The sequence below is a fragment of the Bacillus gaemokensis genome, assembly GCF_001590835.1.
GTDB lineage: Bacteria > Bacillota > Bacilli > Bacillales > Bacillaceae_G > Bacillus_A > Bacillus_A gaemokensis.
In genome coordinates this window covers 1-44,722 of sequence record NZ_LTAQ01000002.1, presented here as the reverse complement: position 1 = coordinate 44,722, position 44,722 = coordinate 1, and the positions used below count along the sequence as shown (strand labels likewise).

Sequence of the window (44,722 nt, the reverse complement as noted above, 5' to 3'; positions counted from 1 at the left end):
CAAACGGCTGGGCGAAGATCAATTATAAAGGAAAAGAAGGTTACGTATCGTTAGAGTTTGTGAAGCTAGAAGCTGGGAAACAAGAAGAAAAACCAGTTGACGATATAACAAATGGAGCAAAAGAAASMGGAACAATCAATGCAACGAGCCTGCGAGTAAGAAGCCAAGCAAATACAAATAGTGCAATTCTCGGAAACTTAAAAAAYGGAGAAAAAGTAACAATCTTAGGAAAAGCAAACGGCTGGGCGAAGATCAATTATAAAGGAAAAGAAGGTTACGTATCGTTAGAGTTTGTGAAGCTAGAAGTAGGAAAAGCAAACGGCTGGGCGAAGATCAATTATAAAGGAAAAGAAGGTTACGTATCGTTAGAGTTTGTGAAGCTAGAAGCTGGGAAACAAGAAGAAAAACCAGTTGATGACATAACAAATGGAGCAAAAGAAACAGGAACAATCAACGCAACGAGCCTGCGAGTAAGAAGTCAAGCAAATACAAATAGTGCAATTCTCGGAAACTTAAAAAACGGAGAAAAAGTAACAATCTTAGGAAAAGCAAATGGCTGGGCAAAGATAAGTTATAAAGGAAAAGAAGGCTATATTGCATTAGAGTTTGTTCAAATTGAAATGGAGCCTACAAATCCAACTGTGCCTGAAAAAGTAACAGAAGAACGTGCAGTTGTAAATGCTTCGCTGTTGAATGTTCGTAAAGGGCCATCCACCGGAACTGCAATCGTTGGTCATTTGAAAAATGGGGAGACTGTTACGATAGTTACTAAAGAGAATGGCTGGGCAAAGGTTCGGTTTAGCGGTGGTGAAGGCTATGTCTCATCACAATTCTTAAAAATAAAACAAAGTTCTTCTTCGTATGAAATTGTTACTTCATCTCAGAAGGTTCAAAAGCCAAATGAAGTAGAAGCTGAGCAAATTATGAAAAATATGAAAGAAGATGCATATATTACAAGTGGTGGGAAAGTTGTGAATATGAAGCAAGGCTTTGTTCGAGCAAATGGTGTTATTAATATTTACGATATTTCGACAGGAAAGAAGATCACATATGTAAAAGGTGGAGCAGACTTGAAATTTGTGAAGGCTGTTGGTGACCAGATTCATGTACAAATTGATGGAATGACGGGTTATGTGAATATAAATGATATTACATTGCATCCAACAATGACTGGTGAGAAAACATCGTATTATGCAGCTAAGAATGGTAAGTTATATCACTATGTATACAACACTGCGACGGGTAAATATGCAACATATCAAATTGGTAACGCTCCTAAACATTTAAAAGAAGGGGAGCGCTATGAAGCATATGATAAAACAAAAATTGGTGGACAAGATAGTTACCAGTACTTTGAATATATGCCACTACGTACAACCTCTACTTATACAGGAGAGGAACTTGATGAGTTCTTACGTAAATCGAATGCTAATAGCCCACTTATTGGATTAGGAAAGTATTTTGTAAGTGCGGCAGAGAAGTATAAGATGAATGCGGGCTACTTATTATCACATGCCATTTTAGAATCTGGATGGGGAACAAGTCGTATCGCACAAGATAAGAAAAATTTATTTGGATTTAGAGCAGTAGATTCAGATCCATATAATGGCGCAACAGGATTTAAAACATGGGAGGAAGGCATTGATTTTTGTGCTGCCTATATTGATAAACATTACTTAACACCGAGTGGAAATACATATAATGGTGGAAACTTAGGAGATAAGGCGCAAGGTATGAATGTTATGTATGCAAGTGATGAGAACTGGGGACAGCAAATTGCGTCACTTATGTATAGAATAGATTCAATGAATGGTAGCAAGGATTTAAAAAAATATCGTCTTGGAACATTGAAAGCTGGTTCTGAAGTCTTCCAAAACTTAGGAAGTGGACAAACTGGATCGACATCTCGCAATATTATGGTAGCTATTAAGAATACAATTCATACTGCACAAGGGGCATATTATGAAATTGCTTCAGATAATAAAGCCTATAGCAGTGTTTATGTAAAAGCAGGATCAGTAAATCTTGTAAACTCTTATTAAACATAAAACTTCATCATTTCAATGCAAGTGAATAAAAGTCATAATGTTAGAGGAAGTGACAGAATGAGGAAATATATTGCATTTGATATTGGTGGTACGCAGATTAAGTTTGGCATTGTGTCAGAAAAAGGAATGTTACTAGAGCAGCACAATACTGTTACAGAGGCACACTTAGGTGGCGAACAAATTGTTCAAAAAATCATTCGTTTGTCTCGAGATTTAATGAAACAACATACTATTACTGGAATTGGCATTAGTACAGCGGGAATTGTTGATATTCATAAAGGAATGATAACTGGCGGCGTGGATCATATTCCACGCTATGCTGGTATTCCTATTGTTAATAGATTACAAGTTGCACTGAAGATTCCTGTTACAATTGAAAATGATGTAAATTGTGCGGCATTAGGAGAGAGATGGAAAGGTGCTGGAAGTAAACAGAAGGACTTTATTATGCTTACACTTGGAACAGGAATTGGTGGGGCTATTGTTATCGATGAAGAATTATACAGAGGATATTCATTCAGTGCCGGTGAATGGGGAAATATGTTAATAGAGGGAAAGACATTCGAAGAAGTAGCTTCTATTTCGGGGTTAATTCATCTTGTGCAGCAATATAAAGGTGAGGGGAACTGGAATGGTAAAACAATTTTTGAGTTATATGATAAGAAGGACAAAGAAGTGATACAAGCAGTTCAAGTGTTTTTTAAACATTTAGCAATTGGTATTAGTAATCTAGCTTATATTTTTAATCCACAAACGATTATTATTGGTGGAGGTATTACTGAGAGAGGGAATACATTTTTAGAAGAAGTGAAAGAAGAAGTGCAAAAGTATTTGCAGCAAGAGATTTATAGCCATTGTGAAATTCATCTTGCGAAAAATCGCAATTATGCTGGGATGATTGGTTCGATTTACCACTTATTACATCCCTGTGAATAAATGGTGTGATTGTTTTCATATAATTAAAAATTTATTCTTTTTTTCAATCGACAAATAATGCTACAATATAGGAGAAGAATACAATATTTTCCCATTTGGAAAGTAGCTTGTAGAAAGGAAGAAACTTCATGCCTATTATTTTAGAAAAAGGACAGAAGATTGATTTAACGAAGGGGCAACCAGGCGTAGCAAAATTACAGGTTGGCTTAGGCTGGGATCCAATTGGACAACCAGGTGGCTTTCTATCTTCTTTATTTGGAAGCAAACCAAACGTCGATTGTGATGCATCCGTGGTTATGCTAGAAAATAATCGTTTTTTAAATAAAAATGATCTTGTTTATTTTGGAAATAAGCTATCTGCTTGTGGAAGCATTATTCATTCAGGTGATAATTTAACAGGTGAAGGCGAAGGCGATGATGAAACAATTTTTGTAGAATTACATAAAGTTCCAAGTCGTATTAACCGTCTAGTATTTGTTGTAAATATTTATGATTGCGTGAACCGTCGTCAAGATTTTGGTATGATTCGCAATGCGTATATTCGTATTCAAAATCCGCAAACACGCGAAGAATTAGCACGTTATAATTTATCAGAAAATTACGTTGGGAAAACAACGTTAGTTGCGGGCGAAATGTATCGTCACGGCAATGAGTGGAAGTTTTCTGCAGTTGGAGAAGGTACACAAGACAAGAATTTAAGTGAAATTGTGTCACGTTATCAGTAATACAATTTAAGGAGGAATAGCATATGGCATCTATCTCGTTAAAAAAAGGACAAAAGGTAGATTTAACAAAAACAAATCCAGGTCTTTCTAAAGTTCTTGTAGGTCTTGGGTGGGATACAAATCGTTATGATGGACAGCATGATTTTGATTTAGACGTTAGTATTTTCCTAGTAGGTGCAAATGGAAAAGTATCAGGGCCAGAAGATTTTGTTTTCTATAATAATCCAAAGGGCGCGAACGGTTCTGTAGAGCATTTAGGAGATAATCGTACAGGTGAAGGCGAAGGCGATGATGAAGCAATTAAAGTAGATTTAAAGAATGTCCCAGCGCATATTGAGCGTATTTGTTTCACAATTACAATTTATGATGGTGAAGGACGTAGCCAAAACTTTGGACAGGTATCTAATTCATTTGTACGTATTCTAGATGAAGAGAAAAATGCAGAATTAATTCGCTACGATTTAGGAGAGGACTTCTCTATTGAAACAGCAGTAGTAGTCGGGGAATTATATCGTCATGCTGGTGATTGGAAATTTAATGCAATTGGAAGTGGGTTCCAAGGTGGATTAGGTTCTTTATGTAATAACTTTGGTTTAGATGTAGAGTAATAAATCCCAATGTCCATTGGTAAAAGATAGTTTTACTGATGGACATGTTCTGATGAATTATAATAATAGAGGTGAATATAAATGGTTATTCAATTACAAAAAGGACAGAAAATTGATTTAGGTAAGACAAGCCCAGGTCTGACAAAAGCAGTAATCGGTCTTGGATGGGATATTAAGTCATATGATGGCGGTTCTGATTATGATTTAGATGCATCTGCCTTTTTATTAGATGCAAATGGAAAATGTACGAAAGAAACAGATTTCATTTTCTATAACAACTTACAATCTCCTTGTGGATCGGTTTTACATACAGGTGATAACCGTACAGGTGAAGGTGAAGGCGATGATGAGCAACTTGTTGTCGATTTAAGTAAGGTTCCGGCAGATGTACATAAAATTGCAATTACAGTGACGATTTATGATGCAGAAGGCCGTAATCAAAACTTCGGACAGGTTGCAAATGCATTTGCTCGTTTAGCAAATGAAGAAACAAATGAAGAGGTTCTTCGCTTTGATTTAGGGGAAGATTTCTCCATTGAAACAGCAGTTGTCTTTTGTGAATTATATCGTCATAATGGACAGTGGAAGTTTAATGCTGTAGGAAGTGGATTCCAAGGTGGATTAGGTGCGCTTGTAAGAGCGTATGGCTTGGATGCATAAAAAGGAAACGAACTTCGTTTCCTTTTTTCGCCTTTCTATAAATCTAGCAAAGAATAGGAGATAATAGTAAGATGAGCATTTTACAGGGAATCCTTGATACGTATGCCCAATTTTTTGATTTGGACATGTGGATTAAAGTATTACAAGATCCAGTATCTTGGGGGTTAATTGGTACACTTGTTGTACTTGAAGGTTTATTATCTGCTGATAATGCACTTGTGTTAGCGGTAATGGTAAAACACCTTCCAGAAGAAAAACGTAAAAAAGCATTATTCTATGGACTTATTGGAGCTTATGTATTCCGCTTTATTGCGATTGGAATTGGAATGTTCTTGATTAAATTGGCATGGGTGAAAGTACTAGGAGCACTTTACCTTGCTTGGCTTTCTGTTAAATATTTCATTGATAAAAGAAAAGGAAATGCTGAAGATGAAGAAGCTCATGGCATGAATCAAAACAGTATTTTCTTTAGATTGTTTGGTGTATTTTGGGGAACGGTTGCGATGGTTGAATTAATGGACATTGCATTTTCTGTAGATAGCGTTCTTGCAGCATTTGGTGTATCGAATGAAGTTTGGATTTTACTATTAGGTGGAATGCTTGGTATTTTAATGATGCGTGGTATTGCGGGCGTATTTTTAAGATTACTAGAACGTATTCCAGAACTTGAAACGACGGCATATATTTTAATTTTAATCATTGCGACGAAAATGTTGTTGTCTGTCATTGATATTCACATTAGTCATACAGTATTCTTTATTATTTTAGTTGCGGCATTTGGAGCAACATTCATTTTGCATTATATGCGAAATTCTGGACAAGCCCGAGAAGAAGTTGCAGCTACTAAGAAAGAAGATAAATAATTGAAATGGGTTTGCTCGTTATACGAGCGCCCATTTTTTATAACTTAAAATGGTTTATAATAAAAAGAGAAGATATTATTTCTTTAAAAAAGTAAATGTTTTTTGGAGGTGAACTATCGTGTTTTCGCGTTTTACACTTCATCCGTATGCATTAAAAGAAGAAGCTGATTTAAAGCAATTTGAAACGATTTTAGAAAAACGCCCGCAGTATGAATTAACAGAGAATGAGATGAAATTTAGCTATATAGCTTGTCGTATTCTTGGTGTTCCTAATGATGTAGATGAATATTTTAATGAGCTATTTGATTATAGCGAAGCGAAAGGAATTACTGTACTGCACGAACAAAATTTAAATAAAGTGATTGATTCTGAAAAGCTCCGTCATATTCAAGACGTATTTACATTACATCAAGAAGCACCAAACGGACTTACGGTAAACAGACTTGTTGCACATTTATCAGGCAAGCAATTGTTACCGAAAGTAGATAATCCTGATTTACAACACTATATACATACAACATTTATTTCTGTATTGAAATTATATGAGAAACAACATAATCAATCATTAAAAACGGAAGGTTTTCGCCGCTTCTTAATTGATATCATTAAATTAAGCGAAAATTACGTAGCAAAATGGTTTTCTACAATTAATTATAAGAAACAAATGCCACGAATTATTTGGTACGGTGATGCGAAGGAAAGTCGTATCTACTTCTTGTATTTTCTTATTATGCTCGGGTGCGATGTTTTATATTATCATCCGGAAGGAAAAGATGGTTTTGAAAGTGTTGATGATGAAGAGAGGACTTTTGTAGTCTCTCATCCAGGGCGTATTTCATTAGAGCCCTTTCCGGATCGCCGACGTGAGCGTGTGGCAACAGTTGCATATCAAGCATCGAAGGAAATTGAGCAAGTGCTTCATCACGATAATTCTTTATTATACAAACCGTGGCAATTTCGCACGTACACGCCTGTAGCGCGTACGCTGAAAACAACGTACGATGAGCTCTTTTTAATTACGAAAGAAAAAGCATTTGTACGTCCGACATTCTTTGTGGAAAATCAACATATTTATATTCCGTCTTTATTTGGAAAAGTATCAGGTGTTTCAAAAAATGATAAAGAGTACTTCCAAAGATTGAAGGCTGTTACATCGTTTGATAATAGTTTATTAATTAATTCATTCCCATTTACAAAAGAGCAAAAAGCAAATTTTCAGTTTCATTATCGAGATGCATTAGACCGGGCTGGAAATCTTCATCCCGATCAAATTATGAATAGCCATTGGTGGCCACATAAGCGTTTACCTGAAGGGTTACAGCATGGGATTGCAGAGGCCATCATTCATACGTGTGAAAGTGAACTTTGTAAACCAGTGGGGAAAGAAACAAAACAAGAGGTAGCGCTGTATGTTTTCGCACAGCTTTCTCAAATTCCACCTAATATTTTAGAGTTACTTGAGAAATTTGATTATTCACAAGAAGTACCAAAAATTGTTATATTTAACAATGAGAAGAGCGGAGAATTAACTCGTTCCGATGCTGTATTATTATTGTTTTTAAATCAAATTGGAATTGATGTACTCCATTTTAATCCAACGGGTAGAAATGATATTGAACCGTACATTGAAGCGGGAGCATTTGATTCGCATTGGCTCGAGGAAGTGAATTTTGATCTTGAATTCCACGGTCCATCGGCCTACAAGAACTTATCTCAAACAATAAAAGGGCTATTTCGTCCATTTTTATAAGGAAAGGGAGAATCACATATGAATAACCCAGTCGTACTAGATTCGAAAACAGAATTGAATGAACAAACAGCGCAAGACGTTCGCTTGCAATTGAGACAAGATGCTGAAGTGCAACGCATTTATAACGGAGTGGATATTAAAGACCAATTAGAATTAATCGAGCTTGGAAAAGAACCATCTATGGAAATTTCTCGGTTTGCAGATCAAATTTTACATACGATGTCTTTATCTAAGATAGAGGATTCTGGTGAATTACTCAAACAACTTGGTAAAATTATGGACAGATTTGATAGTAAAGATTTCGCGGAAGAGAAAAGTGGATTTTTCTCTCGCATGTTCAAAAAGGCAGATAAAATGATTGAGCAAATCTTTAGTAAGTATCAAACGATGGGCCGCGAAATGGATAAAGTGTACGTGGAAATTACGAAATACCAAGACGAAATGAAAAAATCAATTGGTACGTTAGATGGGTTGTATGAACAAAACTTAAAATATTATTTAGACTTAGAGAAGTATGTAGTAGCAGGAGAAATGTTATTGGAACGTTTAAACACAGAGTTAGTTCCAATGTATGAAGAGCGTGTACGTAATAATGATCAATTAGCAGGTATTGAATTAGAATCTTTAAGAAACTCCGTCGAAATTTTAGAACAACGCATTGATGATTTAGAGAAGGCGCGTATGGTGGCCCTATTAACGGCACCACAAATCCGTATGATTCAACGCGGTAATAACAAATTGATTGGTAAAATTAATACAGCGTTTATTACAACGATTCCTATTTTTAAAAATGGAATTATTCAAGCTGTAAATGCGAAGCGTCAAAAGCTTGTTGCAGACTCTATGGCTGAGCTTGATCGTCGCACAAATGAACTTCTTAAGAAAAATGCACAAAATATTGCAACGCAAAGTGTGGAAGTAGCAAGATTATCTGGTTCTTCTAGTATTAAGATGGAGACACTTGAAGAAACATGGAATATTATTTCAAGAGGTATGCAAGAAACACAACAAATTGAAGAACAAAACAAACGTGAACGTGAAGAAAGCCGTAAGCGTATGGCAGAACTGACAGAGAATATAAAGAAAGAGTTGCAAGGATAATATAAAAGGCAGTGAGGGAATCCCTCATTGCCTTTTAATTTTTCTTGAATAGTTTTATGACCTCATTAACGATAAGTGGAATGATACTTAATAAGAGGACAAATCCCCAATCTTTCATTGTTAAAGCATGCACGCCAAATATATTTGCAAGAGGTGGTATAGAGATAATGGAAACTTGCATAAGAACGCCGATAAGAAGTGAAAAAACTAAATATTTATTTGTAAATAGCCCAATTGAAAAAATTGATTTCGTACTTGATCGTAAGTTAAATGAATGCACAAGTTGTGAGAAACTAAGCACAACAAATGCCATTGTTTGGGCATGTAATAAAGCATCGTCATCAATTTGTGACGGGAAGAGTGGGAAGATATGTGTATCCCCTGTATAGAGTTTAGCTCCCACAATAAAGGCGCTTAAAGTGATGAGTCCAATTACAGTCCCGTTTAGGATAAGAAAAGGAACGCTGCCGCTAAATAAGTTTTCTTTCGTATGACGTGGCTTTTCTTTCATAACATCAGGGTCTTCTGGATCGACGCCAAGTGATAAAGCTGGAAGTGTATCTGTAATTAAATTCACCCACAAAATATGAATTGGGCGAAGCGGTGTAGCCCAGCCAAGTAGAATAGCTAAAAAGAGTGTAATAATTTCTCCAAAGTTACAAGAGAGCAAGAAAAGAATCGATTTTTTAATGTTACGATAAATATTTCTTCCTTCCTCAACAGCTTTAACAATGGATGAGAAGTTATCATCTGTTAAAACCATATCGGCGGCCCCTTTAGCTACATCTGTTCCTGTAATTCCCATTGCAACTCCAATATCCGCTTGTTTTAAAGATGGAGCATCATTTACACCATCTCCAGTCATTGAAACGATATTTCCTTTTGCCCGCAATGCTTTAACAATTTTCACTTTATGTTCTGGAGAAACACGGGCAAAGACGTTTAAATGGTTGATTTCATTTGCTAGCTTATCATCGGAAATACGGTCCAACTCAGTTCCAATCATGACTTCGGACTCTTTCTCAGCGATACCAAGTTCCTTAGCGATAGCAAAAGCGGTATCTCTATGATCTCCGGTAATCATAACGGTGCGAATACCGGCTTTTTTACACTCTGTAATAGATGTTTTTACTTCTGTTCGTGGTGGGTCAATCATGCCAACAAGTCCAATGAATATAAGGTTTTCTTCTACATGGTCAATACAAATCTGTTGTGTATCATATTGTTTGAAAGCGAATGATAGTACCCGCAAGGCTTTTTGTGACATCATTTGAGCTGCTTCTAATATGTGTTTTTTATCTGATTCTGTTAAGACTTTCGTTGTACCATTTATAAAAATATAAGTACAACGAGGTAAGAGTTTATCAATAGCTCCCTTTGTCATACTATAATACCCCTGGTCGTATTCATGCAGTGTTGACATCATTTTACGATTGGAATCAAAGGGTAATTCATTCAGGCGTCTATGTTCATCTTCTAAAGTATTTTTTTGAAGGTTAAAGGCGTTTCCGGCAACAAGAAGTGCAATTTCTGTTGGATCACCGGTTTGTGATTCATCACTGTAAGATGCATCATTACATAAAACCATATTTTCTAATAATAAGCGCTGGGCCTCATTATTCCCGTTCAAGTTTTCTAATTTATCATATGTGTGATCACAATAGAAATGAGTAGCGGTCATTTTATTTTGTGTTAATGTCCCCGTTTTATCTGAACAAATAATCGTAACAGAACCGAGTGCTTCAACAGCCGGGAGCTTACGAATGATGACGTTTTGTTTAATCATACGCTGAACGCCAATTGCGAGAACAATAGAAACGATAGCTGGTAAGCCTTCTGGAATTGCTGCAACAGCTAAGCTAATGGCTGTCATAAACATCTCTAATGAGTCTCGGCCCTGGAAAAATCCAATAAAGAACATAATAATGCAAATTGCTATAGCTATAAATCCTAAATATTTCCCTACTTGTGCTAGGCTTTTTTGAAGTGGTGTTGTATCATCGTCAGCTTCATGTAAAAGAGTAGCGATTCTTCCAATTTGTGATTCCATTCCTGTTTCAACAGCAACACCGACTCCGCGCCCGTATGTCACAAGCGTTGACATAAAGGCCATATTTTTTTGATCACCTAGTGGTATTTGTTCGTCAGGTTGTATAGAAGGATGGTACAGCGCATCTTTATCAACAGGAACAGATTCGCCTGTTAAAGCAGACTCTTCAATTTTTAAATTTACGGTTTCAATAAGCCGTAAGTCGCATGGAATATAGCGACCGGCATCAAGCATAATAATATCTCCTGGGACGACATTTTCTGATGGGATTTCTTTTAATTCACCATTCCGTTTTACAATTGCTTTTGGCGATGCCATCTTTTTTAATGCTTCTAAAGCTTGTTCTGCTTTTGATTCTTGAATGATACCAATTACAGCATTTAAAACAACGACGAGTGCAATAATGCTTGCATCAGCCCATTCACCTACGAAGGCGGAAATAAATGCAGCAATTAAAAGGACGTAGACGAGGACATCGTTGATTTGGGAAAAAATACGTTGCCATAAGGTACGCTTTTGTTTCGTAGCCAATTCGTTTCGGCCATACTGATTTAACCGATTTTGTACCATTTCATCTGTTAAGCCATGCTGTTCATTTGTTTCAAGTTCAAGTATGGTTTGATTTTTTGTCTTACTGTACCAATTGCTCATATAAGCACCTCCAGTAAAAACAGTTAGCAATGGTAGTGTGGCAATTTGTTATGGGTAGTATGTAAGAAGATGTAATCTAGGATGAGGTTCTCCTTTTATTGTACAGTATTTTGAAAAAGGTAGAAGAAAAGTGAAGGGTTGTCATGAATTTGTTGGAATTTAAAAAAGCCTCGAGAAGAGGCTTTTTGTTATTTTTTTATTAATGTACCTAATTCTTCTGTAATAGCTTGCATCTCACTAATACTGAATGTTTCACGCTTCATTACATGGTCATAAATATCACGTAAATCCTCGTACATTTCTTGGTTAAAACTAGCAGCTCTCATTGCTCCAGCGTTTACCATTCGTAATTTCTCTTTAATGGCTTCTACCATATGTTCAACATTTTCTTGCGACTTTACGGATAAATCCACCGAAGTGTCCCCCTTTAAAATAACATAAGAATATCTTAACATTTTTTATCATTTTCGTTAACGGAACTTTTCAATCCAATTAAATTAGTAGGGATTTCCTTTATAATTAATAATTGGTTGTTTATACTATATGTATATATAAGAAATGCACCGAGAAAGGAAGAAACAAATATGGTTCAAGTATTGTTTGTTTGTCTTGGGAACATTTGTCGATCTCCAATGGCAGAAGCGATTTTTCGTGATCTCGTAATACAAGAGGGATTAGAAGATAAAATTCAAATTGATTCTGCTGGAACAGGAGATTGGCATATTGGTCATCCACCTCATGAAGGAACGCAAAAAATTTTAAAAGAAAATGAAGTCTCCTTTGAAGGAATTAAAGCACGTCAAGTAGAAAAAGAAGACTTAACAAAGTTTGATTATATTATTGCCATGGACAACAAGAATATAGCAGATTTAGAAGGTTTAGGTAAAGCTGGAGGCTATATTGGTAGACTGTCCGATTTTGTTCCAGACGGTGGCTGGGCAGATGTTCCTGATCCTTATTTTACAGGGAACTTTCAAGAAGTTTATGACCTTGTAACAGAAGGGTGTGCAAAGTTATTAGCATTCATTCGAAATGAACAAGGAATATGAGAAAGCTTAGAAAGAGATACTTTCTAACATAAGAAATGAAAGGGTGAAGGAATATGGCAAAGAAGAATAATATAGCTCGAAATATTGCGCTTGGAGTAGCGGCAGGTGTAGCTGTTTCCATGCTTAAGAAAGAGAATCGTGAGAAAGTGAAAAATACGGCTGAAAAAGCAAAAACAAAAATGATTGAAATTGGTGAAAATGCCAAAATAAAAGAGAAAGTGCAAACTGTTACAGATAAAGGACGTGAACTTGCGGATTTTAATGTGGTAAAGGCTAAGGTAGCGGAAATCAAGAAGCTAACACCAGCTGTTGTTGAAACATTAAAGGAAACGAGAGAAATTTTTAGTAAGAAAAAGCTTCATCCAGTGGAAAAGCCAGAGACAATTGAAATTCAAGCTGCGCCTCTAAAAGCAGAAGAATTAAAAGCGGAAGATGAGCCGGTAGTAGCTGAAGATGGTGGTATGAAAGAAGCGCGTGAATTATTTATGAAAGACTCTAATGCGGAAGAAAAAAAAACGGAAGCATACATTGAGTTAAAGCAAGATAAAGAAGCGAAGAAAAGCGTTTAGAGAAATATGAAAAAAATTCTAGAGAAAGCAAGGAGAAATCGTGTCTATTCGTTTGGGAAAGATTTATATGACCGAACGATGCGAGATGACGTAGCGGGCTTAGCGGCACAGCTCGCTTATTTCTTCTTGCTTGCCATTTTTCCTGGGCTTGTTTTTTTAATTACGCTTCTTGGATTTATTCCTATCCATACAGAGGATGTGCTGAGTTTATTAAAAGATTATATACCTGAAGATGCAATGAACTTAATTAAAGTGAATGTAGATAAAGTTGTAAATGAACAAAATGGTGGTTTACTATCCTTTGGTTTATTATCGATGCTATGGTTTGCTTCAAACGGTGTAAACGCAGTTATGAATGCCTTTAATCGTGCTTATGATGTAAAAGAAACACGCTCTTTCATTACAACGAGGGCGTTATCTATTTTGTTCACGCTAGCAATGATTTTTATGATTGTCTTTGCATTAATTGTTCCTGTGTTTGGACAAGTAATTGGAGCAGCTGTTTTTAAAGCACTTGGTTTATCGGAGAGTTTTTCTCTCGTGTGGAGTATTACGCGATTAGTGGCCAGTTTCTTAGTGTTATTTGCTCTATTCAGTTTTTTATATACATTTGCACCTGATCGAAAGTTGAAAAGAAGAGAAGTAGTATCAGGAGCATTATTTGCAACGGTTGGATGGATTGTGGTATCGTACTCATTTGCATATTATGTAGATAAGTTTGCTAATTATGCCAATACATATGGTGGTCTTGGTGGTATCATTATTTTAATGTTATGGTTCTATTTAACAGCCTGGGTTATTTTACTGGGCGGAGAAATTAATGGGTTACTACATTTTTATCGAACAAGTGACAATAATTCCCGTAATGAAAAATGATTTTCTGTTCCATAATAAAGAGGAACAGGGGGGATTAAATATGAGTAATAACAAAAAAAATCACAACAATAAAAGTCAAGGTAAACAAAAAAGTAGCTCGCATCCAAAACATAAAACGAGCAGCAGTGCGAATGGACATAATAGCTACCATTAAAAGCGCAAGCCGCTGGAGCTGGATATTAAAAAAACGGGTTCCCACTGGGGACCCGTTTAATTATTTCCTTTTAGTAATCGTAAGCCGTTTAAAATAACAAGGATTGTACTTCCTTCATGACCAATAACGCCGAATGGAAGAGCTAAAAATTGTAAGAAGTTAGAGCAAATAAGCATCGTAATTACTGCTAGAGAAAAGATAACATTTTGTTTTACGATACGATTCATACGTTTCGATAAACGAATTGCTTGAGCGAGGCGAGAAAGCTCATTTTTCATTAGAACGACATCTGCTGTTTCTAAGGCAACATCTGTTCCTTCTCCCATGGCAACGCCAATGCTAGCTGTAGCGAGTGCGGGGGCATCATTAATACCATCACCGACCATGGCAACTGTACCATACTTTGCTTTTAATTGTTTTACCGTTTCAACCTTCGTTTCTGGTAGGCATGAAGCATAATATTCTTTTATGTTGCTTTCGGCCGCGATTGCTTTTGCTGTTTGTTCGTTATCACCAGTAATCATAATGGCTTCAACACCTATACTTTGTAAATCACGAATAGCAGCAATCGTTTCTTGGCGTAAAGTATCTTTTAAAGCGATAAGTCCAAGAATTCCTTTGTTATCACTAATATAGACAACGGTTTTTCCTTCTTGTTCGAGTATAGTGGCGATGCCGTTATGAAAGCCCGCTGTCTCTTCACCGATAAAATCAGCTTTACCGATTTTATAAGCTGTATTTTCTAAAATCCCTCTTAAGCCAAAACCAGTTACGTCTTCTACATTTTCTGGTTTTGATAATGTAATGTCATATGCGTGTTTTGCATATTTAACAATTGCTTCTGCTAGAGGATGTGTAGAATGGCTTTCAATAGACGCGGTAATATAGAGTACCTCTTTTTCTGTTATTCCTTCTCGCATATATACATCTGTTACAGTAGGTTTTCCTTGTGTTAATGTACCTGTTTTATCAAAGGCAATTGCTTTTACAGAGGCAAGCCGTTCTAAATGAATACCACCTTTAAATAAAATCCCATTTCTTGCGCCATTAGAAATAGCAGATAACGTTGCTGGTGTAATCGCTGCAACGAGTGCACAAGGAGAAGCGACTACAAGTAAAATCATCGCGCGATAAAATGTTTCATTCCAACTCCAATCTAATAGAAAGTGAGGGACAAACATCATTAGAGCAACAACAATAAGTACACCTTTTACATATGTTCCTTCAAATTTTTCAATAAAAAGTTGTGATGGCGACTTTTCACTCTGCGCATTTTGAACGAGACGAATGATTTTTTGAAACAATGTTTGATCACTGCGTTTTGTAATTTTAACTTCAATGGCACCTCGTAAGTTTACAGTTCCAGCAAATACTTCATCGCCAAATTTTTTTTCATTTGGAATCGGTTCACCTGTAATAGCTGCTTCATCAATATTTGTTTCGCCTTTAGAAATGGTACCATCGGCAGGAACGCGTTCACCTGGTCTAATCAAAATGATGTCATCAATTTGTAACTGACCTACTGGAATACGCTTTTCTATTCCGTTTGTAATACGTAACGCTTCTTCAGGTTGTAAATCAAGGAGTGCAGAAATTTCTTTTTGACTTTTGTTTAATGTATAGGACTCCATTGCTCCACTTAGCGCGAAGATAAATATTAAGATGGCACCTTCTACCCAGTAGCCAATAATAGCAGCGCCGATAGCAGCAAAAAGCATCAGCATTTCTACATTTAATTCCTTCTCTTCAATTGTATCTTCAATACCTTCTTTGGCTTTTGCATATCCTCCAACTATATATGCGAGGATGTATAAAATAACTCCAGTAGTTGCTGCTTCGCTGTTTGTTAATAACCAACCAGCTAAAATAAAAATACCAGATAAGGTGGCGAAAATAAGTTCATAGTGTTTTTTGAATGTTTGAATCCAAGATGAATTAGGCATATTCTTTTTTGATGGTAATGTTTTTACTTCTGAGTTCATTGTTACTCGCTCCTTCCAATTTCTTATTGAGAAAAATAATCAAAATCGAAACCCCTATAAAACGACGAAAGCTGCCATCCATACGGATAGCAGCATTTCTAATGAGAATCATTTTTAACAGTTATTATCTTGTAATTATTCTATATTGTATCATATGTTTTCATTTGAGGATATGTTTTTGCTTAGATGAAAAATTGAAAAACTTGTTTTTTCGTCTCTCCTTTGATATATATGAGTATTGTTCGTAAAAAGGTCGGAAAGGAAGACATCAAGTGAAGACAGAGAAATTTTTTACTCATCCGATTGGCGTATTTATTGCTGCATTGGCAGCAACATTTTTATGGGGGAGCGCATTTCCATTTATTAAATTAAGTTATGCTGAACTTGGAATTCAGCCACATGAAGTTGGCGAGCAAATATTATTTGCGGGTTATCGCTTTTTCTTATCGGGAGTGATGTTATTATTCTTTTTTAAAGCACTCGGAAAGGATATGCATTTCAAAAAAGAAACAGGGAAACAATTGGTTCAAATTGGTTTATTCCAAACATTTCTACAATATGTATGCTTTTATATTGGTATGAGTTATAGTTCAGGAATTGAAGGTGCGATTATTTCAGGTACCTCATCTTTTTTCCAAATTTTAATTGCGCATTTTCTGTATAAAGATGATGCGTTAAATATAAGAAAAATAATTGGAGTTTCCATTGGTTTTTGTGGTGTGATTTTAGTAAATATCCCAAGTGATGGAAGTTTGGCATTTCATTTTGGAATTGGTGAATTATTACTTCTTGGTGCTGCAATGATGTATTCGTATGGAAACATATTAGCGAAAGAAGGAAGTAAAACACTGGATGTCGGATATATGACAGCGTACCAAATGATTTTTGGATCGGTTGGTTTATTATGTATTGGCATTTTTCAAGTCGGTTTTATGCCGTTTATATTTAGTACGAAGGCATTGCTTATGCTGATATATTTATCTCTCCTATCGGCGGCTGGATTCTGTATATGGAATACAGTTATGAAATATAACAAGGTAGGGAAAGTATCAATGTATATGTTCTTTATACCAGTGTTTGGTGTGTTGTTATCAAGGATGATTTTAGGAGAAGCGATACATTCATTTGTTTTATTTGGTTTAGCGTGCGTTGCGGCAGGGATTATTGTAGTAAATCGAAAAACTACTGCAACGAAAAGTGATGGAAAAAAACAAGCAGCATAGAGGAAGAGAGTACTTTCCTTTTTAGTAGAGAAGAAGAGCAGAAGTGCTCTTTTTTTCTATTAGAAATCCTATATGGTAAAACAGGAAAAAAGATGTTATATCACGAAAAAGGATAAAGTGAAACTTTTATTTGCAAGATAGTACTTTGAGATAGGTAACATATATATTATTCATTGAGGAGAGCATGTTATGAATGAAATTTATACTTTATTAATTGGACAAATTATCGTATTTATTGCAGGTGGCGTTTATGCAATCGCAAAGACCGAGAGAACGCGAGAAAATAGTCCATTACCATTAGTAATTCGCCTCATTCTTAGTTTTTCTTTAACTGGTGGCGCAATTTGGATATGGTTACAGGATCCATCTGTAGAGTATCAACAGTGGGTTGCGATTGGTATGACTTTATCTACGCTTGGTGATTTATTTATGGCAGGGCTTATTCCGTTTGGCCATCGATTAATTGGTGGTATGATTGCGTTTGCCATTGCACATTGTTTTTATGTAACAGCATTTTTACAAACAGGTATTTCATGGAACGGATTTTTGATTGGTTTAGTAGTGTATGGTTTGTTTTTAATCATTGGTTGGTTCTTTTTTATTCGGAATCCAAAACAAGATAAATTATTCTCTGTAGGTGCACTGATTTATGGTTTATGGGTTGGAGGAATGGCATGCTTTGCATTTGCATTATATTATGCAAATTACGGAACGTGGTGGATACCGGCAATTGGGGGATTGTTATTTGTTATTTCTGATTTCATTATTGGTGTCACGGATATCGGTGGTCGTAAAGTAAAGTATGATCCACTTTGGATTTGGCTAACATATGTTGCTGCACAAATGTGCATTATTTACGCTGGAATATAAAAAATGAAGAACTGCTTGTAAGAGCAGTTCTTTTCTATAGAGAAATGATATGGACAATTAACAGACAATATAGAATTTATTTACAAAGAAGATTTATAATAGAGGGATGAGGGAGAAAGGGGAAATGGATGAAAAAGAAAAAATATTTTCGTGAATTTTTTGAAATACTGGCCATTGCATGCTTGTTGTTTTTTTTAATAAAGATCTTTGTGTTTTTTTCAACAACTGTACAGGGAGCATCTATGAGACCGACATTACAGGACGGAGATAAAGTGATTATTAATAAGTTAGCAAAGAGATTTGAGAGTTATACGCGAGAAGATATTATTGTAGTAAAGACTGATAATTTCTATGTGAAGAGAATCATTGGGGTATCAGGAGATGTAATTGAGATGAAAAATGATCAATTATATGTCAATCATCAAGTGCAAAATGAACCTTACTTAGAAAAAAATAAAAAACAAGCAAAGCAACTTCTTATTAATTTAACAGAAGATTTTGGCCCTATTACTATACCTAAAAATAAAATTTTTGTTATGGGTGATAATCGTCTAGTAAGTAGAGATAGTCGTAATGGTTTAGGACTTATTGATAAAACAGATGTATTAGGAAAACTTACTGCAATCTATTATCCGTTTAATCATATAAAAATTGTAAATTAGAAAGAAGGAAGGTCATGGAAGATATTTCTTGGCGTATTCTAATAGGAGCTGGTCGAGGCGCTGTGGGTATGATAAAGTTTGCTGGAGATTTTTTATTAGATGAAGTAGTCGAGCAAGCTTTTGAAAAGTTAGCTGAGGGAGAAGAACGGAAAAAGAAAAGGATACAGCGACATGTGGAAAAACTGAAGGGGTATACGTGGTTTAAAACTTTATACGAAGATAAACGATGTCAGGAAGTTATACTTTGTAATCAAGTGTATAAAAATTTATTAAGTAAGCGTAGGTATATACATAGGTTAATTTATAAAGAAGAAGAGAGAAAGAAATTTATACAGCGTGTAAATTCATGACAAGATGAGGGAAAGGGTGAAACCTCGAGGAGTCTATGAAAAAAGGAAACATCTAGCCTTCAATCATACAATGAAGAACTTTAAGTTAACTACCATTTAGATGTGTGTAAACGGATATAAAAAAGCGCAGGTAGCCTATCACTTGGCTAATCGAATTTAGTTAGAGCAGCGAAAGAAGCGTGCCGAACAAGATTAGAATATGAAAGAACATATGATTTAGATTCATGTCCCCTATCCTGAATTGGGGTATCCTCTTATGACTAAATTACTAAAAGAGAATGAATATACAGCTAATCATAAAAATGTATATCGTCTGCTGAAAGAGTTTCAGATTTAGTCTGTCATTCGAAAGAAAAGCAAACGTTCTAAGTCAGAAAATGCTGAATGATATCACTCATGTTTCTAATGGTACGCGTTTTTATTATCTATTTGTAATTCGAAATTGATTTAATAGGGAAATTTCAGTATGGAAATATCAAATGAAAAGGATATTCAACCTGTATTAGACACCGTGTCATAATGGACAAATAAAAAAGATGTAGCTAAAGCAGTTTGCCATCTGGATCAAGGCTTTCAGTATACGTCTCAAGCAATACAACAAGCGATTAGAAGCATATGGCCGTAAAAAACAGCCACGCTCACCGAGGAAACTGCCTAGATAACACCTGTATGGAATCCTTCTTCTCGCATTTCAAAAAAGAAAAATTATATTTATACCAGTGTAAATCAAAAATTGAGTTAAGATCAGTGTGCCCTAATTGGTTGTCAAAGCGCGCCAGCTACATAATTTTTTATATTGTCCACTTAACAGTGATAAGACAATACCCAAGATGCTAAACAGCATTTTTATCTATAAGCCAAAACTTCAAAAAATGTTATTGTTTGGAGTGTATTATTCGTCTTTTTTAAATTGCTCACATTTCAGTTCTAATTCATCTAACATTGCAAGAAGACGATCTATATCTTCTAATTCTACCTCTTCTGGTTCAATTGTATCGATTACTTCTACGAACATATTTAAACGTTCTTTTAAATATACTAGTTGTGAATCTTTATCATGAATTGCTTTTCCCATGAAGGCACTCTCCTTTTTATTCGAGTTACTTTTATTATACCGCAAAAATGATTGTCATGGACATGTATTTTCATCAATTTTGTCACAATGTTTCATTATATACAGATGGAAATTTAATACACTTGAATTGCTGTTATAAAAAGTTTCACTTTATAAAAAGGCCATATTCTTCTATTATAGAGGATGGACAAATTGTTATTTCAACAGTCAAAGGAGTATTTCAGATGAGTATATCACAAACAATGAAGCCGATTACTCCTTCTTACGATCCATGGGAAGCGTATATGGACCTTGAAGAGTACGGCAAATTACTATTAACAAACGTTGAATTTACAACAACAACGTTATGCAATATGCGCTGTGAGCATTGCGCCGTTGGTTATACCTTACAGCCGAAAGATCCAAATGCGCTTCCGATGGAGCTTTTATTAAAGCGATTAGATGAGATTCCTCATTTGAGATCTTTAAGTATCACTGGCGGAGAACCTATGATGTCAAAAAAATCCGTCGATAACTATGTAACACCACTCTTAAAATACGCCCATGAACGAGGCGTTCGTACTCAAATTAATTCAAATTTAACTATAGATTTAGCCCGTTATGAACAAATTATCCCTTATTTAGACGTGTTGCATATCTCACATAACTGGGGAACAATTGATGACTTCGTTGAAGGTGGATTTGCAATGATGAAGCGCAAACCTACTTATGAACAGCGTGCCAAACTATTTGAACGAATGATTACAAATAGTAAAGCTTTATCAGATGCAGGTGTTCTCGTATCAGCAGAAACAATGTTAAACAAACGTACTTTGCCACATATGGAACACATCCATCGCCAAATCGTTGAAGAAATGGGTTGTAAACGTCACGAGGTACATCCAATGTATCCAAGTGATTTTGCTAGCAACCTTGAAATTTTAACAAAAGCTGAAATTCGCAGTGCAATCGAGCATTTATTAGATATTCGTGATGAGAATGTTTGGATGTTATTTGGTACATTACCTTTCTATGCTTGTAGTAATGACGAACGTGATTTAGCTACATTAAAGAAACTACATGAGAGCAAAAACGTAACTGTTCGTAATGATCCAGATGGACGTTCTCGTTTAAATGTGAATATTTTTGATGGAAATATTATCGTAACAGACTTTGGTGATGTTCCACTTCTTGGTAACATACAAACAAACACATTGCAAGAAGCATATGACAAATGGTGCAGTTCAAAAACAGCTCAATCATTAAGCTGTCATTGCCCAGCTGTGAAATGCCTTGGACCAAATATTCTTGTCAAAAATAGTTACTATCCAACCGAAGATTTCTTAACTAAAGAAACAAATATTACACTGTAAGTAAAAACGTCAGCTAAATATGCTGACGTTTTTTCGTATCTTCCTCTTATTGTGGATGCGGTGAAGAAATAAATTTAAAAGACAAATAATCTTGAATCGGAATAGCTGCCCCAATTCCTTGCGACGTAATATTTTTAATAACCAACCTCTTCTGATTCCCTTTTAAAACAAGATACACTTCACCGAATGTAACCTTTCCTTTTTCATTTACTGCCGGTGTGTAGGCATATAAATACCCTAATTGTTTTGGGCTAACATTGTATACACGCTCTTGACTAGTACCATAACCAATTGTTGTTTTAAATGAAAGCGGGAGTTGTACTTTTTCTAAAGCCTTTAAAAGCATCATTTTTTTCACATCTTCAGCATCTTTAATATATGCTGTTAAGTTGCCCTCTATTGTTCTTTGTGATTCTTGCTTGTATCGAATTGGATATAAGCTCTCCACCCCTCGATTATCATGTGCATTCCGATTCACTTGTTTGTATTCCCAATTTATTGTTGTGTCTGTTGATTCATAATTTAAAGGCCATTGACCTAAATAAATTTTCGCCCTATATCCCACTGCAAGGGGTGCATTTGAAATAGATGTTTCATTAAACATTCGAATTAAATCTGGATTTTCAATTCGAATCGTTGATGTTTTCAATAATTTCTTTGCAAGCTCACTTGGCTGTAAACGTGGTAAATCTTGTGATTCATTTGGATACGTATTATCTTTTGAAATATTTAAAACAGATGAAGGTATTTTTACGTTTATGGTTGTCTTTGCAGAACTACTACAAGGAAATAGTATAATAAACGAGACCATAGTTGAAAGACATATGCTGTACACTCGTTTCACCTGTCTGACTCCTTCCTATCTAAAGGTGTATAAATAATTTACTATATCTAGTGTTTTCTCTACCTTGCGTTGTTATCCTAATTTTTTATAATAAGTAGAAGCCAATTCCCATAATAAAATAGGCCGCTAATAATGTGCCTCCTTCAAACCAGTTCGTATCCCCATCGTTTGAAATTGCAATTGTCAAAAAGACCGCTGTAATCATAGAAACAAGTTCTGGTATCGTAAACACGAGAGGCATTTTTACCGTAAAGAACATCGAAAGGATTACAAGCACAGGTGCAACAAACATAGCAATTTGCAAAGTAGAACCGACTGCTATTTCAACTGCAATATTAACCTTATTCTTATACGCCATAATTATAGCAGAAGCATGCTCAGCTGCATTCCCTACAATTGCAACAATGATAACCCCAATAAATAGCTCAGACCATCCAAATGATTTCGCGACCGTTTCAAATGTATGAACAAGAGCTTCTGAAACATATGCTACCGCAACTGTTGCAAGTGCTAAAATCAGCAACGCTTTTCCCTTTGTCCATTCAGGCTCTTCATCATGCTCTACTTCATCACTTTTGTGCTGATACACACCGCGATGTGTCACCAATTTGAAAAATAATGCTGCCAAATACATAATGATCATAATAATTGAAACACCGATACTTAATTGATACGTTTTTTCTATATTCATCTTCATTGAAAAAATTTCTGGAATAACAAAAGCTACCACAACAGCAAATATTAACAATGCTGAATTATGCCTTGCATCATAAACATTAAAGCTTTGTCTTTTGTACTTAAGACCTCCTACAAAAAAGGAAAGTCCTCCTACTAACAATAAGTTTCCAAGAACAGAACCGGTCAAAGAAGCGAGTACGACCTCTGTTAATCCCGCACGTAATGCAAAAATTGAAATGATAAGCTCAACCGCATTACCAAAAGTTGCATTCAATAACCCACCAATACGTGGGCCAGAAACAATTGCTAAACTTTCGGTTGCTCTTCCCATAAAACCAGCTAGCGCGATAATTGTAATGCAATATACAGCGAACATAATAGTTTGTGGCCAATGGAGCGTTTTCCCAAGAACAGAAAGAGGCACACCAGCAAGTACAAGTATTAGAAAAATTTTATTAAACATATTTTCCATCCTTCCATCGTATGTATTTCTTCTCACTATTATCATTATTCTTCTCCTAACTTGTCTCATTTCATCACAATTACGTTTAAAAAATGAAATTGAAGAAAAAGTATAGAAGATCACAAGAAATTTTCATCAGAAAAATTTTCATGATAAAGAAATTGCGAAGGAAAGAAAGGAGAAATAAAATGCACTTAAAAGAAAAAATCGCAACTATTATTCAAGGACAAAGAACAGGTGTATTAGCCACCGTCCGCAATAATAAACCACATAGCAGTTTTATGATGTTTTTTCACGAAGATTTTGTATTGTATGTCGCAACAGATCGTAATTCAAAAAAACTAACGGACATCGAGCAAAATTCCAATGTACATGTACTACTCGGACGTGAAGGAAAAAAATTAGATGAAGACTATATTGAAATCGAAGGCACAGCCTCAGTAGAAGAAGATCAAACATTAAAAAACAAATTTTGGAATAATAGCTTAAAACGCTGGTTACTCGGTGCTGAAGATCCAAACTATGTACTCATTAAAATTAATCCAAATACAATTTACTACATTGATGGTGCTGGTACGACTAAGCCTGAGTTTTTACGACTTTAAAATGAAAACAAGCCCTTTCAAAAGGGCTTGTTTGTCGAAAAATTCTCATCAAAAAAATATAAAAAAGGTGGAACTTTCTAAAGATTCTGTTATATAATAGTATCAACTTAAATAAACTGTATTAAAACAGAATGAGAGGAGAAATACAAAATGATGAAAAGAGAAGAACGGAAAAATATGATTGAATTTATTGAAAAGAAAAAGGGGATCGAGCGTGAAGAGCTTTTATTTATGACAGATGATGAAGTTGAACACATTTATAATGTGACATATTTTCTATATGAAGAAATTGCAGAATAAAATAGTAAAAATCCCACCAGTCTCACATGATTAGGTGGGATTTTTACTATTTTCATAGTTATTGTTTAACAGTAATCCAACAGAAGTCCTCTTCCTCAAGCATGTGCAGGGCATAGCCCAGATGTTAGGGAGGTGGCATTCACCAGCCTCTTTATTCCCTTCGTTATACTTGAGAATAATTTTCATGTATAATGATACGAGATTGGAGGAATTTTACTATGAGTTCATGGCTATTATTCGCATTATTATCAGCAATTGCTGCAGCTCTCGTATCTATATTTGGAAAAATTGGTTTGGATGGAATTGATGCAAATGTTGCAACAACCGTTCGTTCTATCATTATGGCCTTATTTATGATTGGAGTTATTATGATACAAGGGAAATTTCAAAGTATTGGTGATGTCCTTTTAAATAAAAAAGCACTACTATTCATCACTTTAAGTGGTGTTGCAGGTGCTTCATCATGGCTATTTTATTTTCTAGCCCTAAAAACAGGTAAAGTTTCACAAGTAGCACCTGTAGATAAATTAAGTGTAGTCTTTTCTATTATCCTAGCTATGATTATACTAGGAGAAAAATTAAACTTTATGACCGGAATCGGTGTTCTATGTATTACAGCAGGAGTTCTATTCATTGCTTTCAGCTAAAAACCGCTTCTGTTAGCGGTTTTTTTTCCTTTTTATGTAGAGCCATATAATCAATGCAACTATTACTGAAATAATTAAAATCCAAATTCCATAGTGATGTAAGCTATATTCTACAAACCGCCACTTCTCTCCTAATTTCCATCCAAGTCCAATAAAAACACTAATCCAAATGAATGCTCCACCGTATGCATATAAACAGAATCGCCATACCGTTAAATTTGACATTCCGGCAAAATACGCAGTTAAATGGCGCACTCCTGGTATAAAATATCCAATCGTTAACAAAAACGGACCGTATTTTTCAAATAAAACATGTGTTTTTTCGATTTGTTTTTCTTTAATACGAATCTTTGGACCGTACTTTTTTAATACAGGTAGCCCCAATTTTAGACCAAGTAAGTAACTTAATGTAATTCCTAACATCGCACCTGCCATTCCACTAAAAAAAGCAGCTGGTCCTGACATAATTCCTTTCGAAACATTATAACCAATAAATGTTAATAAAAACTCATCTGGTATCGGTAAACCCACAATTCCACCAGCTAGTGCTATAATAATTCCGAAATACCCATAATGTGCGATTAATTCACCAATATGTTGTTCCATTCGGATGACACATCCTATGCACGATCGTTATTCCATATTGTGCCCTCTCTACCTTTGAAGCAAACATGGTATACATATTCACTATACATCGTTTTTATAATGAACTCTACTCCTATTCATCTTGCCCATTTAGATAAATCTATATTTCTCTTCCAAATGATAAGAAAAATAAAACTTCACAAGCATGATTTTTTGTTACAATAAAAGAAAGTTTATTGTAGCATCGGTTTGACTCTCAAAAAAAAATGAGATACAGATTGAAAAATATATTTAAAATAATAAAATGAGTCTTCTATCCATACAAATGAATATACACCCTTACATAAAGTAAAACTTTAATCAGTAGGGGGGTCTTCATCCTCACTGATTATTAGCCTTCACCAATCGGGATTTTATGGGCAGTTGATCTCCTACCTAGCTTCTTTGCTTTCGCTGAATTTTTAGTTGGGAGTATTACTGCCCGCAAATAGCAGGATAAAATCATTTTTCCAAATTATACAGGGGGAAAAAACATGACCATAGAAAAACAATTGATTCAAAAAGTATACTATGAAACATTTTTAACTGAACAAGATTCTATTCAAGCTCCTCAAATTCTTGGTGAAGCATATGTAAATGAATCAGAAAATAAATTCGCAAATATATCTAATATTCGTTTCGCACAAGGAGAAGTTTATTATCATCATAAAGACTTTGAAGCAGCTATCTTTAAATGGGAAAAAGTAAATAATGAGCTCGCTCTATGGGCAAAAAAGAATATTGCAGACTCTTATTTTGAATTAGGGTTATTTGCAAAAGCAGAGGAACTCTATACGTCCATTCAAACGAAAGATTGTACGCTTACAATGGAGGTTTCGTTACAGCTTCTTTCTCTTTACATTGAACAAAATCGTTTAGGACTTGCTTTTAAGGTCATTAGTGAAGCAGTTTCATTTCAACCAGACTATCCAAATATTACAGCAATCGCTCGTACTTTTTATGAAAAACAACAGGATTGGAACAATGCAATTGAACTTGCTGTTCAAGAAGGAATTCGAACAAAATCATTACATTGGTTTGAAATTTTAACTGATTATGTGAATCAAGGGTTCACGAAAAATATGAAACCGAAATATTTTTATGAAGCATTAAAAATTTTATCAACAATTGACCCAATCCAATTCAAACAATTGATTTCATCGCTTTGGGATAGTTATAAACAAGAGCCTACTTACTTAGTTTGGATTCAAAACATTAATCACCTTTTTTTACATATCGAAATCGATTCGTACGATGAATGGAATGAAATCTCTACCCTTTATCAGGACACCTACTGTGAATTAATTACAGGACAATACTTGATGCACGAAATACAGGAACTGATTCCAGACTTATTAACTAACTGGTTTAGCTTAACAAAAACCGAGCAGTCTTTATTTGTTTCCGCTGCAGTATTATCATGGAATAACGTCGCACCTGCAAGTCTCGATTCATTACTTGTAAAGAGTGCCGGGGCCCTTCTTTCCAGCTCAACAATATACGATGCAATCGATTTAACAGATATTTCTAATCTCTTTGAAACGATTGTTGTATGGGCTGAAAAAAATGACGTAGATTTAGGACATCCATTCACATGGCTTGTTCGAGAAATCTCTGATTTAAATATTAAACAACTCGTTGTAACAGGTACTAGCGGCAATGGTAAATCATCCTTTATTAATTCCATACTAGGTGAAAATATACTCGTTAATTCATCTGCAACTACTACTGCTTTTAAGGATAATGACCAGACAGAAATTACAGAACTCACAGATTTAACGATAAGAAAGACTTCTAACTCCAATGATTTTTACGAAATGATGGCTATGCCTTCAAAATCAGAATTAGAAAGAAAGTGTATTGAATTTAAACTACCATGTAGGTTTTTACGGAAAAATAAATTCTCATTCATTGCCATACCAAGATTAAACGAAGGCACTGATAAGAACGACGCAGCTTTTGATTACTTACATGCAGCAGATGGTCTTGTATATGTACTAAGCGCTACTTCACCGTTACCAGATGAAGAACTAAACGCATTGCTATATATGCGCGAACAAGTACCAAATCTACAGGTTCATTTTGTTTTAAATAAAATCGATACCATTGTCAGCGATGAAGCTGCAAATAGATTAATAAATGAAACTCAATCTAACATACGTATACATTTTCCAACTGCCAGAGTATTCCCTTACTCTTCTTTAAATGAGAGCAGTCAACAACTGAGTGATTTAACCGAATCTATTATCTCAAACTTTACTAATAGAGATATAAAGAAAGAACGTATGTTAAAACTAATATGGTTCATTCAAAAAACCATCACATATCTTCTAAACGAACGTGTGGAATTAGAAAATACATTGGTAAAATCGGTAAGATGGAATAAACACATTTTAGTGAAATTAAATGGTTTCATTAATAATCTTACTGCTATTGAAAAAGATAAAACACGATCTATCACAGATTCCTATCGTTTAACAAAAGAAGAAATTATACATGATTTTCATGAGCAAATTCCTGAATTATTACGGAATTGTTCTGATTTAGTTCAAGAAGATAGTGACTTTAAACTCGTTCACGAAGAATTAAATTCAGCAATGAACGAAAGAATTCAAACTTACTTACAACAAATGATCGTACCTAAGTTTACTCATTCTATTCAAGAATGGATCGAGACTGCACATAATGAATTTATTCAAAGTCAGTCCTACCTAGATGAAATGAGTGAAACATTTAATAATTTATACGAGGAAGAACGCATGAAATTACCATGCGATTTCCAATTACTTGATGATTGGCGCCGAGATGTTGCAAGAATGACAAACCGTATCAAGGTTGATGAAGTAAACATTCTACTACGCTCTACTCCAACACAATTTTTCTTAAAAAGTGCTGGGAAATTATTCGGTAACATGCAAAAAAATCAATCTATGCTCTACAACAAATATAAGCACTATATCGAGACCGAAGACTATACAGATGTAACAAATACTATTTCAAAACAATTCTTCCTTCAATTTGAACTATTTGAAAGTGCTTTAGAGCGTGATATTATGATGTTCTTCAAAGAACCTCTTAGCATATTAAAACAGACTGTAGAGAACGCGCATCTTGAAATAAGTACAGATGAAGCTACATTAACGAAATTGAGAACAAACCCAGAGACCTACCACGATCCTTTAACGTTCTTTAAATTACAGTTACTACAGCACAAATTCATGCTAAACATGAATCGAAAAAAAGATGGGGTCTTTTCTTCAAAAGAAGAGATCAACAAGGCACCAACAATTTAGATAAATAAAAAACAAGTAATGGTCTTCTCCCTGTCAAATAGACAGCATAAAAAATATGCAGTAATCGGTGCACGGTAATCTAGTTTAAATTAAAAACACTGATAATTATAGTAGTAGATATATCCTCGATGAATTGTCTTAATTCACTTTCTAATTTACACTAGTAGGTACAACTTTTCTGTTTTAAGATGCAAACGGAAGGATTCCACACAGACGTCCTCAAGGTTGTTTCCTTTACGAAAGTGGCTGCCTTTTATGACCATATGTGTCTAACCGCTTTCAGTATATGTCCTAGACATATACTGAAAGTCTTAATTTGAATAGAGAACGCCCTCAGCTATATATTGTTTATTTTCTCATCATGAAACGGTGTTTAATATAGGTTGAATGTCCTTTCAGTTGGATATTTTTTAAACTACAATTTCCTTATTAAACCAATTTCGGATTGCAGATAAATAATAATAGCTTGTACCATTAAAAACATACGTGATATTAGTCACCATTCAGAAAAGAAAAAACATTAATTCGCACAATTTTTTCTATCTCTATAGAAACTTTCTTGTCTTCCAGATTCATATTGTATAATATTTCTTTTATGCTCATCTCATCGAAATTCATCCTTTTTCATTTTGATGTTCTATAGGTAGATTTTTTAATATACTCTCATCCACTTTGAAATATAATTTTACATTAAATTTATATCTTTACTCAAATTTTGGTAAGCGCTTTGCTTCTGCTCTCGTTTTTATAAATTTATCCAACATGCATCTGGCATACAAAGACAAATGTATGATACTTTACGTAGTAGAGACGATTGATCTAACTTTGTAATAGCAATAACAGTTGCACTTTGTTTATTTGCGTACTGCACCATTTTTAGTACATCCTTCGTACAAGCACAAGTTGAAATAGTGACAAATATATCTTCTTCTCCTAAGTTAGTCGCAAATGGTAACATCATATAGAAATTGGATGGCATCATCGTTTTTAATCCGAGAAGAATAAACTTATTTGTTCCCTCCATTGTTAGTATAGCTGAGCGACTCACACCATAAAATAATATTTTCTTTACATTCAAAATTACAACTGCTATTTCCTCTAATTCTTTTTATTAATTGTAGGAACACTCACTTCAATTGCAGCCTTGTTTACATATGTAACTTTATTAAATAAATTAAACAGTCTATCTTCTGTATTCATCACCGAAAAATCATTAATATTATAATCTGCAATTGTTAATTTTCGGGCAAGTGCTGACTTAAATGCTTTAAAATTTCCTATACCAATAATTTTATAAAAAACACGACAATTACTTCTCTGGATCATGCATTGCTAGACACTTCTTCTATTGTTAAATTAGGAATAATTTCTGGATTCTCCATTATGTATTGAGAAATCTATTTTCAGCTGGTAAAAATTGATCCATATAATTTTCAATTTTTAATAATATCATTGGTACTTTCAAACTCCATGCATAACTACTGCTTTTGTTGTAATCCTACACTCTTTCTGATTGCAGTATATTTATATTAAACAGCCAATCATTTATGGAATCTTAAATAAAGTTAAATTTAAGTACTTAATCAATTTTTCATACGAGAGGGTCTCCTGCAGAATAGTACCTGTATTTTCGTTATACAAAAAAGCTTGTAGCAGCAAGGTTTAAAAATCCCCTTGTTCTACAAGCTTAAGAAGTTGAAAAATGTCCCTCCCTTTGTTTTCGTTCTAATCTATAGAGTTAAATAAACAGAAGGGAAGTAGGAAATACAAAAAATAAGAACATATTCAAGTATTTTTTTTGGAGAAAATACTTGAAAATGCCAGTATAAATAAAATGCTCCAAAGCAATAAAAATCCGTAACAAATAATCATAATCGTTGTAAGTTTAAATACCGAATAACCTAAAATGGTTTGCAAACCAACAAGTAAAACAGCCATGAGCCAAGAAAATCCAGCTATATGTACTAAACGTCGTTGAGTCTGTTTAGAAGATTGCTGATTTATATGTAAAAAACATGCTATTAATGGTATAGTTTGCAAACCATGGAACCCTAATCCATGAAGCCAAATAATATTTCCATGGATTCCTGTTAATCGATCTTGGATAACAATCATCCAAATACCAGCTGCAAAAGCCAAGATTGTAGAGATCATACCATAACGAATGCTCAAGATAAGGATTGGACGCTGATTCATAGAACCTGGGCAAAAGAATTTCCATGCTAATACAATATAATAGAGAATCATAGCGGTAGCAATAAGACCAAATAAGCTTCCAAAAATCCCATCTAATAAATGCCCTTGTTTACTAAAGCGAGGGTTAATACCTCTAAAATGTTGAATGGTCTCTATTCCATAGCTGTATAGTGAAAATAAAATATATGACCAACGAAAAAAAATACGTTTTTTTGAAGTGAATCCTGAGAATGGTAAAATAGCAGCTGTAGTCAATAAAAATAGACCAAGAGCAAAGTTAAATGATAAAGCTTTTGACAAATCTCCTTCAGGATTAATAATAGCTCCATAGATTCCAATAAATATTACACATAAAATTCCTAATAGGAAACCTAGAAATCCAGTAACAGCTAACCATTTTTCTTCTTCAAAAAATGCGAAAATCCTCCTGAAAGCATTTGGGTGTTTTTTATAATTCACTATTGTATCCCCTTTCAAAATTAGTAAACCCTAGTCTGAAAAAACATCTCTAAAATTATGAATATAAAGTAATCTCTTGTAGACCTATACGATTTTTTACATTTCATGAAAGAAAAAATCATATAAGTCTACAAGAGATGCAATAGGATTCCTTTTTACTCATAAATAGCCTTATTGCTCTTTAATATTACTCCAATAATAAATTAAGCTGATGGTGAAAGAATATCTTCTTAATTTATTTTAGATTCATTAAAAATTACAAGATACAAAGGGAATTCAATAACTAGATAAAATTGAATTCCAAAAAATAGGTTTTAAAAAAATATCAATTTTACAACTAAGCAGAGAAAAGTGCTAAGTCATTTCAATAGCATTTTCTAAGACAAGCCTCATGAAGGATCTTTTTAAATAATAAAAAACTTTTTCATAAGACACATCTTTTTAGAGTTAGTTACAATTAATTCTTTTAAGCAAATTACTAGGGAGATGCACCTCTACTCTTACCAGTACCCTCAAAGAACTATTCATGTTTGAACAGTGCGGTTATGTTATTTTGAAAAAAATAACATATTTAATAATATTATATTGTACACATTATTACAATATTAAATAATAACGTTTAAGTTAATTTTAAATAATTCCATTACTTAATAACAGTAATACAACATTTTTTTGGAATATTATTACTATCAACTTCTAAAATTATCTACTATTTCTAATTTCGCTCTTAAGATTACAAAAATATTTATTTCTTAAAACAACTTATAAATCTTCTACGCTGTTGATCTTAGAGAAAAACTATGAATTTATTCATTTAGCGACGTTTTTATCATTATTTTCTGATTAATATCGGTATTTAAATAAAAGCTCACTTACTTTAATTCTATTATGATAGAATTATTTGTGTTCCTTCTATGCATGCATTGTAACTGGATTCTTTACTTACATTGAGCTTGATGAAGTATTTATATCTTGTGACAAAGAAAAAACATCCTAAAAAACGGCAATTTTTATTGTTATTTCACTAACGCTCTAGGGTCTCCTCCCTGTCAAGTAGACAATAAAAAAAGCTATGCAGTGTGCGCTAATTGAGGTTAGATTAAAAATATTGAAATACGATATAAAAGTATCAACGTTTTTTTTTTTTTTTTTTTTTTTTTTGAATATTCGACAAAAAACGACAACATTCCAGTATGCTATTTGTTACTATAATTTCTGCAGCAATTTAGTTGTATATAAAGAAATAAAACTATTCAATATTATAGTACATAGTACTATAAATAATTGGAGAGGTTAAAGTGGATAATTTTACCAAAAACAAGTAGTGATCAGATTTTAGGTAATATATACCATTATTAGGGATTAAAGGGGGGGTTTTTTTGTTAAAAGGCCAAACATTTTTGGTTACTGGTGGAACGCGTGGTATAGGAAAAGCCACTGTTACAGCACTTATTGAATCAGGAGCAAATGTTGTGTTTACTTATCGACATAATAAAGAGGCTGCAGAAGAACTTTGTTCCACATTAGCACATAAAGGTCAGATTTTAGCTATTCAAGCAGATGTTCAAGACTTTTCTCAAGCAAGAGATACGATTGAAAAAGTTAAGGGACATTTCAATGAGTTACATGGATTAGTTATCAATGCTGGAATTACAAGGGACAAGCCTTTTTATATGATGAGTGAGGAAGATTGGGATATTACTATGCAAACTAATCTTAAAGGGACATTTAATTATGCACGAGCTGCTATTTATGATTTCATTAAGCAAAAATATGGAAGAATAGTTTGTGTTAGTTCGGTAAGTGGAATGAAGGGTATTCCTGGACAAGCAAATTATTCTACCACTAAAGCAGGACAAATTGGTTTTGTAAAAACTTTAGCTAAGGAAGTATCTAAATATGGGATAACTGTAAATGCTGTTGCTCCAGGGTTTATAGCAACAGATATGTGGAGAAAAATCCCTGATAATCTTAAAAATAAAATATTAGAGGAGATTCCTCTGGGTAAAGTGGGGGAACCATCTGAAGTTGCAGATGCAATTTGTTTTTTATTGGGGTCTAGTTATATTACTGGTAGCATAATTACAGTTGATGGAGGCCTACAAGCTTAAAGGAAAGTTTAACATGTTATTAAAAGAGTGTGTCAACATGAATTATAAAAATATTGGAGGTATTTATATGAGTGAGCAAAATATTAAAGAAATCTTAAGAAATATCATTTTAGAAATTACAGAAGTGGAGGACCTTAAGGATGATGAAAATTTTGTTGAGGATTTAGGTGTAGATTCAATGATGACTATAGAAATTGTTGCTCGTATTGAAAAAGCGTTCAAGATTGAAGTCCCAGAGAGCTATCTGACTCAATTTACAGATTTAAACCAAACCTATATTTCTGTGAAAGAGATTATGACGAAATGAAGAGACGTATAGCTATTACTGGTCTTGGTGTTCTTTCTCCCATTGGATCTGGATTAGATAAATTTTGGAGTTCATTAATATCTGGTGAAATCGGTACAAAAGAGATAAAGTCTTTTGATACATCAATCTACAATGTTAATCGTGGTGGAGAAGTAACTGATATGGATCCTGCTACGATGTTGAATAAATTAAAGCCTGAAGTAGTGGGGAGAACTTCTCAGTTAGCTGTGGCAGCTTCACGTATGGCTTTGAATGATGCTAAATTCTCAACGGATACATACGATAACGAACGTGTAGGAGTGTGTATGGGTACAACGTTTGGAAATGCTTCTATCGTAGAAGATTCGCATGATATGGAGTTAAGTGGAGATAAAGAGATTTCGTCAGATCTAGTTTTGAATTATCCTATAGCATATATATCTAGTGCTGTATCAACTGAACTTGGTTTTGAAGGGCCAAGCTTAACTATACCAACTGCATGTGCAGCTGGTAATTATGCAATCAGTCGAGGAGTCGATTTGATTCAAGAAGGAGTTATAGATGCAGCCATTGTAGGCGGAGCAGATGGAATATCTAGATGTGGTTATACTGTATTTCATCGACTAGGTGCCATAGCGCCAGAAGTCTGCCAGCCATTTACTCAGGATAGAAAGGGCATGATAGTAAGTGAAGGCGCAGCTAGTTTAGTTTTGGAAGACATGGAAAAAGCAAAACAACGTGGGGCAACCATATATGCTGAACTTATAGGATATGGTTTATCCTGTGATGCATATCATCCTACAGCTCCTCATCCTGAAGGGGTAGGTGCAATATTAGCAATGGAGAGAGCAATAGAAGATGCAAATATAGAAATGAGTGATATTTCTTATATAAGTGCACACGGTACTGGTACTAAAGCCAATGATTATATTGAATCTTATGCAATTTCCTCTATGTTTGGTAAACAGACCGATTCTATTCCAATTAGTTCTATTAAGTCAATGCTGGGACATACTATGGGTGCAGCTAGTGCTATTGAAGCGGTTACATGCGCTTTGGCTATTCGTCATTCTGTGATTCCGCCAACGATGAATGTTACAGAGTTTGATTCTGCATGTGTAAAAAATATTGTGGCAAATAAAGCTGTACATAAATCTATAAATGTTGCTATGAGCAATTCGTTTGCTTTTGGAGGAAATATATCCACTGTTATTCTCAAGGAGGTTACTTCATGAAAAATTCTGAAAACCGTATTGTAGTAACTGGAGTGGGTACGGTGTCCGCATACGGTACAGACGATAAAGCCCTATGGAAAGCTATTCGAGATGGAGATTCTTCCCTCTGTCATAAAAATTCAAATCAATTGGAATCTCCTCAAGCTGTTCGAGTTAATAATTTTAGAGCTTCTGAATTACTAGGTAAAAAGGGTTTGCGGTTTATGCACCCTAGTTCATTATTTTTATCTGCGGCATCTATTTTAGCTTTAAGAGATGCTTCAATAGATGTCGGAACGATAGATGCGGATAAATTAGGAATAGTTGTTAGCACTAACTTTGCTGGATTTAAAATGAGCGCCCAGTACGATCAAACAACTATAACTGAGGGACCAAGATATGTTAGTCCAATGGAATCACCTAATACTATTGCTAACTCCCCTGCATCGTATCTAGCCATTAGGATTCAATCTAGAGCATTTAATACAACGATATCAAGTGGTTCTTGTGCAGGATTGGATGCACTAGGATATGCCATGAGTATGCTGAAAAATAAAAAGGCTGATACTGTAGTTGTTGGTGGCACAGAGGAATGGAACGATGAAATCAATTGGTATTATAAAAAGGCCGGATTGTTACCAAAAAAACACTTTGAACAGGCTGGGAAAATATTCGATTTACAAAGCAGTGGGGTATTACCTGGAGAGGGCTCAGTGGCAGTTGTGTTAGAACGATTAGATGTTGCACTTAAACGTGGGGCGAATATTATGGGGGAACTTGTTTCATGGAATTCTTGTTTTGCTTCAAGTGCTAATAAGGATACTAGAATTAGAGGGTTTATTCGTTGTATGGATAATGTAATTGAAAAATCAAATATTACTAAAGAGAATGTAGATTTTATTGTTTCAGGGGCAAATGGACTACCAGAACAAGATGAAATAGAATTAGCAGCGTTAAATAAAATGTTTGATTATAATCAAACCCCTATATTTGGATTAAAAAGAATAATTGGAGAAACAAGCGGGGCAAATGGTTTATTCCAACTATTTACGTCTTTGCATGCAATACAAAATGGAGTAATTCCTAGCAGTGCTATATATAATAATTCTCATAATCAAAGAAAAAATATAGATAATGTGCTGTTAACTGCAAATGATATTTTCGGAGGAATAAGCTCTATGATCGTTAAGAAATTAATTTAAATTGTATCATGAAGTCTCGTTTTGGAAGTATAAATGAACAAATCCCTTAAAAAGGTCAATTAAACAACTGAACGAAATTGTTTGAACAGTTGAAAAATTAATCGGATGATTTATTTTTCACTTTAGTTTTTGTGGAAAATAGTCATCCTTATGAAAGTAAAGAGTAGTGAAAAGATGTGTATGTAAATAAAGCTAAGAATAGTTTTTAAACATTTTTGTGTCAAGTTATTTGTAGTTTTCTTACTATATGTTTACTATAAGGGTTCACATTCTATACCCAAGATAAATTATTAATAAATGTAAGTGGTAACGGGTTAATTAAAGAAGTTTGTATAGAGTTTTGGTTAAAATATGGTACGGTTTGCTTTGGGTTGAACTATTCATGAAATACCTTTATATAAGGGTTTACAATTTTTTGTATTTTTATTGATAGATTATTTTTGAATTTTAGGTTTAAAAGTAAATATGCGGAGGTTCATATATTTATGTCCTTAAAAGTTAGTTTTAATGAAATTAAAAATCTTTTACCGCAAGTATATCCTTTTATTCTTGTTGATAGGGTAGAACATTATGAAGACTATAAATCAATTATATGCTTGAAAAATATCACAGGAAATGAATGGTGGATTCCAGGACACTTTCCAGATCAAGCTGTTTTGCCTGGGGTTTTAATTATTGAAGGAATTGCTCAAGCGGGAATTTTATTGTTTCAATTAAGTAATAAAAAAATTGATAGACAGGATGAAGTTTCAGTAGATAATAAATCGCCTTTTTTACTAACTTCAGTTAAGACAAGATTTTTAAAGAAAGTTATTCCTGGGGATCAATTAGTTTATCATTGTAATGTAGTCAAGATGACTAGTAGTGCAGGAATTATTGAAGGAATTGCGAAAGTAGATGAAGAAGTTGTTGCTAAAGCAGAACTGGTATTTTGTATAGGTTAATTGTTTTGATATTCATCTCTTGAATATTAAGGTACATAGTTTTTTAGATTAAATGACCATATTCACCATAATTATATATTTGAGAGTAATGCAATGAAGTCAGGTCAGGTATTTGAAATACTCTCATTTTCATTCTATTAGTGAAGATGAGAGTAAATGTGAAAAGTGGTTTAGTTATAGCGTTTTTCAGCTGAATTTTAGTGTGAGAGTATTTTGAAAGACATAATTAAAAAATCTCAACTTTTAATTATATAGCTTAAAAGTATATTTAAAAATAAAGCTATTGCATTTGTAGTTAATATGTTTTTATCTAAATGGTTGAAATATTCTTTTTTTGAGATGATAAGTTTCTTTTCTTATTATCAAGTTCCTATGAAGGTTTTTGATAATAAGTTTACTAATTAAAATTTAAAATTTGAGATTGAATAAAAAATATTAGGAGTGAACTGAATTGGATGTGAAATTATTTTCTTTAACTAATGCACAGAAAAGAATATGGTATACGGATCTACTTCATCCAAACACAACCACATGTATTCTCTCTGGGACAGTACCGTTGAGAGGGAATATTAGTGTGGAGATTCTAGAATGTTCTATTCAAAAGGTTATTCAACAAAATGATGCGTTTCGAATTAAAGTAATCAATGAGAACGGTGAGCCAAGACAATATATTTACCCATATGTTCATGAAAAAATCAAATATATTGATTTTTCTGAATATTCAATTAATTGCAGTGTTGATGAATGGTTTACTATTCATAATGAGAAAAATATGGATTTACATAACTCTCAGTTATATGAATTTATTATTTTTAAAATCAATGATGAAGAATATGGTTACAATTTTAAAATGCACCATATAATATCAGATGGAATTACTATGGCTATGGTTTGTAATCAAATTACTCAAAACTACTTAGACCTGGAAAATGGAACGGTGTCTTCTGGTCAAGAAAAGAACTCTTACATTGACTATATTCATTCTGAATGGGACTACCAAAATTCAGAGCGTTTTCAAAAAGATAGAAACTACTGGCTGAACAAATTTCAATCGCTTCCTGAAGTTACAGAAATCAAACCTAACGATCCACTATTAACAAGTACTAAAGGAAAAAGAAAAAGTTTTGTAATAAATGATAATCTCTATAATGATATCAAATTATTTTGTACCCAAAACAAAATTAATATATTCACCTTCTTTTTATCTGCGTTATATATTTACATGAACAAAATTACTAATGAGCAAGATATTGTTGTCGGAACTAATTATTCAAATAGGTTAACAAAGAAAGAAAAAGATACGATGGGAATGTTTGCGAGTACGGTTGCAGCTAGAATGTTTGTTGAGCCAGAAGAAAAAATATTATCATTTTTACAACGTGTGTCAGTGGAACAATCTAGGGTTATGTTTCATCAAAAATATCCTTATAATGAGCTAATTCAAGATTTAAAGAAAATACATAAAAATCAACATTTATATAGACTTTTTGGTATTGCAATGGAATATCGATCAATGAGCTTAGTGAATTTAAACGAGGTGCAAACTAAGGTCAAACATAATTTTTGTGGAGATATAGAAAATGACTTTCTTATTCGTATAGTTGAAATACTTGATGAAGGGTGCATAGAAATATTTGTAGAATATCGTACTCAATTATTTGAAGAAAAAGAAATCGAAAATTTTATAGAGAAATTTAATACAATTGTTAAATATATGATTAAATATCCTGATGATAACCTATCTATGCTGTCTTTAATCAGTGAAGAGGAAAAGAAATTAATATTAAATGATTTCAATGATACAAAGGCTAAATTCCCAAGTAATAAGAATATTCATCAATTATTCGAAGAACAAGCGGAATGTGTACCAGATAACATTGCAGTTGTATTTGAGAATAAAGAGTTGACATATAGAGAATTAAATGAACGAGCAAATCAGCTAGCACGAACATTAAAATTCCGCGGGATACAGGAAAATCAGCTAGTAGGAATAATGGTAGAACGCTCGTTAGAGATGGTTATTGGAATTCTAGCCATTCTAAAAGCTGGTGGAGCCTATGTGCCTATCGATCCTAATTATCCAGAAGAACGTATTAACTATATGATTCAAGATTCGGGAATTAAGGAGTTATTAATACAAGAGCATATAAAAGAACGCGTAACGTTTGAAGGTACATACATTATATTAGATACTCATGAGTCTTATCATGAAGATGTTTCTAATCTAAACGTAAAGGTGGATTCGACTCAACTAGCGTACGTTATTTATACTTCAGGGACAACTGGAAAACCTAAAGGTACACTAATTGAGCATAAAAATGTCGTCCGCTTATTGTTTAACAGCAAAAATTTATTTGATTTTAATGCTTCGGACACATGGACAATGTTTCATTCATTTTGTTTTGATTTTTCAGTGTGGGAAATGTATGGGGCACTTCTTTATGGTGGGAAGTTAGTTATTGTACCTCAACTAACAGCTAAAAGCCCAGAAGAATTCTTACAATTGTTAAAATCTCACGGAGTAACAATATTGAATCAAACACCCACTTATTTTTATCAATTACTGCATGAAGAATTGCAATATAACAGAAAAGAACTGAATTTAAGAAAGATCATTTTTGGAGGAGAGGCACTTAATCCTTCGATGTTGAAAGAATGGAGATTAAAATATCCATCGACACAGTTAATTAATATGTATGGGATAACGGAAACGACTGTCCATGTCACATATAAAGAAATAACTGAAAATGAAATTGGGGAAGGCAAAAGCAACATTGGAAAACCAATACCTACTTTACAAACCTATATTATGGATGAATATCAACGTCTTCAACCTATTGGAATACAGGGCGAATTATATGTTACAGGTGATGGGTTGGCTAGAGGTTACATGAACCGACCTGATTTAACGGCAGAGAAGTTTGTTGATAACCCATTTATTCAAGGGGAGAAGATGTATAAAACTGGTGACTTAGCGAGATGGTTACCAGATGGAAATATCGAATATTTAGGACGAATTGATGATCAAGTTAAAATTCGTGGTTATCGAATTGAACTAGGTGAGGTGGAAACAGCGCTCTTGAAAGTGGATTCTGTTCAGGAGGCAGTTGTAATTGCATTAGAAAATGAAGAGGGATTAAAGCAATTGTGTGCTTACTTTGTAGGGGATAAGTCATTGATAGCTAGTCAACTTAGAGAAGAATTGTCACAAGAGCTGCCTACATATATGATTCCGTCTTACTTTGTACAATTGGATAAAATGCCGTTAACTTCTAATGGTAAAACTAATCGTAAAGCATTGCCTTCTCCAGAAGGTAGGATGCAAACAGGAATGGAATATGTGGCACCTCAAACAAAGATAGAGAAAATTTTAGTCTCTATTTGGGAGAGTGTATTAGGAATTGAAAATATTGGGTTATTAGACAATTTCTTCGATCTTGGAGGGGATTCTATTAAATCCATCCAAGTTTCTTCAAGACTGTTTCAAGTAGGGTATAAAGTAGGGATGAAAGAATTATTCAAATTTCCAACCATATCCCAGTTGAGTTTATATGTTCAACCAATCAGTAGCAATGTTGAGCAAGGAGAAATAACAGGTAAGATAATGCTAACTCCTATTCAGCATTGGTTTTTTGAGCAGAAGATGGTAGATACACATCACTTTAACCAAGCATTTATGTTAGTTCAGGAACAAGGTTTTGATGAATCAGTACTTTATAAGGTAATGGAAAAACTTGTCGAGCATCACGATGTACTTCGTACAGTATTCTGTCAGAATAAACATGGATATGAGGCTTGGAATAGAGGGATAGTGGAAGGCAAATTGTATAGTCTTGAAGTTATTGACTTAAGAGGAGAAGTTAATCTCGCTCAAAAGATTGAAGCTAAAGCAGATCAAATTCAAAGAAGTATTAATTTAAATGAGGGTCCTTTAATGAGACTTGGATTGTTCCGATGTGCAGAAGGCGACCATTTATTAATTGTTATTCACCATTTGGTGATAGACACGGTTTCATGGCGAATTCTGTTTGAAGATATTAAAACTGGCTATGATCAAGTAGTAAATGGACAAGAGATTAAGTTTCCACAAAAAACTGATTCATTTAAGTTATGGGCGGAGAAATTAGCTCTTTATGCGAATAGTCAGGAAATGGAGAAAGAACGTGAGTATTGGAAACGAATAGAACAGCAAGAAACTGAGGTGCTTCCTAAAGATTTTGACGCTAAGCATATGCTCATCAAGGATAGTGAAAACATCATTATACAATGGACGGAGCAAGAAACAGAGCAATTATTAAAACAAACGCATCGAGCATATAATACGGAAATAAATGATTTGTTGTTAACAGTATTAGGAAAAGCGGTTCATTCTTGGACAGGAATGGAAAAAATTATCGTAAATCTTGAAGGGCACGGAAGAGAACAAATTATTCCGGAAATTGATATCACACGTACTGTAGGCTGGTTTACAAGTCAGTATCCGGTTGTGCTTCATATCGAAACTGGAAAAGGTTTATCTACACATATTAAGACGATTAAAGAAGAACTGCATCAAATTCCGAATAAAGGAATCGGTTACGGGATCTTAAAATATTTATCTGAGTTACAAGAAGACCATACATTTGGATCCCAACCAGAGATTAGCTTTAATTATTTAGGCCAGTTTGATCAAGATCTGCAAAATAGTGCAATGCAGGTATCATCGTATTCAACGGGGACTACGGTGAGTGGGCATCAATTAAGAACTTATGTACTTGATATTAATGGAATAATAACAGATGGGAAATTGCTATTTTCTATCAATTATAGTAACAAACAATATAGGAAAGAAACAATGGAGCAATTTGCTGAATTGATAAGAATAAGCCTTCAGGAAGTCATTGAACATTGCATAAATAAAGATCGAACAGAATTGACACCGAGTGATATTTCATTAAAGGGATTGACCATAGAAGAATTGGAAAATTTAATGAGTCAAATCCAATAAATAGGAGAGAGTGTAAATGCGTAGAGAAGTAGAAAATGTGTATCCATTATCGCCCATGCAAAAGGGAATGCTATTTCACAGCCTGCTTGAGCCACAGTCAGGAGCTTATTTTGAGCAAGTACGGTTTGATCTACATGGTAACATGGATGTTAAAGATTTCGAGAAGAGTGTAAATGATTTAGTAACAAGACATGCTATATTCCGAACAAACTTTTACAATGGGTTGAGAGACGAGCCACTACAAGTTGTATACAAGAATAAGAATATAGAATTTAATTATAAGGATTTGCGCAAGATGAATGAAGAGTATCGCAAGGAATTTGTTAATAAGATTGTGAGGGAAGATAGGGAAAGAGGGTTTAATCTTGCGCAAGATTCCTTGATTCGCATGGTTATTTTACATGTTAAAGAAAACACATATCATTTAATTTGGAGTTTCCATCATATCTTGATGGATGGATGGTGCTTACCGCTTGTTTTCAAAGAATTATTCGAAAACTATTATGCCATCCAGAAGCAGAGAAAGTATAACTGTGCTCCGGTAATTCCATATAGCCAATATGTAGAGTGGTTGGAAGAGCAAGATCAGGAAGAGGCATCAAATTATTGGAGTACCTATTTAGCAGGATATCAGGAGCAAACGTTATTACCAAAAATAAAGTCACAAGGTATGGACGAGACCTATGTTTCAGAGAAGATAGTTTGTAACATGGGAAAAGAACTAACCAAATCGATGAAGCAGGTTGCCAATGATAACCATGTCACAATTAATACGTTGCTGCAAACAGCATGGGGTATTTTACTACAGAAATATAATAATAGTAAGGATGTTGTATTTGGGAGCGTTGTATCCGGAAGGCCAGAAGAAATACCAGGGATAGAAAATATGATTGGTTTATTTATTAATACAATTCCTGTACGTATTCATCATGAGGAAGAAGTGCAATTTGCAGAAGCAATGAAAAAGAACCAAGAGTTAGCTTTAGCATCACATGTATATGATACGTATCCGTTGTATGAGATACAAGCACTTACTGAACAACAACAAAACTTAATCAATCATATTATGGTTTTTGAAAATTACCCTGCGGAAAAACAGATGGGGCATATAGGAATTTGTAATGAAACCGCTCTAGAAATTGCAAATTTAGAAGTGAACGAGCAAACTAACTATGACTTTAACTTAATTGTTATGCCAGGTGAAGAAATCCATATACATTTCCAATACAATGCAAATGTTTATGAACAGGCAACTATAGAGCGAATTCAGGGACATATGATTCAAATTATAAAGCAAGTTGTAAATGATCCTAATATTAGGGTAAGTGAATTAGAACTGTTAACAGAAAGAGAGAAAACGCAGATTTTAGATGTGTTTAATAAGACAGAAATAGAATATTCAAATGAAAAGACAATTCATCAATTGTTCGAAGAACAGGTACAGCGCACGCCTNAAAACGCAGATTTTAGATGTGTTTAATAAGACAGAAATAGAATATTCAAATGAAAAGACAATTCATCAATTGTTCGAAGAACAGGTACAGCGCACGCCTAATCAAGTGGCGGTTGTATTTGAGGATCAGCAATTAACGTATCAAGAACTAAATGAACGAGCGAATCAATTGGCACGAACATTGAAATCTRAAGGAGTAAGGGCGGAGCAGTTAGTTGCGATTATGGCAGAACGTTCGTTAGAAATGATTATTGGGATACTCGGTATTTTGAAATCTGGTGGAGCTTACGTACCAATTGATCCGGAATATCCTGAGGAACGTATTCAGTATATGCTTAAAGACTCTAAAACACAGTTGTTATTATTACAGCACCATTTACAGGATCGTATACCTTTTGAGGGAAAACTTGTGAATTTGAATGATGAAGCTTCTTATCATAAAGATGGATCGAATTTAGAATCAATAGTAACATCTAATCAATTGGCGTATGTGATTTATACNAAAACTTGTGAATTTGAATGATGAAGCTTCTTATCATAAAGATGGATCGAATTTAGAATCAATAGTAACATCTAATCAATTGGCGTATGTGATTTATACTTCGGGTACAACGGGTAAGCCCAAAGGGGTTATGGTAGAGCATCATGGTTTGTGTAATTTAAAATCAGTAATGTATGATACTTTACAAATGAATGAACAAGATAAAGTTGTTCAATTTGCTAGTTTATCATTTGATGCTTCGATTTGGGAAATATTCACTTCCTTATTCTTTGGAGCGACCTTATATATACCTTCAAAGTCAGTGATTTTAGATTACCATTTATTTAATCATTTTATGAATGAAAATAAAATTACAACAGC

General features: G+C 34.1%; 35 protein-coding genes and 3 pseudogenes. 28 read left to right on the top strand and 10 right to left on the bottom strand.

Annotated features, from left to right (window positions below; translation table 11 throughout):
* The 8 genes from AZF08_RS05835 to AZF08_RS05800 form a co-directional block, all read left to right on the top strand.
* Positions 1-2,042: SH3 domain-containing protein (locus AZF08_RS05835; RefSeq protein WP_161486784.1), on the top strand; the 2,042-nt coding region annotated here is incomplete at its 5' end.
* A 63-nt stretch (positions 2,043-2,105) separates the two neighbouring features.
* Positions 2,106-2,984, top strand: coding sequence for an ROK family protein (locus AZF08_RS05830; protein ID WP_033674418.1), 879 nt, complete (start codon positions 2,106-2,108; stop codon positions 2,982-2,984).
* A gap of 128 nt (positions 2,985-3,112) precedes the next feature.
* Positions 3,113-3,709: a TerD family protein gene (locus tag AZF08_RS05825; RefSeq protein ID WP_033674416.1), complete on the top strand. Its 597-nt coding sequence runs from the start codon at positions 3,113-3,115 to the stop codon at positions 3,707-3,709.
* A 23-nt stretch (positions 3,710-3,732) separates the two neighbouring features.
* The gene (locus AZF08_RS05820) at positions 3,733-4,317 is read left to right on the top strand and encodes a TerD family protein (protein WP_033674415.1); all 585 of its coding nucleotides are present in this window, start codon (positions 3,733-3,735) and stop codon (positions 4,315-4,317) included.
* Positions 4,318-4,398: 81 nt separating this feature from the next.
* Positions 4,399-4,977 (top strand): TerD family protein, encoded by a 579-nt coding sequence (locus tag AZF08_RS05815; protein ID WP_033674414.1) that lies wholly within the window; start codon positions 4,399-4,401, stop codon positions 4,975-4,977.
* A gap of 71 nt (positions 4,978-5,048) precedes the next feature.
* Positions 5,049-5,840: a TerC family protein gene (locus AZF08_RS05810; protein ID WP_033674413.1), complete on the top strand. Its 792-nt coding sequence runs from the start codon at positions 5,049-5,051 to the stop codon at positions 5,838-5,840.
* Between the two features lie 118 nt (positions 5,841-5,958).
* Positions 5,959-7,590 (top strand): YceG family protein, encoded by a 1,632-nt coding sequence (locus AZF08_RS05805; protein WP_033674412.1) that lies wholly within the window; start codon positions 5,959-5,961, stop codon positions 7,588-7,590.
* Positions 7,591-7,608: 18 nt separating this feature from the next.
* Complete coding sequence (locus tag AZF08_RS05800) at positions 7,609-8,691, top strand: toxic anion resistance protein (RefSeq protein WP_033674411.1); 1,083 nt, start codon at positions 7,609-7,611, stop codon at positions 8,689-8,691.
* 34 nt (positions 8,692-8,725) lie between these two features.
* Here the strand turns inward: AZF08_RS05800 and AZF08_RS05795 are convergent, their stop codons facing one another.
* Positions 8,726-11,392, bottom strand: coding sequence for a cation-translocating P-type ATPase (locus AZF08_RS05795; RefSeq protein ID WP_033674410.1), 2,667 nt, complete (start codon positions 11,390-11,392; stop codon positions 8,726-8,728).
* A gap of 188 nt (positions 11,393-11,580) precedes the next feature.
* Positions 11,581-11,805 carry a DUF1128 domain-containing protein gene (locus AZF08_RS05790; protein WP_033674409.1) on the bottom strand — a complete coding sequence of 75 codons (225 nt, stop codon included), beginning with the start codon at positions 11,803-11,805 and terminating at the stop codon, positions 11,581-11,583.
* 171 nt (positions 11,806-11,976) lie between these two features.
* Between AZF08_RS05790 and AZF08_RS05785 the strand changes: the two genes are divergently transcribed.
* The 3 genes from AZF08_RS05785 to AZF08_RS05775 are packed head-to-tail and all read left to right on the top strand — an operon-like array spanning position 11,977 to position 13,886.
* A complete protein-coding gene (locus tag AZF08_RS05785) occupies positions 11,977-12,441 on the top strand; it encodes a low molecular weight protein-tyrosine-phosphatase (protein WP_033674408.1) in 465 nt (154 codons plus the stop codon).
* Positions 12,442-12,494: 53 nt separating this feature from the next.
* The gene (locus tag AZF08_RS05780) at positions 12,495-13,010 is read left to right on the top strand and encodes a DUF4075 domain-containing protein (protein ID WP_033674407.1); all 516 of its coding nucleotides are present in this window, start codon (positions 12,495-12,497) and stop codon (positions 13,008-13,010) included.
* Positions 13,011-13,016: 6 nt separating this feature from the next.
* Positions 13,017-13,886 carry a YihY/virulence factor BrkB family protein gene (locus AZF08_RS05775; protein WP_033674406.1) on the top strand — a complete coding sequence of 290 codons (870 nt, stop codon included), beginning with the start codon at positions 13,017-13,019 and terminating at the stop codon, positions 13,884-13,886.
* Between the two features lie 210 nt (positions 13,887-14,096).
* Here the strand turns inward: AZF08_RS05775 and AZF08_RS05770 are convergent, their stop codons facing one another.
* Positions 14,097-16,022 (bottom strand): heavy metal translocating P-type ATPase, encoded by a 1,926-nt coding sequence (locus AZF08_RS05770; protein WP_033674405.1) that lies wholly within the window; start codon positions 16,020-16,022, stop codon positions 14,097-14,099.
* A 272-nt stretch (positions 16,023-16,294) separates the two neighbouring features.
* On the opposite strand from AZF08_RS05770, the gene AZF08_RS05765 reads away from it, so the two are divergent.
* The 4 genes from AZF08_RS05765 to AZF08_RS05750 all read left to right on the top strand — a co-directional run bounded on the left by AZF08_RS05765 (position 16,295) and on the right by AZF08_RS05750 (position 19,127).
* Positions 16,295-17,245: a DMT family transporter gene (locus tag AZF08_RS05765; RefSeq protein ID WP_033674404.1), complete on the top strand. Its 951-nt coding sequence runs from the start codon at positions 16,295-16,297 to the stop codon at positions 17,243-17,245.
* A 189-nt stretch (positions 17,246-17,434) separates the two neighbouring features.
* Complete coding sequence (locus AZF08_RS05760; RefSeq protein WP_033674403.1) at positions 17,435-18,115, top strand: lysoplasmalogenase; 681 nt, start codon at positions 17,435-17,437, stop codon at positions 18,113-18,115.
* A gap of 128 nt (positions 18,116-18,243) precedes the next feature.
* Positions 18,244-18,777, top strand: coding sequence for a signal peptidase I (gene lepB / locus AZF08_RS05755; protein ID WP_033674402.1), 534 nt, complete (start codon positions 18,244-18,246; stop codon positions 18,775-18,777).
* Positions 18,778-18,791: 14 nt separating this feature from the next.
* Positions 18,792-19,127: a hypothetical protein gene (locus AZF08_RS05750; RefSeq protein WP_033674401.1), complete on the top strand. Its 336-nt coding sequence runs from the start codon at positions 18,792-18,794 to the stop codon at positions 19,125-19,127.
* Between the two features lie 892 nt (positions 19,128-20,019).
* On the opposite strand, the gene AZF08_RS05745 is transcribed toward AZF08_RS05750, so the two are convergent.
* A complete protein-coding gene (locus AZF08_RS05745; RefSeq protein ID WP_033674400.1) occupies positions 20,020-20,202 on the bottom strand; it encodes an SE1561 family protein in 183 nt (60 codons plus the stop codon).
* Between the two features lie 224 nt (positions 20,203-20,426).
* Between AZF08_RS05745 and yfkAB the strand changes: the two genes are divergently transcribed.
* On the top strand, positions 20,427-21,554 hold the full coding sequence (gene yfkAB, locus AZF08_RS05740) for a radical SAM/CxCxxxxC motif protein YfkAB (RefSeq protein WP_033674399.1): 1,128 nt from the start codon (positions 20,427-20,429) through the stop codon (positions 21,552-21,554).
* 46 nt (positions 21,555-21,600) lie between these two features.
* Here the strand turns inward: yfkAB and AZF08_RS05735 are convergent, their stop codons facing one another.
* Together AZF08_RS05735 and cax are read right to left on the bottom strand one after the other, a co-directional pair.
* A complete protein-coding gene (locus AZF08_RS05735; RefSeq protein ID WP_033674398.1) occupies positions 21,601-22,398 on the bottom strand; it encodes a YfkD famly protein in 798 nt (265 codons plus the stop codon).
* Positions 22,399-22,483: 85 nt separating this feature from the next.
* Complete coding sequence (gene cax, locus AZF08_RS05730; RefSeq protein WP_033674535.1) at positions 22,484-23,539, bottom strand: calcium/proton exchanger; 1,056 nt, start codon at positions 23,537-23,539, stop codon at positions 22,484-22,486.
* 188 nt (positions 23,540-23,727) lie between these two features.
* Between cax and AZF08_RS05725 the strand changes: the two genes are divergently transcribed.
* The 3 genes from AZF08_RS05725 (at position 23,728) to AZF08_RS05715 (ending at position 25,091) form a co-directional block, all read left to right on the top strand.
* Entirely contained in the window at positions 23,728-24,144 is a 417-nt protein-coding gene (locus AZF08_RS05725; RefSeq protein ID WP_033674397.1) for a pyridoxamine 5'-phosphate oxidase family protein, read from the top strand.
* A 153-nt stretch (positions 24,145-24,297) separates the two neighbouring features.
* Entirely contained in the window at positions 24,298-24,444 is a 147-nt protein-coding gene (locus tag AZF08_RS05720) for a BH0509 family protein (protein ID WP_026008701.1), read from the top strand.
* A gap of 218 nt (positions 24,445-24,662) precedes the next feature.
* The gene (locus AZF08_RS05715; protein WP_033674396.1) at positions 24,663-25,091 is read left to right on the top strand and encodes an EamA family transporter; all 429 of its coding nucleotides are present in this window, start codon (positions 24,663-24,665) and stop codon (positions 25,089-25,091) included.
* A 12-nt stretch (positions 25,092-25,103) separates the two neighbouring features.
* Here the strand turns inward: AZF08_RS05715 and AZF08_RS05710 are convergent, their stop codons facing one another.
* Positions 25,104-25,697 (bottom strand): DedA family protein, encoded by a 594-nt coding sequence (locus tag AZF08_RS05710; protein ID WP_033674395.1) that lies wholly within the window; start codon positions 25,695-25,697, stop codon positions 25,104-25,106.
* 512 nt (positions 25,698-26,209) lie between these two features.
* On the opposite strand from AZF08_RS05710, the gene AZF08_RS05705 reads away from it, so the two are divergent.
* Entirely contained in the window at positions 26,210-29,008 is a 2,799-nt protein-coding gene (locus AZF08_RS05705) for a dynamin family protein (protein ID WP_033674394.1), read from the top strand.
* A 534-nt stretch (positions 29,009-29,542) separates the two neighbouring features.
* On the opposite strand, the pseudogene murQ reads toward AZF08_RS05705, so the two are convergent.
* The 3 genes and pseudogenes from murQ to AZF08_RS05690 all read right to left on the bottom strand — a co-directional run.
* Positions 29,543-29,667, bottom strand: a pseudogene (gene murQ, locus AZF08_RS31960) (N-acetylmuramic acid 6-phosphate etherase); the annotation flags it as partial.
* Positions 29,668-29,774: 107 nt separating this feature from the next.
* A pseudogene (locus AZF08_RS28420) lies at positions 29,775-30,473 on the bottom strand (MurR/RpiR family transcriptional regulator); the annotation flags it as partial.
* 320 nt (positions 30,474-30,793) lie between these two features.
* Entirely contained in the window at positions 30,794-31,663 is an 870-nt protein-coding gene (locus tag AZF08_RS05690) for a hypothetical protein (protein WP_051725728.1), read from the bottom strand.
* A 1,379-nt stretch (positions 31,664-33,042) separates the two neighbouring features.
* On the opposite strand from AZF08_RS05690, the gene fabG reads away from it, so the two are divergent.
* The 8 genes and pseudogenes from fabG to AZF08_RS32100 all read left to right on the top strand — a co-directional run.
* Complete coding sequence (gene fabG / locus AZF08_RS05685) at positions 33,043-33,774, top strand: 3-oxoacyl-ACP reductase FabG (protein WP_033678927.1); 732 nt, start codon at positions 33,043-33,045, stop codon at positions 33,772-33,774.
* Between the two features lie 67 nt (positions 33,775-33,841).
* Complete coding sequence (locus AZF08_RS05680) at positions 33,842-34,081, top strand: acyl carrier protein (RefSeq protein ID WP_033678928.1); 240 nt, start codon at positions 33,842-33,844, stop codon at positions 34,079-34,081.
* A complete protein-coding gene (locus AZF08_RS05675) occupies positions 34,078-35,295 on the top strand; it encodes a beta-ketoacyl-[acyl-carrier-protein] synthase family protein (protein WP_033678926.1) in 1,218 nt (405 codons plus the stop codon). Before AZF08_RS05680 ends, AZF08_RS05675 begins: the two co-directional genes overlap by 4 nt.
* A complete protein-coding gene (locus tag AZF08_RS05670) occupies positions 35,292-36,476 on the top strand; it encodes a beta-ketoacyl-[acyl-carrier-protein] synthase family protein (protein WP_033678925.1) in 1,185 nt (394 codons plus the stop codon). Before AZF08_RS05675 ends, AZF08_RS05670 begins: the two co-directional genes overlap by 4 nt.
* A gap of 485 nt (positions 36,477-36,961) precedes the next feature.
* On the top strand, positions 36,962-37,420 hold the full coding sequence (fabZ, locus tag AZF08_RS05665; protein WP_033678924.1) for a 3-hydroxyacyl-ACP dehydratase FabZ: 459 nt from the start codon (positions 36,962-36,964) through the stop codon (positions 37,418-37,420).
* Between the two features lie 457 nt (positions 37,421-37,877).
* Positions 37,878-42,407, top strand: a complete 4,530-nt coding sequence (locus tag AZF08_RS05660; protein ID WP_235190149.1) for a non-ribosomal peptide synthetase — start codon at positions 37,878-37,880, stop codon at positions 42,405-42,407.
* Positions 42,408-42,423: 16 nt separating this feature from the next.
* Positions 42,424-43,887: a condensation domain-containing protein gene (locus AZF08_RS05655; RefSeq protein ID WP_063177248.1), complete on the top strand. Its 1,464-nt coding sequence runs from the start codon at positions 42,424-42,426 to the stop codon at positions 43,885-43,887.
* Positions 43,868-44,722: pseudogene (locus AZF08_RS32100) on the top strand (AMP-binding protein); the annotation flags it as partial. The gene AZF08_RS05655 and the pseudogene AZF08_RS32100, both read left to right, overlap by 20 nt.

Bases quoted from the DNA above. Each gene is read 5' to 3' on its own strand.
- AZF08_RS05830 (WP_033674418.1), top strand. From the start codon at position 2,106: ATGAGGAAATATATTGCATTTGATATTGGTGGTACGCAGATTAAGTTT.
- AZF08_RS05825 (WP_033674416.1), top strand. From the start codon at position 3,113: ATGCCTATTATTTTAGAAAAAGGACAGAAGATTGATTTAACGAAGGGG.
- AZF08_RS05820 (WP_033674415.1), top strand. From the start codon at position 3,733: ATGGCATCTATCTCGTTAAAAAAAGGACAAAAGGTAGATTTAACAAAA.
- AZF08_RS05815 (WP_033674414.1), top strand. From the start codon at position 4,399: ATGGTTATTCAATTACAAAAAGGACAGAAAATTGATTTAGGTAAGACA.
- AZF08_RS05810 (WP_033674413.1), top strand. From the start codon at position 5,049: ATGAGCATTTTACAGGGAATCCTTGATACGTATGCCCAATTTTTTGAT.
- AZF08_RS05800 (WP_033674411.1), top strand. From the start codon at position 7,609: ATGAATAACCCAGTCGTACTAGATTCGAAAACAGAATTGAATGAACAA.
- AZF08_RS05795 (WP_033674410.1), bottom strand. From the start codon at position 11,392: ATGAGCAATTGGTACAGTAAGACAAAAAATCAAACCATACTTGAACTT.
- AZF08_RS05785 (WP_033674408.1), top strand. From the start codon at position 11,977: ATGGTTCAAGTATTGTTTGTTTGTCTTGGGAACATTTGTCGATCTCCA.
- AZF08_RS05780 (WP_033674407.1), top strand. From the start codon at position 12,495: ATGGCAAAGAAGAATAATATAGCTCGAAATATTGCGCTTGGAGTAGCG.
- AZF08_RS05775 (WP_033674406.1), top strand. From the start codon at position 13,017: ATGAAAAAAATTCTAGAGAAAGCAAGGAGAAATCGTGTCTATTCGTTT.
- AZF08_RS05770 (WP_033674405.1), bottom strand. From the start codon at position 16,022: ATGAACTCAGAAGTAAAAACATTACCATCAAAAAAGAATATGCCTAAT.
- AZF08_RS05760 (WP_033674403.1), top strand. From the start codon at position 17,435: ATGAATGAAATTTATACTTTATTAATTGGACAAATTATCGTATTTATT.
- lepB (WP_033674402.1), top strand. From the start codon at position 18,244: ATGAAAAAGAAAAAATATTTTCGTGAATTTTTTGAAATACTGGCCATT.
- AZF08_RS05750 (WP_033674401.1), top strand. From the start codon at position 18,792: ATGGAAGATATTTCTTGGCGTATTCTAATAGGAGCTGGTCGAGGCGCT.
- AZF08_RS05745 (WP_033674400.1), bottom strand. From the start codon at position 20,202: ATGGGAAAAGCAATTCATGATAAAGATTCACAACTAGTATATTTAAAA.
- yfkAB (WP_033674399.1), top strand. From the start codon at position 20,427: ATGAGTATATCACAAACAATGAAGCCGATTACTCCTTCTTACGATCCA.
- cax (WP_033674535.1), bottom strand. From the start codon at position 23,539: ATGTTTAATAAAATTTTTCTAATACTTGTACTTGCTGGTGTGCCTCTT.
- AZF08_RS05725 (WP_033674397.1), top strand. From the start codon at position 23,728: ATGCACTTAAAAGAAAAAATCGCAACTATTATTCAAGGACAAAGAACA.
- AZF08_RS05720 (WP_026008701.1), top strand. From the start codon at position 24,298: ATGAAAAGAGAAGAACGGAAAAATATGATTGAATTTATTGAAAAGAAA.
- AZF08_RS05715 (WP_033674396.1), top strand. From the start codon at position 24,663: ATGAGTTCATGGCTATTATTCGCATTATTATCAGCAATTGCTGCAGCT.
- AZF08_RS05710 (WP_033674395.1), bottom strand. From the start codon at position 25,697: ATGGAACAACATATTGGTGAATTAATCGCACATTATGGGTATTTCGGA.
- AZF08_RS05705 (WP_033674394.1), top strand. From the start codon at position 26,210: ATGACCATAGAAAAACAATTGATTCAAAAAGTATACTATGAAACATTT.
- AZF08_RS05680 (WP_033678928.1), top strand. From the start codon at position 33,842: ATGAGTGAGCAAAATATTAAAGAAATCTTAAGAAATATCATTTTAGAA.
- AZF08_RS05675 (WP_033678926.1), top strand. From the start codon at position 34,078: ATGAAGAGACGTATAGCTATTACTGGTCTTGGTGTTCTTTCTCCCATT.
- AZF08_RS05670 (WP_033678925.1), top strand. From the start codon at position 35,292: ATGAAAAATTCTGAAAACCGTATTGTAGTAACTGGAGTGGGTACGGTG.
- fabZ (WP_033678924.1), top strand. From the start codon at position 36,962: ATGTCCTTAAAAGTTAGTTTTAATGAAATTAAAAATCTTTTACCGCAA.